Source organism: Clostridium tetanomorphum (assembly GCF_017873215.1).
GTDB lineage: Bacteria > Bacillota > Clostridia > Clostridiales > Clostridiaceae > Clostridium_AO > Clostridium_AO tetanomorphum.
On record NZ_JAGGKA010000015.1, the window covers coordinates 1 to 57,671 of the forward strand.

The 57,671-nt window shown below is 28.4% G+C and carries 56 protein-coding genes (1 of these 56 running past the window's edge); 2 read left to right on the forward strand and 54 right to left on the reverse strand.

Annotated features, from left to right (window positions below):
• The 3 genes from J2Z24_RS14130 to J2Z24_RS14140 form a co-directional block, all read right to left on the reverse strand.
• On the reverse strand, positions 1-467 hold a 467-nt coding region (locus J2Z24_RS14130), incomplete at its 3' end, for a hypothetical protein (RefSeq protein WP_209795124.1).
• Positions 468-482: 15 nt separating this feature from the next.
• Entirely contained in the window at positions 483-929 is a 447-nt protein-coding gene (locus J2Z24_RS14135; protein ID WP_035147214.1) for a MaoC family dehydratase, read from the reverse strand.
• A gap of 384 nt (positions 930-1,313) precedes the next feature.
• Positions 1,314-2,099, reverse strand: coding sequence for a response regulator (locus tag J2Z24_RS14140; RefSeq protein ID WP_035147216.1), 786 nt, complete (start codon positions 2,097-2,099; stop codon positions 1,314-1,316).
• A gap of 200 nt (positions 2,100-2,299) precedes the next feature.
• Here J2Z24_RS14140 and J2Z24_RS14145 point away from each other — a divergent pair, with 200 nt between their 5' ends.
• Positions 2,300-3,160, forward strand: coding sequence for an HDOD domain-containing protein (locus tag J2Z24_RS14145; RefSeq protein WP_035147218.1), 861 nt, complete (start codon positions 2,300-2,302; stop codon positions 3,158-3,160).
• An 80-nt stretch (positions 3,161-3,240) separates the two neighbouring features.
• Here J2Z24_RS14145 and J2Z24_RS14150 read toward each other — a convergent pair whose 3' ends face one another.
• The 49 genes from J2Z24_RS14150 to murG all read right to left on the reverse strand — a co-directional run bounded on the left by J2Z24_RS14150 (position 3,241) and on the right by murG (position 53,012).
• Positions 3,241-4,008 (reverse strand): response regulator, encoded by a 768-nt coding sequence (locus J2Z24_RS14150; protein WP_035147219.1) that lies wholly within the window; start codon positions 4,006-4,008, stop codon positions 3,241-3,243.
• Positions 4,009-4,179: 171 nt separating this feature from the next.
• Complete coding sequence (locus J2Z24_RS14155; RefSeq protein WP_156950217.1) at positions 4,180-4,329, reverse strand: hypothetical protein; 150 nt, start codon at positions 4,327-4,329, stop codon at positions 4,180-4,182.
• Between the two features lie 582 nt (positions 4,330-4,911).
• Entirely contained in the window at positions 4,912-6,084 is a 1,173-nt protein-coding gene (gene fliB / locus J2Z24_RS14160; protein WP_035147222.1) for a flagellin lysine-N-methylase, read from the reverse strand.
• A gap of 189 nt (positions 6,085-6,273) precedes the next feature.
• Positions 6,274-7,533, reverse strand: coding sequence for a flagellin N-terminal helical domain-containing protein (locus J2Z24_RS14165; RefSeq protein ID WP_035147225.1), 1,260 nt, complete (start codon positions 7,531-7,533; stop codon positions 6,274-6,276).
• 114 nt (positions 7,534-7,647) lie between these two features.
• Complete coding sequence (locus J2Z24_RS14170; RefSeq protein ID WP_035147228.1) at positions 7,648-8,016, reverse strand: four helix bundle protein; 369 nt, start codon at positions 8,014-8,016, stop codon at positions 7,648-7,650.
• Positions 8,017-8,317: 301 nt separating this feature from the next.
• Positions 8,318-8,488 (reverse strand): carbon storage regulator, encoded by a 171-nt coding sequence (locus J2Z24_RS14175; RefSeq protein WP_035147231.1) that lies wholly within the window; start codon positions 8,486-8,488, stop codon positions 8,318-8,320.
• A gap of 477 nt (positions 8,489-8,965) precedes the next feature.
• Positions 8,966-10,138 carry a DUF2920 family protein gene (locus J2Z24_RS14180; RefSeq protein WP_035147234.1) on the reverse strand — a complete coding sequence of 391 codons (1,173 nt, stop codon included), beginning with the start codon at positions 10,136-10,138 and terminating at the stop codon, positions 8,966-8,968.
• A gap of 40 nt (positions 10,139-10,178) precedes the next feature.
• Positions 10,179-11,393, reverse strand: coding sequence for a motility associated factor glycosyltransferase family protein (locus J2Z24_RS14185; RefSeq protein WP_035147236.1), 1,215 nt, complete (start codon positions 11,391-11,393; stop codon positions 10,179-10,181).
• Between the two features lie 64 nt (positions 11,394-11,457).
• Positions 11,458-12,555 carry a LegC family aminotransferase gene (locus tag J2Z24_RS14190; protein ID WP_035147239.1) on the reverse strand — a complete coding sequence of 366 codons (1,098 nt, stop codon included), beginning with the start codon at positions 12,553-12,555 and terminating at the stop codon, positions 11,458-11,460.
• Between the two features lie 22 nt (positions 12,556-12,577).
• The gene (locus J2Z24_RS14195) at positions 12,578-13,561 is read right to left on the reverse strand and encodes a radical SAM/SPASM domain-containing protein (RefSeq protein ID WP_035147242.1); all 984 of its coding nucleotides are present in this window, start codon (positions 13,559-13,561) and stop codon (positions 12,578-12,580) included.
• A gap of 20 nt (positions 13,562-13,581) precedes the next feature.
• Entirely contained in the window at positions 13,582-14,574 is a 993-nt protein-coding gene (locus tag J2Z24_RS14200) for an NAD-dependent 4,6-dehydratase LegB (RefSeq protein WP_035147245.1), read from the reverse strand.
• A 5-nt stretch (positions 14,575-14,579) separates the two neighbouring features.
• Positions 14,580-15,245, reverse strand: a complete 666-nt coding sequence (locus J2Z24_RS14205) for an acetyltransferase (RefSeq protein ID WP_035147248.1) — start codon at positions 15,243-15,245, stop codon at positions 14,580-14,582.
• 13 nt (positions 15,246-15,258) lie between these two features.
• A complete protein-coding gene (gene neuC / locus J2Z24_RS14210) occupies positions 15,259-16,410 on the reverse strand; it encodes a UDP-N-acetylglucosamine 2-epimerase (protein WP_035147249.1) in 1,152 nt (383 codons plus the stop codon).
• Between the two features lie 9 nt (positions 16,411-16,419).
• Positions 16,420-17,454 (reverse strand): N-acetylneuraminate synthase, encoded by a 1,035-nt coding sequence (gene neuB / locus J2Z24_RS14215; protein WP_035147251.1) that lies wholly within the window; start codon positions 17,452-17,454, stop codon positions 16,420-16,422.
• Positions 17,447-18,151 carry an acylneuraminate cytidylyltransferase family protein gene (locus J2Z24_RS14220; RefSeq protein WP_035147254.1) on the reverse strand — a complete coding sequence of 235 codons (705 nt, stop codon included), beginning with the start codon at positions 18,149-18,151 and terminating at the stop codon, positions 17,447-17,449. Before J2Z24_RS14220 ends, neuB begins: the two co-directional genes overlap by 8 nt.
• Entirely contained in the window at positions 18,141-19,223 is a 1,083-nt protein-coding gene (locus J2Z24_RS14225) for a nucleotidyltransferase family protein (RefSeq protein WP_035147257.1), read from the reverse strand. The genes J2Z24_RS14220 and J2Z24_RS14225 overlap by 11 nt, the downstream gene beginning before the upstream one ends.
• A gap of 60 nt (positions 19,224-19,283) precedes the next feature.
• The gene (locus J2Z24_RS14230) at positions 19,284-19,634 is read right to left on the reverse strand and encodes a DUF8042 domain-containing protein (RefSeq protein ID WP_035147259.1); all 351 of its coding nucleotides are present in this window, start codon (positions 19,632-19,634) and stop codon (positions 19,284-19,286) included.
• Positions 19,635-19,660: 26 nt separating this feature from the next.
• Entirely contained in the window at positions 19,661-21,553 is a 1,893-nt protein-coding gene (locus J2Z24_RS14235; protein ID WP_035147261.1) for a motility associated factor glycosyltransferase family protein, read from the reverse strand.
• Between the two features lie 22 nt (positions 21,554-21,575).
• Positions 21,576-21,818, reverse strand: coding sequence for a hypothetical protein (locus J2Z24_RS14240; RefSeq protein WP_035147262.1), 243 nt, complete (start codon positions 21,816-21,818; stop codon positions 21,576-21,578).
• Positions 21,819-21,942: 124 nt separating this feature from the next.
• A complete protein-coding gene (locus tag J2Z24_RS14245; protein ID WP_035147265.1) occupies positions 21,943-22,767 on the reverse strand; it encodes a flagellin N-terminal helical domain-containing protein in 825 nt (274 codons plus the stop codon).
• Positions 22,768-23,269: 502 nt separating this feature from the next.
• Entirely contained in the window at positions 23,270-23,611 is a 342-nt protein-coding gene (locus J2Z24_RS14250) for a flagellar protein FliT (RefSeq protein ID WP_035144839.1), read from the reverse strand.
• Positions 23,612-23,646: 35 nt separating this feature from the next.
• Positions 23,647-25,398 (reverse strand): flagellar filament capping protein FliD, encoded by a 1,752-nt coding sequence (gene fliD, locus J2Z24_RS14255; protein WP_035144838.1) that lies wholly within the window; start codon positions 25,396-25,398, stop codon positions 23,647-23,649.
• 85 nt (positions 25,399-25,483) lie between these two features.
• Positions 25,484-25,867, reverse strand: coding sequence for a flagellar export chaperone FliS (fliS, locus tag J2Z24_RS14260; RefSeq protein ID WP_035144836.1), 384 nt, complete (start codon positions 25,865-25,867; stop codon positions 25,484-25,486).
• 11 nt (positions 25,868-25,878) lie between these two features.
• Entirely contained in the window at positions 25,879-26,175 is a 297-nt protein-coding gene (locus J2Z24_RS14265; RefSeq protein ID WP_035144835.1) for a hypothetical protein, read from the reverse strand.
• A gap of 73 nt (positions 26,176-26,248) precedes the next feature.
• Positions 26,249-26,644, reverse strand: a complete 396-nt coding sequence (locus tag J2Z24_RS14270) for a flagellar protein FlaG (protein ID WP_035144832.1) — start codon at positions 26,642-26,644, stop codon at positions 26,249-26,251.
• A gap of 17 nt (positions 26,645-26,661) precedes the next feature.
• Positions 26,662-26,880, reverse strand: a complete 219-nt coding sequence (csrA, locus tag J2Z24_RS14275) for a carbon storage regulator CsrA (RefSeq protein WP_035144830.1) — start codon at positions 26,878-26,880, stop codon at positions 26,662-26,664.
• On the reverse strand, positions 26,880-27,311 hold the full coding sequence (gene fliW / locus J2Z24_RS14280) for a flagellar assembly protein FliW (RefSeq protein WP_035144828.1): 432 nt from the start codon (positions 27,309-27,311) through the stop codon (positions 26,880-26,882). The genes csrA and fliW overlap by 1 nt, the downstream gene beginning before the upstream one ends.
• A gap of 71 nt (positions 27,312-27,382) precedes the next feature.
• Entirely contained in the window at positions 27,383-28,930 is a 1,548-nt protein-coding gene (flgL, locus tag J2Z24_RS14285; RefSeq protein ID WP_051593110.1) for a flagellar hook-associated protein FlgL, read from the reverse strand.
• A gap of 20 nt (positions 28,931-28,950) precedes the next feature.
• Entirely contained in the window at positions 28,951-30,717 is a 1,767-nt protein-coding gene (gene flgK / locus J2Z24_RS14290) for a flagellar hook-associated protein FlgK (protein WP_035144826.1), read from the reverse strand.
• Positions 30,718-30,949: 232 nt separating this feature from the next.
• Positions 30,950-31,360, reverse strand: coding sequence for a flagellar protein FlgN (locus tag J2Z24_RS14295; RefSeq protein ID WP_035144824.1), 411 nt, complete (start codon positions 31,358-31,360; stop codon positions 30,950-30,952).
• Positions 31,361-31,412: 52 nt separating this feature from the next.
• Positions 31,413-31,691, reverse strand: a complete 279-nt coding sequence (locus tag J2Z24_RS14300; protein ID WP_035144822.1) for a flagellar biosynthesis anti-sigma factor FlgM — start codon at positions 31,689-31,691, stop codon at positions 31,413-31,415.
• 256 nt (positions 31,692-31,947) lie between these two features.
• Positions 31,948-33,237 (reverse strand): flagellar motor switch phosphatase FliY, encoded by a 1,290-nt coding sequence (fliY, locus tag J2Z24_RS14305; RefSeq protein WP_035144821.1) that lies wholly within the window; start codon positions 33,235-33,237, stop codon positions 31,948-31,950.
• On the reverse strand, positions 33,230-34,225 hold the full coding sequence (fliM, locus tag J2Z24_RS14310; protein WP_035144818.1) for a flagellar motor switch protein FliM: 996 nt from the start codon (positions 34,223-34,225) through the stop codon (positions 33,230-33,232). Before fliM ends, fliY begins: the two co-directional genes overlap by 8 nt.
• Before the next feature lie 19 nt (positions 34,226-34,244).
• On the reverse strand, positions 34,245-34,646 hold the full coding sequence (locus J2Z24_RS14315) for a chemotaxis protein CheW (RefSeq protein ID WP_035144815.1): 402 nt from the start codon (positions 34,644-34,646) through the stop codon (positions 34,245-34,247).
• 171 nt (positions 34,647-34,817) lie between these two features.
• Positions 34,818-35,177 (reverse strand): response regulator, encoded by a 360-nt coding sequence (locus J2Z24_RS14320; RefSeq protein WP_035144812.1) that lies wholly within the window; start codon positions 35,175-35,177, stop codon positions 34,818-34,820.
• Between the two features lie 15 nt (positions 35,178-35,192).
• A complete protein-coding gene (locus J2Z24_RS14325; protein ID WP_035144810.1) occupies positions 35,193-35,792 on the reverse strand; it encodes a chemotaxis protein CheC in 600 nt (199 codons plus the stop codon).
• 13 nt (positions 35,793-35,805) lie between these two features.
• Positions 35,806-37,893 (reverse strand): chemotaxis protein CheA, encoded by a 2,088-nt coding sequence (locus J2Z24_RS14330; RefSeq protein ID WP_035144808.1) that lies wholly within the window; start codon positions 37,891-37,893, stop codon positions 35,806-35,808.
• Between the two features lie 15 nt (positions 37,894-37,908).
• Positions 37,909-38,676 (reverse strand): CheR family methyltransferase, encoded by a 768-nt coding sequence (locus J2Z24_RS14335; protein WP_035144806.1) that lies wholly within the window; start codon positions 38,674-38,676, stop codon positions 37,909-37,911.
• A 2-nt stretch (positions 38,677-38,678) separates the two neighbouring features.
• A complete protein-coding gene (locus J2Z24_RS14340; protein WP_035144805.1) occupies positions 38,679-39,782 on the reverse strand; it encodes a protein-glutamate methylesterase/protein-glutamine glutaminase in 1,104 nt (367 codons plus the stop codon).
• 14 nt (positions 39,783-39,796) lie between these two features.
• The gene (locus J2Z24_RS14345; protein ID WP_035144802.1) at positions 39,797-40,285 is read right to left on the reverse strand and encodes a chemotaxis protein CheD; all 489 of its coding nucleotides are present in this window, start codon (positions 40,283-40,285) and stop codon (positions 39,797-39,799) included.
• Positions 40,286-40,328: 43 nt separating this feature from the next.
• Complete coding sequence (locus J2Z24_RS14350; protein ID WP_035144800.1) at positions 40,329-40,787, reverse strand: chemotaxis protein CheW; 459 nt, start codon at positions 40,785-40,787, stop codon at positions 40,329-40,331.
• A 10-nt stretch (positions 40,788-40,797) separates the two neighbouring features.
• A complete protein-coding gene (locus tag J2Z24_RS14355; RefSeq protein WP_111947806.1) occupies positions 40,798-42,825 on the reverse strand; it encodes a flagellar assembly protein A in 2,028 nt (675 codons plus the stop codon).
• Between the two features lie 104 nt (positions 42,826-42,929).
• Complete coding sequence (locus J2Z24_RS14360; RefSeq protein WP_035144798.1) at positions 42,930-43,760, reverse strand: aminotransferase class IV; 831 nt, start codon at positions 43,758-43,760, stop codon at positions 42,930-42,932.
• Between the two features lie 57 nt (positions 43,761-43,817).
• Complete coding sequence (locus J2Z24_RS14365) at positions 43,818-44,465, reverse strand: HAD-IB family hydrolase (RefSeq protein ID WP_035144796.1); 648 nt, start codon at positions 44,463-44,465, stop codon at positions 43,818-43,820.
• A gap of 100 nt (positions 44,466-44,565) precedes the next feature.
• On the reverse strand, positions 44,566-44,892 hold the full coding sequence (locus J2Z24_RS14370) for a DUF1292 domain-containing protein (protein WP_035144850.1): 327 nt from the start codon (positions 44,890-44,892) through the stop codon (positions 44,566-44,568).
• A gap of 431 nt (positions 44,893-45,323) precedes the next feature.
• Complete coding sequence (locus J2Z24_RS14375; RefSeq protein WP_035144795.1) at positions 45,324-47,333, reverse strand: methyl-accepting chemotaxis protein; 2,010 nt, start codon at positions 47,331-47,333, stop codon at positions 45,324-45,326.
• Between the two features lie 140 nt (positions 47,334-47,473).
• Complete coding sequence (gene nifJ, locus J2Z24_RS14380) at positions 47,474-50,989, reverse strand: pyruvate:ferredoxin (flavodoxin) oxidoreductase (protein WP_035144793.1); 3,516 nt, start codon at positions 50,987-50,989, stop codon at positions 47,474-47,476.
• A 355-nt stretch (positions 50,990-51,344) separates the two neighbouring features.
• Positions 51,345-51,770, reverse strand: coding sequence for a flavodoxin (locus J2Z24_RS14385; RefSeq protein WP_035144791.1), 426 nt, complete (start codon positions 51,768-51,770; stop codon positions 51,345-51,347).
• A 171-nt stretch (positions 51,771-51,941) separates the two neighbouring features.
• Positions 51,942-53,012: an undecaprenyldiphospho-muramoylpentapeptide beta-N-acetylglucosaminyltransferase gene (gene murG, locus J2Z24_RS14390; protein WP_035144788.1), complete on the reverse strand. Its 1,071-nt coding sequence runs from the start codon at positions 53,010-53,012 to the stop codon at positions 51,942-51,944.
• 206 nt (positions 53,013-53,218) lie between these two features.
• On the opposite strand from murG, the gene J2Z24_RS14395 reads away from it, so the two are divergent.
• Entirely contained in the window at positions 53,219-53,422 is a 204-nt protein-coding gene (locus tag J2Z24_RS14395; protein ID WP_035144786.1) for an alpha/beta-type small acid-soluble spore protein, read from the forward strand.
• A 97-nt stretch (positions 53,423-53,519) separates the two neighbouring features.
• Here J2Z24_RS14395 and J2Z24_RS14400 read toward each other — a convergent pair whose 3' ends face one another.
• Positions 53,520-55,907: a sensor histidine kinase gene (locus J2Z24_RS14400; protein ID WP_111947805.1), complete on the reverse strand. Its 2,388-nt coding sequence runs from the start codon at positions 55,905-55,907 to the stop codon at positions 53,520-53,522.
• Positions 55,908-56,019: 112 nt separating this feature from the next.
• A protein-coding gene (gene recJ, locus J2Z24_RS14405; protein WP_035144785.1) for a single-stranded-DNA-specific exonuclease RecJ crosses the window boundary here: on the reverse strand, positions 56,020-57,671 show its 3' portion. Its footprint extends 124 nt past the window's final position; the window shows 1,652 of its 1,776 coding nt (coding positions 125-1,776); the start codon falls outside the window, past its right edge — the gene reads right to left on this strand; it ends in the stop codon at positions 56,020-56,022.

A 57,671-nucleotide genomic window follows, 5' to 3' on the forward strand; every position in this document is an offset into this window, starting at 1 on the left:
CAAGGTCCCCAAAATTTATTAACAAAGTTTGTATAAAGCTTAAATAACTCCATTGGCTCTTTTACAAAAGATTGCATAGGTTTAGGTAAATATGGGATAAAGCTATCTTTTACAAAATCCATATATTTATCTTTCCATTTATCATAAACTTTATTGTATTCTTCCATAGTTGGTTTAAAAGATTTTTGTGTTAAATCTTCCCACAATTTATACACATTATAATATACATCAGCACCAACTGACATTTTTTTAAACACTTCATAAGCATTACTGTTATTGAAGGAAGAAAATATTTTATTATTAAATTCCATAATATCTTTAAAAAAATCCATAGTATCTTTTGACTCTTCACTTTTACTATTTTCTTTTTTAGTATCACCTTTAGGTAAAAATGCTTCTTGCCAAACATTCATCATATTTTTTTGAATATTAAAAAATTGTTCCATCATATTATTATCAAAATTCATGTATAAACCCCCCTCTTAATCTTCTCTTAATTTCTTTACTACAGCTTCCCCTGTAACTACTTCAACATTTTCTTCATTAAATACACTAGTTTTTAATGTTATTATTCTTTTATCATCATTTTTACTTATAACTTCTACTACTGCGGTTAATTTATCTCCTAGAAAAACTGGAGCTAAGAATTTCAATGTTTGGGATAGGTACAAGGTATTAATACCTGGCAGTTTTGTTCCTAAAACTGCTGAAATTAAAGAACTGGTTAAAATGCCATGGGCAATTCTTTTCTTAAAAAGACTTTTCTTTGCAAATTCTTCATCCAAATGAATTGGATTTACATCCCCAGATATTTTTGAAAAAGAAACCACGTCTTCATCACAAATAACTTTACTTATTGAGGCTTTATCTCCAATTTTGATTTCTTCATAAATTTTGTTTAAACTTTCAATATTTTTTTCTATAAAAATCCCTCCCTAAAAATTGATGCTATTATAGTGTTTTTAAAACTTCTAGATATTTTTATAATATATTAAAAATACAAAAAGCCAGCACAATCAGTTTTTAACATAGTTAAAAAAACAATTACGCTGGCTTATATCTAGCAAAATAAATAATTATTTTCTATCAATCATACCAGAAATTTATATATATTTTTTATTAACTAAAAACACCAATATACTTATAGCAGAATAACTAATTACACTCTATTAGTCTTATTGGTAATATAATATCTACTTATTATGATAAAATAATACACTATAATAGCTTTCAAGTCAATTTTTCCCTAAATTTAAATTCTAATTTGTTTTAATAATTATATAAATTTTCTTGAGTTTTCTCTATATTTCTAATTATCTCATATTTTTTATAAATGAATTTATCTTTTTATTTAAACTATAAATTCTTATGTTGGATTTTAATTTTGTTATAAATAAATTTTCATCTATAGGTTTATTTATAAAATCATCTGCTCCTGCATTTAAAATACTGGCCAAAGTCTTTGGATTATTTACAACGGTTACAGCTATAATAGTAGCTTTCATATTATTTCTTCTTATATATCTTATAATATTTTTTCCAAATTCATTTTTAAGTAGTATATCTATTAAATATATATCATACTTTTTACCACTATTTATTAATTCCTTTCCTGATCTATAATAATCAAAATTATTTATATCATATTTTTCTAATAGATCTTCTTCAATTGCTGATTCAAAAGAACTATCATCAACTATAGCAATCTTAGCTTCTCTTAATTCCATCATATATTTATCTTCTTCAAAAATAGCATCTATATGTTTTGATATTTCTTCTTTTAGATTTTCCTTTAATATATAATCAGTTATTCCTAGATTAAATAATTTTTTCTTTTTTTCATCAACATTATCTCCAGTAACTACAAATATAGGTATTTCTCCTTTGTTACTTTTATTAAAGTTAGATACAAAATCTTCAATTTTCCCTTCTCGCCCTACTAATGAAGTTATTACAAGATCCACTTCATACTCATAAAGAATTGAATTTGCTTCATTAAAGCTATCTGTCCATATATAATCGTACCCCTTTTCCTCCAATATACCTTTAACCATATTAGAAAAAAATTCACTTGGCTCAATGTGTAATACTGTATACATAATAAATCCTCCTGTGATTTTAGAATAAAAAATATTTAAAATTCATTTTATTTATCGAAATATACCAAAATAAAATAAAGCTATATTAGATAAAAAAATTTAAAATTTTCTTTAAAGTAAGTTAAATTGCTAAAATATAGATAATAATTTACGATAATATATATGTACAAAATATTTAATGAACAATAGGAGTTTTATATATGGAAAAGTTAGATTTAGAAACCCTTATTAATAAAGTTGAAGATATACCTGTGTTTCCTAATAGTGTAAGCAAAATTATTGCTATTACAGAAAATCCTGAATCTACAGCAGATGATATTGAAAGTGAGATATTAAAAGATCAAAGTCTTACTTCAAAAGTACTAAAACTTGCAAATTCCACCTATTATGGTTATGCAAGAAGAATAAGTACTATATCTGAAGCCACAGTTCTTCTTGGTTTTGCAGCTATAAAAAGTATAACTATAGCATCCACTGTAAGTGGACTTCTTATAAAGGAGCTTCCAGGTGGTTACAACTTAGAAAAATATGATTTATGGAATCAATCTCAAAGTTGTGCTATTATCGCTAGATATATTAGCAATAAAATTAAATTTTCAAAACCTGAAGAAGCTTATATAGCAGGACTATTAAGAGACATAGGCAAAACCATACTTAATCACTATGTAGCTGATGAATATCAAAGTATAATAAACAAAGTAGAACTTGAAGGTAAATCATTTTTAGAAGCTGAAATGGAAGTATTAGGGTTCCATCATGGTGAAGTTGGTGCTAAAGTAGCAAAAAACTGGAATTTTCCTAAAAATTTAGTTGAAAGCATACTATATCATCATTCTCCTGAAAAGGCTAATATAAATCCTGAACTTGTTTCTATAATTCATATAGCTGATGCAATAACTATGATGATGGGATTAGGTCTTGGTACAGATGGACTTGCCTATAACTTTTCACAGTTTGCACTAGATACCTTAAATTTACAAAGCTCAGATATAGATCAGATAATATTTGAATGTATGGACTTTTTATCAGATGATGAAAGTTTTAATATAGTAAAAAATTGATGTGAAATTAAAAATTAAGTCCAATACTTTTTATTGGACTTAATTTTTTATCTCATGCTTTACATCCACGTATGTTAATATTAGCATTGTATATTTCTATCTATACTGTAATGCCTTATATTGGACTTTAATTTAGCCATAAATAAATCTTCATTAAGAGGTTTTTGTATATAATCATCTGCTCCTGCATTTAAAACACTAGCTAAAGTTCTAGGATTATTAAGGGACGTTACTGCTATAATAACTGCCTCTTTGTTGCTTCGTCTTATATTTCTTATTATGTCTGTACCTATTTCATTTTTTAAAACTATATCTACAAGATATACATCATATTTACTCTTACTTTCCATAAGTTCTCTTCCAGACTCATAATAGTCAAAATTATATATATCATATTTATTTAAAAGACTTTCTTCAACAGCTGTTTCAAAAATATTATCATCTACAATAGCCATTTCCACTTCTTTTAAAGATTTCATATCCATATGTTCTTCTAAAATGCTATCAATACGCTTACATATTCCACTTTCTATATCACACTTTAATACATAGTCGCTTACCCCTAAATTAATTAAATCTTTCTTCTTTTCGTTAATATTATCTCCTGTTAATACAAAAATAGGTACTTCATCTTTAATGTTCTTGTTTACTTTCTTTAAAAAGTTCTCTATTTGGTCTCCTTTTGCATATTGAGAAGTTACTATTAAATCAACATAGAATCTTTGCAGTATATTGTAAGCCTCATTAAAACTATCAGTACACATGTATTGATAGCCTTTTTCCCTTACTCTATCCTCTACTAAATTACAAAAAAACTCACTTTGTTCAATATGAAGTACTGTACACATATAAATCCCCCTCAATACTATATCTTATAACAATATTTACTATATTATCGATAATATTTCAAAAATATTTATATTCTTACTTTATTTTTAAACTTTAAATTTTTAATAATAACATTAAATCATAAAAAAATAATAAGCCACCAATTTATATGGCAGCTTTTCTAATTAGCTTTATTTAATAACTTTAAGTTGAGCTATATTTTCCATGTTTCTAGCAGTTACTATTTCAACTGTAGCCAAATCTTTTCTCATATTTTCAACAGTTTGAGAAAGATGCATAATTTCATTAGATAATTTATCTTCATTTTGAATTTCAAACAATAAACAAAAAAGATGACATAAATAGTTTTTATTTTATGATGCTTCCCTTTTTTATAAATATGGTAAAAAATTCAATATATTAGTTATATATTCATTTAATATAAAGGAAATTAACACTAAAATAGATAAGAGAGATGAATTAACTAAAGAAGAAATTTTAAGTTTAACTTTTATTCCCTTTATTAATAACAAAGAAGATAAACCCATCGGAACAATCAAAAGTATAAAACTAGCAAAAAATAAAAGATTCTATCACTGTATATACCTGCTTATATTAAGCATTTGTGAATTACTTTCAATAAGTTCAGAATGATATCTATCTTGAAATAAATATCCTATATAATTATATAACTGCATTTTTTATTAAAACACTTTGAATAGTACTATTTATCCTGCCAATTTATTCTCCGTTTTTATTAATATATGTACATGATTATTCATTAAACAGTAACATATTATTTTATATTTATCATATTAATAATATTTAATTTTTATCCAAATAATGTTAAATAATTAATCTTTAAATATATCATTTCTATTATTCCCTATTTTTTCACTTCGCCAGAACATTGTTGCTGCTTACTAAAGCAATAACATAATCCATTTTTCATTTAACATACCTTTTTTCTTAAGATTTTTGAGCAATTTTTTATTAAACTCATTACTATGTTCAAAATTCCTTGAAAATGAATGAAATATATCTATAATATCATCTTCATTGAACTTTTCCTTTTTTATACCCATTATTCCTATTATTATAAATCTTATTATGGATAAGTTTATTATCATTTGAGCTATATTTTCAAAGAAGTTTTTGCCATGCCCTAAAGGAACAAGATTTTGAAATGTATAATTAACTAGATAATTTTCAAAAATATATTCTTTTTCTTTGAAAAACTCATTATAGTATTTATCTTTAATATTTTCAAATTTTACAAATGAATTTTCTATATCATCACTATCTAATTCAAGTCCTTCTATAAGTTCAACAACTAAATTTTTATATTTAATATCTAATAGTATACGTCTAGTGTTTAATTGCATAATCTCTTTTAACATCTCAACTTTAACTTTACTTTCTATTCCAATAGTTTTTATTTTTTCATAAATACTTTGATCACATAAATATCCTTTAAATTTTCTTATTTCATTATCTATATCAAATTTATCTTTATTAAATTTATTATAAAACATAATAAGCAACTTTATTCTACTGTTTAAATCCCATTTCCTATATTGTAAAACTTCTATAGTAAACATTCTTAATTTCCAAAAATATTCACATCCTTCATGATCTTCTATTCTAAATGTTGTAATAGATATATCATTAAAATCTCTTATAGCTTCAAACTCCATAGGTTTACTATTTAAAAGAACTAATTTTGCTACCTCCGGGCAAGAAATTGTTGCAGACATTTCCTTTACATTATCCACTAAATTCTTATGTCTAGGATAAGTTTTACATGTATTACACAAATATTCTTCCCCTAAATTTTTATGTATATAACACAATCCATTTTGTATTAAAGCACATTCAAACCTATCTGTTAATTTCATATTTCCATAAATTCCAGCAATACCAGGATCTCTACTTATATTTTTTAGAATTATATTTCTCAGTTCTTCATCTTTTATATTTTTATATTTTTCAATGATATTATCTTCTACTTGTATTTTCCATCCTCTGCAACAGTGTGAAATACATTTATCAGCAGAACATTTAAAAAACAACATATATTGTGGTATTAAATACATATTATCCACCTACCCTTATATTTATATTTAATTAAATACTACTCAATTAAAATAAAAAGTCGGAGATTTCTCCCCGACCCCTTATTATTACTATTATAGATTCAATAATTATAAAAAGCTTCCACTTCTATCATTCTGGAATTAAAGAACTCCCACAATTTTAGAAGAACACTAAAATTCATTCGCTGATTATCTTAATAACTGAAGAACTCCTTGTGGCTGCTGATTAGCTTGAGCAAGCATTGCTTGAGCAGCTTGGCTAAGGATATTATTCTTTGAGAAGTTCATCATTTCTTTGGCCATATCTACATCTCTAACTCTTGATTCTGACGCTTGTAAATTTTCTGAGGATGTATTTAAGTTATTTATTGTATGTTCTAATCTATTTTGTACAGCTCCAAGTTTTGATCTTTCACTGGATACAGTTTCTATAGCTTTATTAACTGAATCTATTGTTCCTTGAGCTGCATCTCTTGATGAAACATCAGCACCATTTATTGTAAATGATCCTCCATCTACAAGCTTACCTGCTTGGAATCCTAAATCTGCTACTGTTATTTCCTTTCCATTTATAGTTAGCTTAGTTGCATCATAATCTCCTACTAATTTTCCATCTTTTATAACATTAGTGCCTTTTATTTCATACTTTCCTGGTGTTAATTGACCTAAATTATTAGTATCATCTGGAGTTGCTAGTGAATTCTTAACGTCAAATTTGGCACCCTTATTACTTATTGTTACTGTAGCACCATCCACTAAAGCTGCTTTGCCAAGAGTTACAACATCTGTGGCTCCTACACTTATCTTATCTGATGCAAACGTAGCTACAGTATTTCCTTTAGCATCAAGTAAATTGCCACCCTTTAATGTATAAGTACCATCTGCTAATACTGCATTATTTGCATTATTTGTAGTATTACCATCTTCAATTGAATTATTTGATACTAACCCTAAACTACTAGTATTCATCTTATTTATACTTAATTCTAAATCCTGTCCATTATTTGCTCCTATTTGAAACTTACCTTTAAACCCACCATCCAATAATTTTTGAGTATTGAATTCAGTAGTATCAGCTATTCTATCAATTTCTGAAGTTAACTGATTCATTTCATCTTGTATTGCTTTTCTATCTACATTTACATTTGTGTCAGTTGATGATTGAACTGCTAGTTCTCTCATTCTTTGTAAAATTGAATGAGTTTCATTTAAAGCACCTTCTGCTGTTTGAATAAGTGAGATTCCATCTTGTGAATTTCTTGAAGCCTGATCAAGACCTCTAATCTGTCCTCTCATTTTTTCTGATATAGCTAGTCCTGCTGCATCATCTCCAGCTCTGTTTATTCTTAGACCTGAGCTTAACTTTTCCATTGCTTTTCCTGAATTACCTACATTGATTCCCATTTGTCTGTGTGAGTTCATTGCGTTCATATTGTGATTAATTATCATAATAAATTCCTCCTTGATTTTTAAGTGTACTTCCTTGCACACTATTATTATTTATAGTTAAGACTTTACGTCTTACTAACATCTTTAGTTGAGAATTGAGAGTTGGAAGTTTTTTCATTTTCCTAAGACTTTCAAATTCTCTTTGGTGGTTTTAACAATAGATATAAGCATATTATTTAATTCAGTACATTCGTTTATTATTGATTGTGATGCTTTATCATCTATATAATTAGTTTCTTCGAGAAGTTCTAACCAATAATCAGTTTCTGAAGCTTCTTTTAAAGCTATGTTCATTTTCATTAGAAAATCTCGTTTACTGGATGCCTGTACGGCTTCTTTAATATTTGCACCTATACTAGTTCCTGATCTTAATACCTGTTTTGAGATAATATACTTACTTTTCTCCTTACATAAGTGCTTATATAAATTAACTATTCTAATGGCAAACTTAAATGCTTTATTGTAAACCAAACTTTCTTTCAACTTTTAAACCTCCTAAATTCATCAATACATCTAAATACTAGACATACTTAATTGAACTTATTCAGTTAATGCTTAAAAGTGTAATATTGAATTATTAGCTTTTCTGAGCGGAGTGAAGAAAAACATCCTTAACTCTCCATTCTCAACTTTCAACTTTCAATTTCCTAGCTTGCTTAAAAGTTTGATTTTATCCAACAAAAAAGAAGCCAACCCTTCCCACATTTTCAGCCTCCTGCTGAATTAATGAGAACAATTGACTCCTCCTGAGTTTTAAATATAAAATTATTTTAAAAGAACTTGTCTATTTTGTAGACATTAACTGTTCTTCCCAGACTTCACCTCTGGTAATTTTAACATCATGTGGTGCATCTATAGCAAGTCTTAAATCACCTGCATCACTTTTTACTACCTTAACCTTGATGTCATTTCCAATCATTACATATTCTCCCGGCTTCCTGCCTAATACTAACATATTTCTTCCTCCTTGAATCTGAATATAAAATATGGACGATTAATAAACCTATCCCTCATTTGCCTCCTGCAAAGTTAGATAGTTTTATTAATCGTCCATGATATTTAGCTTATTTGATTTCTTGTACTATTAATATCGTAAATCCTATTTACAACTTTAATAGTTTTGTTAAATTTTTTTGATTAATATTTATATACTTATCTTAGATAATAAATTACTATAATAATCTATCCTAGTGATAGTATCGATGGCTTTTCTTCTAACTTTACACTTATCAAAAAATATTATTTTTATACCTTTTGTTATTATATAACTTTATGGTAAATTTATCAATATATAAGAAATTTAGTTTGCGTTTAAGAAAATTATAAACCAACTTAAAAAGCACCAGCAATTTTTCTATTATTGCTGATGCTTATTTAATAGCTTAATTTTTTATACATTTGCTTGTTAAAAATTTAATTAGATTACTATATTTTAAATTGTTTTGATTTCAACCTTAAGTCCATTATTACTATAAGAAAAATTATATAGTTTATTTGCACACGGAAAACCATAACTTATATTTTTATCAAAATCTGTTTCATCATCTTTTATATCATTAAATTCTTTAAATCTTTCTACGGAAAAATCAAACATTTTACGTAAGGATGCATCCATTCCATGTAATGAATTTTTAAATAATTTTCCATCCACATCTTTTTCATTTATTCTTTTATAATAAGTAAAATTATATTTTTTTAATATATTATACATTTTATCTTTTAAATCCATACATGCTATTTTATCCTTTTCTGAGTGGTAACAGCAATACACAGTTTGTGAAGGTGTTCTATGGTCTTCAATTAAAAGATTTCTAATTTGTTTATTAGCATCTGAAAAATAATTTTCTGCTGTTTCATCTAAGGACCATAAGGTATTTGTTGCTATGGGTATTTCATATCGTTTATTATCTACATATTTCACAATTGCTCCTCCTGCTCCTCCAATTAAACCTCCAAAAACTTCTTGTAGTTGTGTAACACAAAAACCACTATTGTCTATTACTAAAGAAAAGGTATTTGGTGCATATTTAGCCATAAGTGAGGCTATATATCCCCCATAAGATGTTCCAAATGCTACAATATTTCTCTTATCAATGTTATGTTTTTTAATTATATCAAATAACACTGTTAAATGATCTATTGCTGGCATAAATCCAAAGGAGGAATATTGGTGATATGTTGACATTTTGATGGCTAATCTTGTATCTAGCGAATATATATTTCTTGATATTAATAATTCAAATAAGTCATCTATTATTTTATTTGGATTCCTTATATCTTTAAAATAGTTTGTTTCTAAGCTATACCACTCACGTATACCATCAATATCAAATGTAAATTGATTTTTTGTTCTTAAATCATTATGATATCTAACTCCAACTGTGATTATATTATATTTATCTGAAATATATGGTCTTAATTTATTTGATTGATACTCTGAATCTGCACTACTACCATATCCTGTAATGCAAAATACTAAACCATAACTTTTGGATTGGTCATATCCCTCTGGATAAGTTATATAGTACTCTAAAACTTCTCTTACTTTTGCATTAATTTCAGGATCATGAGGAGCCTGAATTATTACTTTTCTAGTTATCGCCACTGTAATCTCTCCTTACAAATAAATTGTTCTTCATTTAATTTTATATACAAGAATGCAGCTCTTTTTCTATAGTTCCTTTTATTTTGGCTCCTTTACTTGAATTTATAAATTCTATATCTTTGTTTTCTGTTATAAGTTCTTCTATATTCTTTTTAAATTCTAACATACCAGATGTAGTATTTAGGTATGTACCATCCACCCCTAAAACACTTTTATAGAAAACGCTTTTTTCAACATTTTCTATATCGCCCACATGCAATTTATCATTAACAAAAGCTAAGTCTTGTCCACATAATATAACTTTTTTAGCACCAGCTTTTATAGCTAAATCTATTGTTGGAACCGAAACAGTTTTTCCCGTTTTTACTATTATATTAGATTTATTATACTCACATGGCTTATTAAAAAATATATATTTGGGTCCTTTATAAGCTTTAGTTACCCATCTTGACGCAGTAGATAAAAAACATATAGGAATATCTAAATTTTCGTATCCTTTAATTTGTTCATAAACTATTTCATTAGGATCTAATACCGTAATCATATCTGGTTTTATTTTATTTCTCATTAGTATATCTAAAGCCTTCCCTACTGCAAATATTTTTATATGCTCTCTTTTTTCTTTCATAACTTTTAAATCTTTCTCTAATGAAGGCCCAGCACAAGCAACAACAACAACTTCATTTTTTATATGAAAATTTTTCAAAAATTCATCTATACATTTATAATTATTTTTTATGTTTATTATTTCATTTTCTTTAGCAATATGTGCATATCTTTTTATATTTATTTTAGCTATATAAAAACTTTTAATAACTTCTTTGAATTCTTCATATTCACTAGGAAGGGATTTTAAAAGAGGTTCATATATAAAAATATCCTCCACTAAATAAATCTTTTCTGAAAATCTTTCATAGAATTTTTTATCATTTCCCAATATTAATTCTACTCTTTTATCATTCTCAATCTCTTCTAAAAGTCCTAGTTCCCTACTAATCTTAATTATTTCCATATCTAAATCAAATAAATAAACCTTTGTACTATTAGATATTCTTTTTAATAATTCTTTTACATGGTATCCAAGTCCCACTCCATATACCACTACAACTTTCTTATCTAAATACAATTCTTTATTTGCTTCTATAAATTTGCCCGCCTCTTCTAATGGAAAATACCTACTATATATATACCTTTTATCTACTTTTAAATTATAATTACCATCTTTAGCTTTATGTATTTCTATATTTCTATACATTAATTAATCATCCTTTATATACAAAAATTCTTATCTTGTTTAATTTAAACTATCAGATAGTACTTTATAATTTATTTATTATTTTACATATTTCACTTATTTGTTCATCACTTAATGATACAGAACTTGGTAAATTTATACCCTTTTCTACTAATTCATCTGTTACACTCATGTCTCCACATTTACATTGTTTATATGGAGGCATATTATGTACTGCCATAAAAAACGGTCTTGATTCTATTTTATTTTCAGCTAATTTTTTTATCAACTCATCTCTAGTTATAGGATAATCATCTTCTACTACTATTGAATAAAGCCATTGAACATTTGATGCCCATTCTTTCTCTACAGGTAAAGTTATTCCCTTAATACTTCCTAATAATTTACTATACAACTCAGCATGATCTCTTTTAGCTTTTATATATTTTTCAATATTCTCCAACTGAGCACATCCCATAGCAGCAAGTAAATTAGGCATTCTATAATTATAGCCTATTTCTGGATGATAAAAGGCTTTGTTTTCTGTTGTAACTTTCGTTTGCGTTGATAAAAATTTAGCTCTATAAGCCAATTTTTCATCATTAGCTACAAGCATTCCTCCTGCACCTGTGGTTATAAGTTTATTACCATTAAAACTAAAGCAACCTATATGCCCTATAGTACCTACCGCTTTATCCTTATAATAACTTCCTAAAGCTTCTGTAGCATCTTCAATTACATAAAGCCCATATTTCTCAGCTATTTCCATCAACTTATTCATGTCCACAGGGTGTCCATATATATGAACTGGTATAATAGCTTTTGTTTTTTTGGTTATAAGTTTTTCTATTTTTTCAACATCTATAACAAAAGTATCTCTACACACATCTACAAAAACCGGCTCTGCACCTACGTATTTTATAGTGTTTACTGGGGAAATAAAGGTCAATGATGGAACTATAACCTCATCTCCTTCACCTACTCCTAAAGTTCTTAATGCTAATGAAAGTGCTGCAGTTCCATTCATTGTAACTACTGCTTTATTAACATTTAAAAAGTTTGCGAAGTCATTTTCAAATTTATCAACATAACTGCCAACAGAAGATACCCAATTAGTATCTAAACACTCCTTAATATATTCCCATTCATTGCCACAGATTTCAGGTATACATAATGGTATCATATTATCAGCTCCTTATTTATATCTATAAGTTTTGAATACCTTTTGTTTGTAATTCCATATAGTCATAACACTTTTTACATAATTCTAATTTTTCATAACCACATTCACTTAATATTTTTCTATAACCATCTAATTTATCTGAATTCCATATTTGCTTCAATGATTTTTCATTTACATTACCAATTACCATCTTGTTATCATAATCCCCACAACAAGCGGATACGCTTCCATCCCAATTTATGGATAATTTATCAAACACTTCTGGACAACATTTAGGATGTTGCTTTATTATAGTTTCTTCATTTTTAAGTTCTATAAGTCTTTTTTTGTCTTCATCATTTAAATTGCTTTTTTCTATATCTATATGTTCTAATATAGTTCTACCAACTGTGACTAAATCACAATACTTACTAACTTCCTTTTTAAATGCATGCACTTGATCCTTACTCTCATAAGTTATAGTTGTAGCTATGTGAATATATGGATATTTTTTATCTCCTCTTATCTCATATAATCTTTTGATTTTATTTAATAGCTTTTTAAAGTAATCTGAATTTCTCATTTCTTTATAACTTTTTTCGTCAATACCTTGAAAAGAAAATTTTATGCTATCTAATTCTATGTCTACTAATTGTCCTAGTTGTTCTTCTGTAAGCAACGTACCATTAGTATTAAAATGACATATTATACCTAAATTTTTAGCTTTCTTTATATAATGGATAAAGTTATTATGTAATGTTGGTTCTCCCCATCTTATAAATCTTAGGGGTGTTTTATATACCTTTATTTCTTCTAAAATTTTTTCATATACAACATCACTCATATATCCTGTTTCTCTACACATAATGCCTGTTCCTACTGGGCACATTAAGCATCTATAATTACAATGATTTGTAAGCTCAATATCTATATATCTTGGGAAATTTGGTTGATTCAAATATTTTTCTTTTGGGTCATCTCCATTGCAAATATCATATATCTTCTTAAAAGGGTTTATTCTTTTCAATTTACTACACCTCTATCCATCTAAACATTATATATATCAGTTTTAAAATATTTCATATTATCTTTTATCCACTGTATAGTTTCTTTCAATCCATCATCTAAACTGTATTGCGGCTTCCATTCAGTTAATTGCTTAATTTTCTTATTATCCGCCCACAATCTATTAACTTCACTATTTTCCGGTCTAATTCTTTCATCATCACAAAGTATATTAATGTTTGCTCCAATAATATCCACAATCTTTTTTACTGTATCTCCTATAGAAATTTCATAGTTAGAACCTGTATTTATTACTTCTCCAACTGTTTTATCGCTTTCTGCAATTTTAATAAAAGCTTCCGCTGTATCTTTTACATAATTAAAATCTCTTGTTGGTGTTAAACTTCCAAGCTTTATTTCAGTTTTCCCTGATAGAATTTGTGATATTATAGTTGGTATAACAGCTCTTGCAGATTGCCTTGGACCATATGTATTAAATGGCCTTATAGTTGCCACTGGAAGATTAAAACTTTTATAAAAGCTTTCCGCTATTTTATCTGCACCTATTTTAGATGCAGAATAAGGTGATTGGCCTTGCAGTGGGTGTTTTTCATCTATTGGTACATATAATGCTGTACCATATGTTTCGCTGGTAGAAGTATGTACAATTTTCTCAATTTCATATTCTCTGCAAGCTTCTAAAACATTTGTAGTTCCTTCTACATTAGTTCTAACATAAGCCATAGGTGATACATATGAATATGGGATTGCTATAAGTGCTGCTAAATGAAATACTACCTCTTGTCCTTTAACAATTCTTTTCATTCCATCATATTCTCTAATATCACCAGTTACAACATTAATACTATCTTTCACTTTTTTATCAAAAGTATCTATCCACCCCCAATTATTAAAAGAATTATATTGAACAAGTGCTGTTACATCCGCTCCAATTTCTACAAGTCTTTCGGTTAAATGACTTCCTATAAAGCCTTCTGATCCAGTAACTAATACTTTTTTCCCTTTTAAATTCATATATCTTAGCCTCCTTCTCTTTGAAAAATTTCTAATCTATTTCTTATAACTTTAGCTGGTACTCCTACTGCTACCATATTGTTTTCTACATTATTTATAACAGTAGCTCCAGCCCCTATTATTACATTAGAGCCTATTTTAACACTTTCAATTACTCTACTTCCTAATCCTATATGGGTATCTTTTAAAATTTCAACTCCACCAGCTATTACAGCACCTGGAGATATATGACAATTATCACCTACTTTACAATCATGCTCTACTACACTAGATGTATTAATTATGCAGTTTTTCCCTATAATCGTATCTGAATTTATTATTGCTCCTGGCATAATACAAGTACCTTCGTCAATAGATGTTCTTGGTGAAATCACAGAAGTTATATGCCTTATCACTGGCAACTTAAACCCTATTTCTTTTAAATTTTTGTATATTTTATTTCTTAATCCCAAATTATTTATTGCACCTATACATATAAATGCATATTCAACTCCATGACTATATAATTGTTGCAAAATACTGTCATCTCCAAGTATAGGTATTCCTGCCACATTATCTTTAACTAATTGTTTTTCTGTAACCCCTATTATCTCATATTCATTTCTACTTTTTATAATATCTATAACAACCTTACAATGGCCACCAGCCCCTATAAGAACTATTTTCTTCATTACTATTACCTCTTTAATATGTAAGCTTTTTACTCAATAATATTTTATCTATATTAATAGACTTTAATGCACTTACTATTCTCTTACTAACATTTCCATCACCATATAGATTCTCTATATAATTCAAATTTTCCTTAAACTCTTTATCATATAAAACCCTATTTATAGCCTTTATTATTTCTTCTTTTTCATATCCAACATCAATAATATTATTACTTCTAAGCCTTCCTTTTTGTCTGTCACCTATATTTATAACAGGTATTTTAAAAGTAGGTGCTTCAATTATTCCACTAGATGAGTTACCTATCATAACATGCGCAGACTTTAATAAACTTAAATATCTTTTTTGTCCTAAGCTGTAATATATATATGCATTATTATTATGTTTAACAAAATCATTAATTTTATCTATAATAACTTTACTGCCAAAATCCGCATTAGGATATGTAAATATATATTTTGCATCAAACTCTTTTAGAGAATCAAGTAAATTATTCATTTGACTTTCTATATTTTCTATGTCTAAAGTTACTGGATGATATGTTACTAAAAATACAGGTTTATCAAAAGAAACATTTAACTCTCTTTGCAGTTCATATTTTTCTAAAAGTTTCAATCTTTTTATATTCTCAATCCCAGCTTGGCCCACATTATAAACTCTCCAAGGTTCTTCACCCATTTTAACTATTCTTTCTTTATAATATTCCGCACCAGTGAAGTGTATATGTGCCATCTTAGTTATAGAATGTCTTATTTGCTCATCTACAGCCCCCTCCGTGGATTCTCCACCATTCATATGTGCTATAGATATATTCATCATCATAGCACAAGTTGCCGCTACAAAAGTTTCATATCTATCACCAAGAATAAGTAAAATATCAGGTTTCAACCTATCAAAACACTGAGCCATCTGAACCATTTCAAGTCCCATAGATTTTACTATAGAACTTTTTTTCTCTGAGTTTATAATTATATCTATTTCTTCGTCTATTTGAAATCCATCTCTTTTTATTTGCTCAACAGTATATCCATAATCTTTAACTAAATGATTTCCTGTCACTACAAGTTGAAGCTCTAACTCTACATCATTTTGTATCTCTCTCATAGTCCAATATAACAATCCATAATCTGCTCTTGTTCCTGTTACAACTAAAATTTTTTTCACATGTTTCACCTACTTTATATTACTAAAAGTTATAAATTCCTCTATATTAATATCACAAATAGCAGTTTTTCCTATGACCTGTTCTATAAGCAGAGGACTTATTCCATTTCCTGGTCTCTTAAAAGTAACATTTTCATAGGAAATAGCTTCACCTTTTCTTATTTTTGTACTTGCTACTATACTTTTTCTAGCAACCTTTTTAGTATTTTCTTCACTTTTATTGCATCTTTTTATACCATCACCAAAAGCTTTTTCAATATTTCTAATACTTAATACCATTTTTTTAAGCTCTTCTGGATTTAAAGATGCCTTATGGTCTGGTCCCTCCATATCCTTGTGTAATGTAAAATGTTTTTCTATAACTTGAGCTCCCATAGCTATTGCTGCAATAGGTATTTCTATTCCCACTGTATGATCAGAATATCCTATAGGAAGCTTAAATGCATTTTTTAATGTAATCATGGCATTTAAATTAACATCTTCATAATCTGTAGGATAATTTGATGTACAATGTAATAAGGTTATATTTTTATTACCAGTTTCTTTTATAGCATCAACTGCAATCTCTACTTCAGCTAAGTTAGCCATACCTGTAGATAATATGATGGATTTATTTAGCTTTGCTATATATTTAAGAAAAGGCGTATTAGTTAAATCTCCTGAACTTATCTTATATAATGGAACATCAAGCTTTTTAAGTAAATCTACACTTTCAAAATCAAAGGGTGTTGATATAAACATTATTCCTTTTTCCTCACAATAGCTTTTTAATATAATATGCTCATCAAAAGATAATTCCAATTTTTTAAGCATCTCATATTGACTTCCATCTCCTGTAGTTTTCTTTTGATAATCTGCTTTTACAGCCTCCTTAGTTACCAAGTTTTTTGCTTTAAAACTTTGAAATTTTATTGCATCAGCTCCTGCTTCATAGGCTGCATTTATAAGTTTTTTAGCTATATTTATATCCCCATTATGGTTTACACCCGCTTCTGCTATTATGAAACATTTATTATGATTTATATAATCATATACATTAACCATTTTCCCTCTCCTTGATTAAAAATTGTGCAAATTTAAAATCCATCATATTGTCTATATCTAAAGATGTTTTTTCATCCATTATATATGGAATAGTATTTTCGGTATACCAATTTTTAAAATTCATTAAAATATGCTTTTTAGCAATATATATAGCACCATTTAATCTATATAGTTTAGGTACATCTTGCCTCCTAGCATACAATGTACTTTCTTCTAAAAAATTTGTCATCTTTCCATCTACTATTTTTTTCATCCAGTAGGGACTTACTTCATTTTCACATACACTAACTATTGAATCTGCATCTATTTCTATTAATTTTTCTATAGCTTCATCTATTTGATAAGCCTTTCTAAATGGTGAAGTACATTGTAAACAAACCACATAATCAAATCTATTATTTTTTTTATCAAAATACTCTATACCATGAATTATAGGATAAATTCCAGGTGTTTCATCTTTGGAAAATTCTTCAGGTCGTAAATAAGGTACTTCTGCACCATAAGCTTTACTAACACTAGCAATCTCTTCATCCTCTGTAGATACAATTAATTCATCTATATATTTACTCTTTATTCCTTCTTCTATAGTGTAAGCTATAAGTGGCTTACCATTTAAATCCTTTACATTTTTTCTAGGTATTCCTTTTGAACCTCCTCTTGCTGGAATAATCGCAAGTATCCTTTTATTATTTATCATCCTCTTTCCCTACCTTACCACAACATACTAAATCATATACATCTTCATTAACCTTATTGTAATCTTCAATTTTACCAATATCCATCCAGTACTCTTTTATTTCATAACTTCCAACCTTTAGCCCATTTTTTATACAAATATTAATCAAATCTGTTATTTCAAAGTATGTATCTTGAGGAATATATTTAATTAAATTAGGATTTATACAGTATACACCTCCATTTATTAAATAATCTATAACGGGCTTCTCCTTTACCGAATTTATAAAGTTATTCTCTACATCTAGTACTCCATATGGTATGCGGAATGTATATTTTCTAACTCCTACAGTTATATCAAATTCATTATTCATATGGAAATCCATCATATTTTGTACATTTAAATTAGTAAACACATCACCATTAATTACAAAAAAAGGCTTGTGTAAATAATCTTCTGCCAGCTTTATTCCTCCTGCAGTGCCAAGTCTCTTATTCTCTTTTATATAACTTATTTTTACTCCATAGGCGAAACCATCTTGAAAGTAATTTTCAATTATTTCTGCCTTATAGTTTACAGATATTAATATATTGTTATATCCATATTGCTTAAAATTATTTATTATATGTTGAAGCATAGGGTCTTCACCAACTTTAAGCATTGGTTTAGGTATTTCTCTAGTTAAATCTTTAAGTCTTGTTCCTAAACCTCCAGCCATAATCACTACTGAATTTTGTTTACCATCTGGAAGTAAGATATCTCTTATGCTGATTAAGTCTACTACCCTTCCACCTTCATCTATTATAGGAATATCTTTAATAGCATTTTTTATTAAAATTTCTTTTATTTCATTCTTTGACATATGCATTGTAGCATATATTGGATTATAATTAATTATCTTTTCTACACTATTTTCTAATTTATATCCTTTAATTAAAGCTCTTCTTATATCTCCATCAGTGATAGTTCCAATAAGCTTCTCGTCATTATCTACAACTAATACTATTCCCTCTGATCCTTTGTCAATTACTTGTAAAACACATTTTATAGAGTAATTCTTATTAATTAATAATTGTCTTAGATTAGTTCTCACAAAATATCATTCCTTACCTTATTAATTAAATCTAAAATTATAATAACTATGCTTCACTTTTTATATCTCTATTGCCTTGGATATATCATTCTGAATATTATCTAATCTAGGAATTATTTCATGTTGAAAAAAATCACCTACTAATATATGGTCTTGTTCCTTTAAAGCCTCTGTAACTTCAGTGAACATACTGTTAAATCCATCTATATTTATTTCCTTTTTTTGTACATCTCTAGTTAATAATATTACTTTTACTAACCAATCTATCCCTTCTGTAAAATATGGAATTAATTCTAACGCTTTAACTTCCTCTCCATTGGATATGTAATTATATATTTTCTTTGCTCCCTCTTTTAAATTGTCAATATATCCCTTAGCCGTTTGTAAAGCTTCTACTTTATCATTGTCCATTATATATCCTCCTACTATCACATAATTTACTTATTTAAGCTACTTTCTATATTTTCAATTCCATGTTGAAATACTTTTATTGCTTTTTCTGTAAATTTAACTATATCCATAAGCATCTCTTTATGAACTTCCAAATTAATTTTCAAACTTTTTTCATTAAAACTTTTTTCTTCTATTTTACTAATTTTATACGCTGCCCTATAAATTATAAATTGTAATAATAATTTTATAGTTGGATAAGATAAAATTCTTTTCACAATTTTATTTTCAACATATTCAATTAAATCATAGATTTCATCCAACTGCTTTTGAGTTTTTATACCTATTAATAAAGTTTTCATAGATTGAGAGTTCTTTTCTAAAGCTATTTCTGCTCTCTTTTTAAATAACTCCATCCTCTTTATTTCTAGGGTAGATAATTTAATTATATTTTCAGACGCTTTTTTTATAAATTTTCCACTAATTTCAATAGAGTCAACACATTGCCTTAAACTTGGAATATCTTCTTTACAATATTGTTCAATTGTTTCTTTAAGAGTTTTAATTTCACTTCCTTTAATCAGCGCTCCACCTTCAGTAGCATCTATAATTTTTCTATCCGTAACTCTTAAAGCTTCTTCATAAATTATTAAAAATTTCTGCCAAATGTATGTACTTGGAAGCTTTTCTCCATTTATCCCCTCCACATATACTTCTACCTTTTCTAGATTTACCTGTTCCTTTACTTCTGCTTCTTCTACATGGGATACTCCATTTTCTGAATAAGCTAAATCTTGACCAACCAATATTATTGGATCACAACCTAACTCATGTGCTAATCCAAAAAGCATTTGGGCAACACTTGCACCACACCATACACTTCCTTTGTCTAATATGGCATTATTAAACCAACGTGCATAAGCTTCATCCTTAAAAAAAGATAATATTTTTGTTCTAAAAGTATCTGGTATTCCCTTCTGCACCACAGCAGGAGCAGTAAGTACTACATTATCATCAAACTGCTTATCTTTATAAAAAGCCTCATATGTCTTATACACTCTCTCTACAGAACCCACCGCATCTGGAATTATATTATTCTTTTTTAAACAAGCCATAGATCCATCACAAGCTAATAATAAAGCCTTCCCTTTAGCTTCTTTTAAAAAATGAATATTTTTGTTAAGTGATGGTCCTGATGCAATTATAATGGCTGGCTTATTTTTGTAAACATTACCAAATTCCTTTTTTAAGTCATTTAGTCCAGGATTTCTTATATATCTTGGCATGTTATCAAATCTGTTTTTTACTCCTAACAAAGTATCGTCAACATCATTACCAAGGGCAAAATAATAAGTATCTTTATAATTATTAATATATTTAGCCACTTCATTTGCATACAAATTATAATCCGGATCAAAAACATCAAAGGTTACCCCTTGCATAGAAACTATATTAAAACTATAAAATCTCATTATAGTAGAAATACTTTGAAATAAATTTTTATCTTCCAGCTCACCTACAGCAAAAAAAATCTTATTATTCTTTATAGCCTCAGAATAATCTTTTAGTTTTAACACTTCTATTAAAAGTTTAATATTTCTTTCTACCACTATTATGATAGACTTTTCTCCTATTTTTTTTAGCAATTCATCCACCTGATACCCTAATCCAATACCAATACAAACAATACAATCTCTATTTTTCGAAAAATCTACATGCTCTATCATTTCTTTTCCTTGTTTTGTAGGATTATAATAACTTGTATAATGGATTAAATCACCCTTATGATTTTTATATTTTAATACATATTCATCATTAAAATTTTTATATATATAAAACCCATCATTTTCTTCTGCTTCACTATTACATTCATTAATTTGTTTGGCTAAAGGTTGTTGAACAATCTGCAGTTCTTTTAAATTTTCTATAAAAAAATCCATATTTAGTTTCTCCTTTTAATTCTTATAAATTGATATAATTGAAAATTTCATATTCCATAATATCTAAAATAACCACAGCATCATCTATTTTCATACCCTCCTCAAGTATCTTAAGAGTATTACTAAATTGTAATAAAGTATCTTTATCTTCTAATTCATTTATATATTTCAAAGCTAAACTTGATAGTTGAAATATTAAACTGTAGAATTTTTCTTTATCATTATCCTTTATCAAAGATTTAAGTATATTCATATAATTTTTCACAATAGTACTCCTCCAAATAATATCTATATATTTATTGTCGAATGTTGTAGATATTTCTTGAATATTTTGAAAATATCATAAAAAGCCCAGGAAAATCCTGAGCTTTTTATGATAAGGAAGATTCTTATCTTAATAACTGAAGAACTCCCTGTGGCTGTTGATTAGCCTGTGAAAGCATTGCTTGTGCAGCCTGCTGTAATATATTATTCTTTGAGAAATTCATCATTTCCTTTGCCATGTCTACATCTCTAATTCTTGATTCTGCTGCTTGTAAATTTTCTGATGAAGTATTTAAGTTTGCTATTGTGTGCTCTAATCTATTCTGATATGAACCTAAATTAGCTCTTTCTGTTGATACAGTAGTTATTGCTGTATTAACTTTTGATATAGCACTTTCTGCATTTGCTTGAGAAGTTATTGATATCGCTGAACCAGCAGCAACTCCTACGGAAAGTGCTGCAGCATCCATCTTATTGATACTTAAAGTTATTGTTTGAGATGAATTTGCTCCAACATGGAAATTTAATGTAATACCTGATTTTAATAATTTTTGAGTATTAAATTCAGTTTGGCTAGCTATTCTATTTATTTCTTTTGATAACTGATTCATTTCTTTTTGGATAGCTGCTCTATCTGCTGTAACGTTTGTATCATTAGCTGACTGAACTGCTAATTCTCTCATTCTCTGAAGTATTGAATGAGTTTCATTTAACGCACCTTCAGCTGTTTGAATTAAAGAAATACCATCCTGAGCATTTCTTGAAGCCTGATCAAGACCTCTTATCTGTCCTCTCATTTTTTCAGATATTGCAAGACCTGCTGCGTCATCTCCAGCTCTGTTTATTCTTAAACCTGAGCTTAATTTTTCCATTGCCTTTCCTGCATTTCCTACATTGATTCCCATTTGTCTGTGTGAGTTCATTGCATTCATGTTGTGATTGATTATCATAATAAATTCCTCCTTGAATTCTTCTGGGCATCCATGCCCTATTTTTATTTATAGTTAAGCTCTTTGAGCTTACTAACTTATTTAATTGAGAAGTGAAAGTTTAGAATTGAAAATCATTCTATATTTTTCTAATGGTTTTAATCTGCTTTTATATTACATTTAGTTTATCGTAATAAAATTTTATTACTTTATAGTTTTTTTAATTTTTTTTATTATTTTTCGCCTTTGTATTACATTTATCGACTATAAATTAATAAACTTTATATATTTAAATAATAAAGAAAAATATTTTTCTTTATTATCACTGAATATGTTTAAAATTAATAATTGAAAATGAGTAATCGAGAGCAAAAAGAAAAAAGCATAAAAACTTATACTTTAAATCTAAAAATAATCCCCGATAACTTTATTTTACGTTATCAGGGATTGTAAAATTAAATTTTAATGTAGCACCCTATTTCTAATTTGTTATAATATCTAATATTAATTATAAAATTTAAACTTATATTTTTTTGCTAAATATAGTACTATTAGAATAAAACTTTTTATTATAACTTGTATTAGCATTTCTATTTGTTATTATTTTTCCCATTTCCTCTTTTATCTTAGCTTTTTTTTCAATAATAACTTTTTCTAATTCCTTATCATATTCTATAATATTTAACTCTTTTGCTATATTAACAAACTCATCTTGGGAAAATTCTACACTATCCATATTATCTATTATCTTTTGTCTTTCTTCCATAAGCATATCCACTGAATCAAAATCATCTTCTTTTACTTTATCTATCAATTGAAGAGTAATATCTTTAAAATTTTCTAGATGTTTTTTTATCATGCACATAAGATTTCTCCCTTACTTAACTTAAGCTAAAACTTCTAGCCTCCAAATTGTTGAGCTAACCAAGAGGTTTGAGCATTATATTTGTTCATAACTACTTCCAATCTAGAAAACTTTTTATATAAAGCATTTTCTTTATCCTTTAACTTAGCATTTAAAGTTTTTATTAAATTATCTTTTCTATAAATTTGATCTGGTAATGTATTAGTTCCTGAAGTTCCATAAATACTATAGTCCTCTTGTTTATTAGCATACTGAGTAAGTATAGCACTATTTAAAGTAACTCCTGGGATTCCAACATTATTCTTTAATATAGAATCAAATTTCTGGAAAATTCCAGAATTATCTAAAGAAAATATATCTTTAGCATCTTTTACTTTATTTGTTCTTGATTTTAAGTATCCATATTTTTCCTGATCTTCACCGGTTAATCCAGTATTAAACAGTTCATCAATCTTTGCATTATCATCTGAAGTTAGTTTATAAGTACCTGTAAACAACTGCATTATCTCATCTGGTCTTTCCTTTAACATATTTTTAAATATTTCACCAGTATCATCTGTAAATTTTATTTGTCCAGCTTTAGATACCTTTCCTTCTGTATCTAATCCTATAGATTTCCCGAAACTTACAGAAGCCCCATCTACTTTTGAAAAGAAGGTATTTCTAAGCTCTGAAAGCATGTTTGTAAGATTATCGTCATTTCTTAATATACCCTTTTTAGCTTTTTCCTCCCAAGCCTTTATCTCATCATCCTTCATTTCTTTCTTTTGTGCATCGGTAAGAGGTTTATAGTCATAATTCTTCTTTTCTGTAAGTTTTGTATTTATCTTATCTATTAATGTATTGTATTTATCTATAAAGTTTTTGAATCTGTCAAAAGTTTTATCTACATCTGGAGTTATTGTTATAGTTGACTCCCCTACTGCTGTTAAATTGTAGCCTATTCCATCTATGGTAAAGTTGTTTGTTGTTTTGGTTACCGGTACCCCAGCACCACCTGGTGGAGTTATTATAACATCTGCATTTTGACCTACTATATTTCCCGTTACTCCATCTATATTCTTCCCTTGTAAGTTTAACTTACTTACAAAATTTCCACTAACATCCGATATTTGAAGATTTTTATCCTCACCAGTTACTTTTGTTTTCATAGTAAATGTATGAGTTAATTCACTAAAGGAAACATCTATATCATTTCCTACTAATGAATCCTTTCCATCCCATTTAGTATTTTTTATTTGACTTATTAAATCGCTTATAGTTTGGTTACTTCCCACTGTAATTTCTACTGTTTTGCTATCAGAGGTTATTGTAAATTTACTTCCATCAGTTATGCCTATTTCCGATAATTTAGTAGTTAAAAGCGCTTCTTGTGCTGAAGTTGTTATTAATTTATCACTATTTGCAGTTGCTCCTTCAGCTAATTGATTCACCTTTACACTATAATTTCCCTGTACAGCTCCTACTGTTGCTGTTGCTGTTGCTACTGTAGAGTTTGTACTATTTACTTTAAAATCAGAATAAGCTTTAGATGAAAGTAAACTTTCCTCACTATCTGCTCTAAAATAAGTATTTTGAAGATCCTTTACATCCTTTATAATATCTTTATATATTTCCTGCTTCCACACTATTTGCTGTCTTTGTTGTTTAACCTTGTCTACCTTTTTCTGTTCAGCCAACATCATCTTTTTAATCATACCATCTATATCCATACCTGATGCCATTCCTATAATTCTCATCATATCTCCGCCACCAGTTCCGGATAATCCACTAATTGAATCTGACATTTAAATCACTCCCTCTTCTTTTAAATAGTAAATTATAGAGAATAAATAATAAACTGAGTATTTATTTTCTATTTCTTCTTATTTATCATCTGCTTTTCGAAAGCTTATAAGCTTCATTCCAAGTATCCCTAACATCCTCTATAAGTGGAATTATTTCATCCATTATAGCCACATCTTTTTTTACATTTGCTATCATAAGCCTATTTACAATAAATTCGTATACATCCATAAGTTTTTCTGCCCATTCTCCCCCTTGTGCTACATCTAAAGTTGCCATTAGTTCATAGAATATATTCTGTGTTTTAATTATATTTTCATGGGCTTTTTTTACATCTTTATCTTCAATTGCTTGTCTGGCTATTTTGGAAAATTTAACGGCTCCATCTAAAATCATAAGTAACAGTTGTTCTTTTGATGCAAAATTTACACTATTATTTTTATAAGCACTGTATGCATTTCCTGCAAACATTATTTATACACCTACCTTTTTAAGTCCAAAAATCTTCCACTGGATAAACTTTCTTTGTCATCTTCATAGATAAAAGCCTCTACATCTATTTCATTTATCTTTTCTGCCTCTATAGATATTTTTTTGTTTTTATCAGATTTCTTTTTAGAATATTTTTTTAACTGATTAGAAAAATCTCTGTCTCTCTTATCTTTATTAGTATCCTTGTTAATTTTCACTTCTTGTTTTCTATGGATTAAACCTTCTTTTGTATTATCCTGAATTTTTTGTCTAATTTCAGTATCTATTTTATTAAGTTTAAATTCCATATAACCACCCCTTTATCAGATTACAAAGTAAAAAATTATATCTATCTGTTCTCTCTGCAATCTATAATCTGTATTAAGCTTTTTCATCCATAAACATTCCTGCTAATTCACAAAGCTTGTCTACCATATCAATTATTTTTTTAGGTGGAATTTCCTTTACTACCTTTCTCGTATTACTATCCATTATCTTTATAGTTATACTTCTAAGTTTTCCATATACTTCATATTCTACATAAGTGGCTTTACCTTCTAATAATTTATTTAATTTATCCACAGACTTTCTTACATCTTCTTCTCTTACATTGCCATTGTCATTGTTTGAATTATTTATTGCATTTATAGAAGAATTCAATATATGTTCTCCATTTAAATTTTCTCCCCTAATGCTTCCAGACAATGTACTATCTATTGATCCTTCATTAACGTTAAAGGTTTCCCGTCTTCCTTGACCTACATATTTAACATCCATGCTATCACCTCTTTTAATTATTCCTTTTTAAATTTTTTCAATACAGATAAATCTACATTAGACGCCTTTTTATTTTCTTCCTGTACTTCCTTGTAAAGCTCTTTTCTAAGTATTGTTACATCCTTTGGAGCTGATATAGCTATTTTTACAGAACCATCTTCAATTTTTACTACAGTAATTTCTATATTGTCTCCTATAATTAAGGATTCTCCCTTTTTTCTTCCTATAACTAACATTAAACTTCCTCCCTGAAAATTGGGTATTTAATTTCATATTTATCATTATCTAATATTATTTGTTCCCCAACTTTATCCTTAATATTAATAATTATAGGAGCTTTTAAATTAGTTGTAATATCCTTATAATTACAACTTATAGTTACAGTGTTTAGAACTAAAACATCCTCTTTATCTTTTATATTTAAATTATTTATTTGTTCATCAGATAAAGAAAACTTATAATCCTTATACACTATAAAAGGGGATACTACAGGCAATCCCATACTATTATCCTCTATGGAATGAACTATTTTAAATATATCATTTTCTTCTAATGGAAATACTATAAATTTTTTTAAAGTTTCAAAACCTGGTAATCCTTTTTTAAAAACAATTACATCCTCTTCTTTGTATTCTATCTCTCCATGATACTTTGTATTTAATTTCATAAAAAACCCCTTCTTCATCAGTAGACAATTGTCTACTAAAATAAACTTATATATTATTAGTAATCTATACTCTAACGTAAGTAATCCATAAGAGTTGGTTGAATTATTCTTGCACTGGTTTGAAGTGCTGCCATATAAACTGTTTGTGCTACTGCAAGTTCCATAGTTTTTTTAGTAAAATCTATATCCTCAGTTTTAGATAATATTTCTGTCATATTAAAGTTTTCTTCTGTATTTTTTTCCTCAGCACTTTCCATTCTATTTTGTTTTGCTCCAACTTGAGAACGAAGCTTTAATATGTTATTCATAGCTGTATCTATAGCTAGTAAATCTTTCTCTGATATCTCTTTTACACCAGATGACCCATCTGGTGAATCTAAATGTCTTACTACATTCTCCAATATTTCTTTTAAATTTCTTTCGTTACCTTTTTCATCAGTAAATTTTATTAGTTGTGATGCTGTAACATTATATTCTATAGTAACTCCTTGAGATATTTCTGTTATTAATCCTTCTCCCATAGTTTCAAATTCATAAGTTCCCATAAATTTATTAGTTTTACCTTTTAAATCTTTAATAACTTCTTCTCCCTCTGCTTCTTTTATAAAGGCTTTATTATTATCTAATGAAAAAATTTCTATTGAAGTCTCTCCCCCATTTTTAACTTCACGAGCAATTACTTTTCCTTTTAATTTTTCATTTGAATTTATTGTATTTATAATATCTTCTGTAGTTTTTATGTTTTTAAACTCTAAATTTATTTCCTGTCCATTTACATTAAATGTAGTATTCTTACCATCCCAAGCTTTTAGTTCAGAAATTTTACATGATAAGGGTGATGCATCACTTACTTCATAGTCTTCTTTTCCATTAAAAATTATTTTTGTATTTCCTTCAGCTACAGCTGTAAATTTATATCCGCTTCCATCTATTAAAGCTTCATCTATTTTAAAAGTCAATCCATTTCCCAAATCCCAAGTATCGCCGTTTTTTACTGGACTTATATTTTTTCCATTAGCAGTAAATGTGACATTAGTACCATTAACCTTTACTTCAAAATCTATATTTTCAGTGCCAGAATATTTTCCACCAACAGTAGCCTTTCCTGATAATTTACCTTTATTAGAGCCTTGTTGAACTATTTGTGGCTGAATTTCTGTTACTTTAGGTCCTTTAATTGTAGTAGTAGGTTTTGTAGTTCCTCTAGTTCCTGAAAATAAATACTTACCATCAAAAGCTGAATTTAGAGTTTGAGAAAATTGTCCTATTATCTCATTTATTTCATCCTTTATTTTTTTTCTTTCTGAGGAGCCATAAGCTGCATTTCCTGATGAAATTAGAAGTTCTCTTACCCTTTGAAACTGATTTCCCATTTGATTTAATGCAGTATCTGTTTGATTTAACCAGTTTAAAGTATCTTTTATATTTTCATTATATTGTTTATTTGTGTTTATATCTGTATGAAGCTGCATTGCTCTTGCTACTTTAAAAGGGTCATCAGAAGGCCTTCTAATTTCTTTTCCTGAAGTTAACTGCATATCAAGAGTATTTAATTTTTCTAGATTTGACATCATGTCATTTAAAAAATTATCTGCCATCATAGTATTGGTTATACGCAATGAAAACACTCCTTTTTAAATTATCTCTTTAATCCATTTACCACCACATCTAAAAGTTCATCCACAGTGGATATAACTTTTGAACTTGCAACATAAGCGTGTTGAAATTGAATTAAGTTAGTCATTTCTTCATCTAAGGATACTCCTGATACTGAAGCTCTGCTTTGAGCAAAAGTATTAAGTAAATCTGTTTGATTTTTTACCATTCTTCTTGCTTCTTGCTCTTGTATTCCAAGGGTATCTACTATATCTTTAAAGTAATTATCTATTTTCATACCATCTGTAGTTCCATTTGGTACTTTAATTCCATATTCATTCTCTTTTAGTCCACCACAGAGCTTATTTATAAAATCTTCTCTTTTCATATCGCCAGTTATATTTTGAATTCCCATAAGTACATCTCTTAATCCTGCAATAGCTAGTGCTCTCTTACCATCAGATTCTCCAGCAGGTGGTACATCTAATGTACTTCCCTTTATCAGCATTTTATTATCCATTATTTTTTGGTTTACCGCTATATTAGAAGCATTGATTTCATTTTCTGCTCCATCTTTATTTACAAAGAAAAGTAATGAGTCTTTACTTCCATCCTCAGTTTGTCCATGAACTGCATTTACAGAATATGCTATAGCTTTTGCTAAATTATTTACCTGATCTATATAATTGTCCACGTCTTTTTGTACAGACATGTATCCTTGAAATTCACCTGATGAAGGAGTAAATAAAGCTATATCTTCAAGTCTAACTCCAGATATTTCTCCATCTTTTGCAGTTACCGCCTTTCCATCCTTTTTCAAAAGATTTCCTTCTTTATCTGTCCAAATTACTCTACATTCATCCATATTTCTTTTTTGTTCAGATGTTAACTCTACGTCTTTTATAACTACTCTATTCTTTTCTGTAGTGGTATCTCCATTTTTGTAGTAAACTATATCATATTTTCCTGTAGGCTTTCCTTCAGCATCTTTTGATGGTTGTATATCTTGTATATAAGAAAATCTTCCTACTTCATCTGGATCTAATACTTGTACTAAATTAACTCCCTTTGGAGCTCCCGAAGCTTTATCTTCGCTGGTATTTAATTCTATTGCATCAAAACCTTTTTTATCTATGGTAACACCAAATCTAGTACTTAATTGATCTATTAAAAGATCTCTTCTATCCATCAAGTCATTTGCGTTATTTCCAGCTACACTTATTTGAATTATTTCTTGATTTAGCTGATTCACTTGATTTATCATGTTATTGACATCAAAAACTGTTTGTTTTATGATACTTTGAGCATTATCTTTTACCTTCATCAATTGGCTATAGGTATGATTTAATTCATTAGCTAAACTTTGAGATTGCTCAGCTACCATAGTTCTTGTATTTGAGGTTTCAGGTTGCTTAGCAAATTGTTGCCACGAATCGAAGAATTTACCTAAAAGTGTGGATATACCTGTATCCGTTGGTTCATTAAATACACTTTCTATTTCTCTTAAAAATTTATCTCTTCCTGAATAACATCCTTGTGTTCCCATTTCCACTCTTATTTGATAATCCAAAAATGTGTCTCTAATTCTTGCTATTTGTGAAATTTCAACACCTGTTCCTAACTGTCCAGGCTCTGCCGCATTATTCATAGAAGGAGTACAAAATGGCCTTCTAGTTTGCATTTCTGCTCTCTGTCTTGAGTATCCTGGTGTTTTTGTATTTGCAATATTGTGACCTGTTACATCAATAGCTGTTTGATTAGCAAAAATACTGCTTTTACCTATATTTAAAGTTCCAAATAGACCTGACAAATTTATTACCTCCAAACTTTTCTTTAGCTGATAGCTGACAATTTACAAATGGCAAGTTTGATGAAAAATTTTTTACCATATAAACAATTTTCATAGTCTATATCATAATTTAAGTTTTTCTAATCTTTACTTAGAAAAACTTTCTTAACTGTCAATTTTCAATTATCTGCTCTCAACTATATTCTGTACTTTATAATCTTTTGTCTGTAACCTATAATCTTTACTCTGTGATTTATCTTCTCATTTTTCCATAGGCCCCATAGGTTTTAGGTTGCCTATCAGGATTTAATAATTGAAGCATTCTATTGGTATACCCTAATCCTTGCTTTATAAGTATTTCGTTTGTTTCCTTTTGAACTTTAAGTTCTTCAACTAATCTTCTAATCTTTCTATAGTTATTTTCTAAGGTTTCATCCTTTAACTCTTCTACAATCTTTCCTATAGGCTGTCCTTTTGTTATATTACGTCTTTTCATTTCCCATTTGGCTATTTCTTTATTATTTGCTTCAATTTCTTTTACTACAGCTTCTAGTTTAAACACTTCACTTTTAGCTATATGCTCATGTTGTTTATCTAGACATTCTAGTAATCCTTCAAGAGCTTTTATCTCTTGTAAGATTATTTCATTCAAATCATTAATCAAATAATAATTCACCACCTTTATTTTGCCTTAAAATTCAACTTTCACATAAATTCTATTCTTTATTCTTCATAGCATCAATGATGCTTTGCGCTACAAGCCTTGAATCCCTGTTATAAGTGCCTTTTGATATTTCTCCTCTTATCTTTTCTAATCTTTCTTTAGAATTTATCAATTTATCATCAATAGAATAGGAACTTAAACTTTTACCTAATGAAGATATTTGTATTTGATCACTATTGCTTTCTTTTTTTATATTTTTATTTTCTATTCTCTTTTTACTATCTCCATATAAACTCAGCACCTTATTAGCACTTATTCCATTAACTTTCATTATAATACACTCCTTATACATACTATGTTAAAATGGATTATAATATTTTTATAATATCTTTAATCTCATTTAAAACAAAATTAAACCTTCTACATATTTCCAAATTTATAGGTTATTTATATTATCGAGTTAAAAATTTATTTGTTTATATCTTTCCAGTAAAAAATAACGGCTTTAAAAGCCGTTATTTTCATTCACAAATAAAGTGAGTACATTATTATCCTTTTATTTCCTATGTATTCAATTTAAAGTATTATTACTTGCCAAGAGATTTGATTTTTTCCTCATTGCTTACTATGCTAGTTATTCTTACACCAAAGTTTTCATCTACAACAACTACTTCTCCATAAGCTACTTTTTTCCCATTAACTAATATTTCCACTGGTTCTTCTGCTAATCTATCCAACTCTACAAGAGAGCCTGTACCTAAATTCAATATTTCCTTTATACTTAATTTTGTCCTTCCTAATACTACAGATATTTCTAAAGGAACATCCATTATAAGATCAATATTTTTAGGTAAAGCTTCTGCATGCAACCCTGCCTGTAAAGGTTGAAAAGCTGCTTGCTGAACTTCTATAGGTTTTTCCATCATAGAATTATGACCATAGTTTCCTCCACCATATTGCGGTGGCATGTTATATGGTTGTTGGTTATATTGTGGTTGTTGAATTGGTTCATTATGTTGAACTGTATTTTGTGGCATAGCTTTATTATCATCCCTTTTATTCTCAATAGAATTTCCTTGATTTTGTTCTACTGGTGAAGTTACACCTTGTGCATTTGTAGCTTGAGAAGTATTATCTATTTTTTCCTCTTCTCCCATCATTATCGCTACAATCTTTCTTGCTGTTCCAATAGGCAATATTTGCATTATATTACTATCTACTAAATCTCCAATAGTAAGGCTAAAAGATACTTTAACTATCTTTTCATCTTCACTTATATCATTGGACAAAGGAGAAGTTAAATCATCCCATATTCTTGATTCTGGTGGAGAAATATTTACTTCTCTAGCAAACATAGTAGCCATAGATGTAGCTGCTGAACCTATCATTTGATTCATGGCTTCAGATACAGCACTTTCTTCTATTTCTGATAACGTAGTGGGGTTCTCAACTTTTCCATCTCCACCCATCATAAGATTTGCCACTACTGCTGCATCAGTTATTTTCATGACTAAAAGATTTTCTCCTACAATACCACTAGTGTACTTAACTTCTAGCGCAATATTAGGAACTTCAAATGTATCCTTAAGGTCTTTTAAAGTTGTTACACTAACTATAGGAGTAGTAATATTTACTTGTTGATTTATAATAGTAGACAGAGCAGTAGACGCAGAACCCATGGATATATTTCCTATTTCACCTAATAGGTCCCTTTCCAAATCTGTTATATCTACTTCTCCGGAATCCTCTACAGAAATTGCTGTTTCCCCTTTATCCTCTACATTCTCTACATCCTTATTTTCCACTTCTTGTTCATTATCATTTCCGCCATTTAATAGAGAATCTATTTCTTCCTGCGAAAGAAATCCATTACTCATAATTTTCCACATCCTTATCTATTATATCTAGTATTTCAACACCCATTTTCTTTCCAACTAACCCCGGTCTGCCATAGCAATATAACTCATCTTCTACCATTATCTTAACAGGACTATCCGTAGTTTCCCTTAAAATTAATACGTCTCCTATATATAATCTTAGGAATTCTTCCACAGTAATTTTAGTAGAACCTAAAACTGCACTGATTTCTGTATTTACTATATTGATTCTATCTCTTAATTTACTTCTTGACTCAATTAAAACTTCTTCATTGTTTTCTTGGAACCAGTATTGTACAACTAATTTATCTAAAGTCTTTTCTATACTTAGATAAGGTATACATATATTTATAAACGTATTACTTTTACCCATTTCTACAGAAAAAGTTATTAATGCTACTGGTTCATTAGGTGCTAAGGTTTGATTTAAAGCAGGATTAGTTTCTATTCCTTCTATTTCTGGGTGTACCGGTAAAATATCCTCCCAAGCCAACTTAAGATTTGATATAAGTCCTTGATTAACTTGTTTTATAATGTTTTTATCAATATCTGTAAACTCTCTTATCTTATATTTACCAAATCCACTTCCTCCAAGAAGTACATCCATTATTTCATGAACAAATTGAGGATTAGTCTCAAAAAGAATGGACCCACTTAAAGGAGGCATTTTAAATATAGTTAATATGGTTGGATTTTGGACAGAATGTATAAATTCTTCATAGGTTATCTGTTGAACAGACTCTATTTTAATCTTTACATTATTTCTTACTTGGGCGGTTAAATAATTGGATATAATTCTAGCATAATTATCATGTATAAGTTCTAAAGTCCTTATATGATCCTTGGAAAACTTCTGTGGACTTCTAAAGTCATATGGCTTTACTTTTTGTTTTTCCTCTTCTTTAGGCATTTCATCTGGAGTTATTTCACCAGATGAGAGAGCAGATAGAAGGGCGTCTATTTCGCTCTGTGATAAAACTTCTGCCATATTTCCCCCTCATTTCTTACTAATTTGATAGGAGTCTATCTATATCTATTAATGTTACTACTCTATCTTTAAAATTTATAACTCCTTTTATATAAGCTTTTTTTCTATCTTCATCTAATTTTTCTATAAGTTCTTCTTCTACATCTAATACTTCATCTACTTGGTCAACAGTTATTCCAACCATTTCCTCTTCTATATCTAATATTATTATATTGCTTTGTTCCTTACCTTCTCCATTTACATCTAATAATAGATTTATATCTAAAAGAGATATTATATTTCCTCTAAGATTTATAAGACCTTTAATGTGTGCTGGTGCATTAGGTACTTTTGTTATTTCCATCATGTCATTTATACTCTGAACCTTGGCAGTTTCTACAGCAAATTGTTCATCACTTAATTTAAAAATTACAACTTGCACAATTTCACCCCCTCAAAATCAGTTGACAGTTAACAGAGAACAGTTAACAGTTAAGAAAGAAAATTTTTTACTTAGTAAAAAATTTTCATAAAATACATAATTTAAGTTTTTCTAGGCACAGCCTAGAAAAACTTCCTTATCTGTACTCTGCAATCTATACTCTATCTTTTACTATCCAACTACTTTTTTTATAGCTTCAAGCACTCTATCTGGTTGGAAAGGTTTTACTATAAAGTCCTTTGCTCCAGCTTTAATAGCATCCATTACCATAGTTTGTTGTCCCATAGCTGAACACATTATAATTTTTGCTCCAGGATCCATAGCCTTTATTTCCTTTACAGCCTGTATACCATCCATATCAGGCATAGTAATATCCATAGTAACTACATCTGGTCTTTCTTTTTTATAAAGTTCCACAGCTTTTAATCCATTATTTGCTTCTCCTATAACTTCGAAGCCATTCTTTTCTAAAATATCCTTAATCATCATTCTCATAAAAGCAGCGTCATCAACAATTAATACTTTTGCCATTTTATTCCCTCCAAATTACATTACTCCTAATGAATTTAATATTATTTCTAAAGAACCAGGCATTGGTATATAATAAAAATGCCCACTAATTTCTGAATTATCCTGTAAAAATGCAGTTTCAACGTCAAGTACATATTCATCAAATTGTCCTGACTCGATAAAACTTGTTGAAAGTATTGCTCCAAGCATATCGTAAGCTACTGCTGGTACAGATGGGATTATAGTTAAATTAGTAAATTTAGCTATTGCATTCATATAAGATGCAGAAATTATATTTCCAATTTCTGATATTACTGAATATCCCATTTCACTTACAGTTTCTTCTTTCATTCCTGTCAATACCTCAATTATATTTATAGCTATTTCCTTTTCAAATATAAATAAGATATTTCCTGGAGTATCTCCTAAAACTCTTACGAGTACTCCATATACAATTTCCTCTCCACCTATTCCTGAAAATATTTGGTCAAAAGGCACTACGTTTATAGCAGGTACAGACATATCTATCTTTTTATTTAATAACTGTGATAGAGCTGTAGCTGCATTACCTGCACCTATATTTCCAACTTCCCTTAAAGCATCTATTTGAATAGGGGTTAGGTGCTCATATGACATATGCTATTCCTCCTTAAACTAAAGCAGCAACATCAAGAATTAGTGTAACTAAGCCATCTCCAAGAATGGTTGCTCCTATATATTCTTTCATGCCTTGAAGTGTCTTTCCAAGAGGTTTTATAACTATTTCCTGTTGACCTAATAAAGAATCAACCATGAGCCCTACATTCTTTTCACCAACTTTAACTATAACTATATACTGCTTGGTATTATCAGATTCTTGAAGATTTAATTTTTTATTAAGTCTTACTAGAGGAATTACTGTACCATTGTATATAATAACTTCTTTATTGTTGGTTCTCTTAACTAGAGTTTCTTCAAAATCTATAACTCTATCTATATAACCTAAAGATATTGCCATAGTTTCATTTCCTACTTTTACTAATAGAGCCTGAATAATTTGAAGAGTTAATGGAAGTCTTATTATAAATGAAGATCCTTTATCTTTTTCACTTACTACTTCTACATTTCCTCCCAAGGATGCAATTTTTGTTTTAACTACATCCATTCCTACTCCTCTACCAGATATATCTGTTACTTGCTCATTTGTACTAAAGCCTTGCATAAATATTAAATTTCTTATGTCATTATCTGACATACCTTCAGTGCTTATTCCAATTCTTTCTGCTTTAGCTTTTACCTTATCTACAGGAATTCCACTTCCATCATCTTCTACTTTTATAACAGCTTTTGTTCCTTCCTGATAAGCAATTAATCTTATTTTACCAACAGGGTTTTTTCCTTTTTTAATTCTTTCTTCCTTAGGTTCAACACCATGATCTGCCGCATTTCGTATTAAGTGTATCAATGGTTCCCCTATTTCGTCAATGACAGTTCTATCCAATTCTGTATCCTGTCCTTGAATTATAAGCTCCATTTCCTTGTTAAGTTCTACAGATAAATCTCTTACCATTCTAGGGAATCTATTAAATACTACATCTAAAGGCAACATTCTTATCTTCATAACTAAATCCTGTAAATCAGATGTAGTTCTTGCTACCTGCTCTAAGGTCTCGTTTAACTCTGTAAGTCTATAATTTAAACTTATTTGCTCAAGTCTTGTCCTATGAATAACTAATTCAGAAACCATATTCATGAACTTATCTAATCTTTCTAAATCAACTCTTACAGATTGATGCTGCTTTCTATGGGCAACTTCTTTTTCCCTATTACCATTTTTATTTTCCTTAGGCTTGTTTTCTACCTTTTTGTCTTGCTTTTTAGGAGATTGATCCTTTGAGGCTTCTTCTTTTTGCTGTTCTATTATTTTAGCTTTGACTTCAGCAGCCTTCTTTTCCTCATCCTCAACCTTTTTTGCCCTTTCAGCTTTCACATTTACATTATCGACCATAACTTCATCAACTTCAGAGATATTTATTAAAATATTGTATATTTCTTCTTTATTTTTAGTAGAAAGATAAATTAAATTAATTTCAAAATCAAAATTTTCATTTTCAATATCCTCTGTAGTTGGAATTGACTTTATAATTTCTCCCATATCCTCTAAGTTTTTAAAAATCAGAAATGCTCTAGCAGATTTTAAAAGTGTATTTTCACTTAACACTACTTTTACATGATAAGGACTAAATCCTTTATCTGAAGCCTGTTGAACTACATTGATATCATACTCATTTAAATCCATAGCTTGTATTGTATCTAACTCACCGCTATTTATAATTTCTTTTTCTTCTGGTACATCTGCTTCAGTTTCTTCTACCTCTTCTCCTTCTGATACAGCTTCAAGTTCCTTCATTATGTGTTCTATAGGGACTTCTTCTTCCACACCGTCAGATATATTATTTACCATCTGTTCTAATGTGTCTAAACATTTAAACAATACTGTTACAACTTTTTGAGTTACTTTAAGCTCTCCATCTCTAAACTCTGACAGTACGTCTTCCATTTTATGAGTAAGCTCTGCCATTTGATTGAATCCCATAGTAGCAGCCATTCCTTTAATAGTATGAGCTACTCTAAATATCTCATTAAGTTTATCTACATCATCTGGTTCCTGTTCTAATTGAAGCAGGGATTCATTTAAAATTTGAAGATTATCCATGGATTCTTCCAAAAACATTGACATATATTGTGATGTATCCATACTTACCATTCCCCCTTATATCTTCCTATATATAAATGTGGAAGCCTTATCAAAACCAAAGTCTTTATAGTTGTATATGCTTTCTGTGGCACCTACGAAAAGCAGCGCATCTTTTTTTAAGGATTGGCTAAATTTTTTGTATATCTCATCTTTTACATCCTGATTAAAATATATTACCACATTTCTACAAACTATCAAATCAAAACCTGTGTCATATTTGTCTAAAATTAAATCATGCTTTTTAAAAGTAACCATATTCTTTATTTTATCATCTATTTCATAGAATTCTCCATTTTTTTTGAAATATTTTTGAATATTTTCTTTGGTTACATTTTTTATTTCTGATTCAACATATTGCCCTCTTTTAGCTCTATCCAAAATAGTATTATCTAAATCTGTTGCTATTATAGAATGTTTTCCTGTAGGAGCTATTTCATCTAAAATCATAGCAATAGAATAGGGTTCTGCCCCAATAGAACATGCTGCACTCCAAATTTTCAAATTTTTATTCTTTGGTAAAAGTTCCACTTTTATTTTTTCTTTTAAATCATTAAATATTTCTGGATTTCTAAAAAACTCAGATACATTTATTGTTATAAAGTCTAAAAATTTTTGTTTTTGTTCTTTGTCTTTTTTTAACAGCTGTATATATTCTTCTACAGTTTTTACCCCAACTCTTGACATAAGACTTAATATTCTTCTATGCAATTGATTAGGCTTATAGGCCTTTAGATCTATTCTGAATTCTTTATATACCCATTCTTTAAAATATTCTAAATCCATAGTTACCTCCAACTTTCTTTGACTATCCTTGTTATTTCCTCACCTATTACATGAAGGGGTAAAACCATGTCCACTTTTCCTGTTTCAAAAGTAGCTTTAGGCATTCCATAAATTGTACATGTACTTTTATCTTCTGATATGGTTATTCCACCTTTATCTTTTATTATGTCTGTTCCATCTGCGCCATCTCTACCCATACCTGTAAGCACAACACTTAAAAGTCTATCTTTATATACTTTTGAAGCAGATATAAAAAGCTTATCAACAGCTGGTCTAACTCCCCATATGGATGGTTCAGTATTTAAGTGTATTTTTTTATCCAAACCTATTTCCATATGAAAACCGCCCGGAGCTACATAAGCTACATTCTTCTCTATAACATCTCCTTCTTTTGCTTCTACTACTTTAATATTACTATTGTTGTTTAATCTGTCAGCAAAGGCTTTAGTAAAAGTAGCAGGCATATGCTGTACTATAAAAATTGGTATATTTATATTCTTTGGTAATTTAGTAATTACTGAATATAACGCTTTAGGTCCCCCTGTAGATGCTCCTATAACTACTGCTTCTATTTTATTTGATGAATTCTTTTTTAACTTACTATTAATATTTACATCTTTATTTTCCTTTACAATAAGTTCTTGATTATTAATAGATTCAATAGCATTTTTTCTAATATCTTTTTCTTTACAACCACCTTCACATTTTTCATATGCTAAATTTATCTTTGTTATAAGATCATCCTTTACTTTATTAATATCTAATGATATAGTACCAGAAGGTTTTGGAATAAAGTCAAAAGCTCCATTTTCAAGACATTCCATTGTTAGTTCAGAAGATTTTTTAGTCATACTGCTTAAAACTATTACTGGTACATTAATATTTTTTCTTTTCATTTCTTTTAATGCAGAAATTCCATCCATAATTGGCATTTGTACATCTAAAGTTATTACATCTGGAGTAAATTTCTCTAGTTTGAAAAATAAATCTTGTCCATTTCTTGCAGTACCTATAGCTTCCATATTCATTTCGGAATTTATCATATCTGAAATAATTTTTCTCATTAATGCAGAATCATCTACAACTAAAACTTTTATTTTTTTCAATCATATCAACTCCATTATATTTCTTTTATGCCTATACCTACAGTCTTTATTTGGACTGTACCACTAGCTGTATCGAGAATCATAGTTCTTCCTTTGTTTCCTCCTACGTCTTCTCCTAAAATTGGAATTGAAAGTTCCGATAATACCTTTTTTACTGCAATGCCATTTCTATTACCAATGTCCATTACCATACTTTTATCAGAGAAATTAAACATAGAAGCACCACCTGCAATTTTAGCCTTTAAATTTCTCTTGTTAGCTCCTTTTGCTTCCATTTTCTCTATGAGAATAGGAATACCTAAATCAGCAAATTTCAACGGATTTGTTACATTGCTGAATTGTGTACTATCTGGTAGCATTATATGGAGCAATCCTCCTATATTATTAAATTTATCATATAATGCTATACCTATACATGAACCAAGCCCTACTGTTATTATTTTATCAGGAGATATAGCTACATCTAAATCCGCAATCCCCACTCTATATTCTTTTACTTCCATAATATGCACCTTTCATATATTAATAGTTATTATTTAACATCCTTTAGGTTTGATTAGGAATAAGAGTTTTTTCTTCTTCCGTGAGTATATTTCCCAAATTCAAAAATATTATTATTTTGCTATCTATCTTTATAAGTCCTTTTATATATCTCTTAGATATTCCTGAAACTATTTCTGGTGGTTCTTCTATGTTATCTCCTTTTACATCTCTTACTTCACATACTACATCAACAATAATTCCTATTTTATTTTCCTTATCTTTTGCCACTATTATTTTAGCTTCATTTTTCTTCTCACTTTCTTTAAGTCCAAATCTTTTACATAGGGATATAACAGGCAAAATGCTCCCTTCATAATTTATAACTCCATGGACAAAGCTTGGAGAATCAGGAAGTTTTGTAGGTTCTTCAAATCCTAGTATTCTTTCTACTTCCATAATATCTGTAGCATAATATTCATCATTTATGCTGAATATAAGTACTTTTACTTCTTCATTTGACATAACAATCCTCCTATAACATTAATCTATCAACAACTAATTCACCTTTACTATCCATATAGGCATGAATATCTTTGCTTGGTATTTCAAGTAAAAATTCTTTTTGTCCTATTACAAAAATCGTATTTTGATAAGCTATATCTGCCCATATATGTCCATTTTCTTCAACCACAAGTTTGGTAGCTACTCCTCCTACACTACCTACAACTTTACATTTTATTTCATTTTTAGCCTTTAACTCTCCTCCTCTAGCCATACCTCTAGTTTCCGTAAAATATATTCCTCCATTAGCACATAAGGAAGACACATATTCTCCTTTACCACCTACTATTATATCGCCTGAGCTATTAATTTTTGAATCTTGACAATAATTTATTTTTACATTTATAGGAAGAGATAATTCTCCTTTTAAAATATTTATTTTTTCATCTAAAAGTAATACCATATGCTCTAATTCCTTATAATTTCTTATGTTAACAGGAGCTAACCCTATTAACTTTCCTTTTATTATAGGAATCAAATTTTTTTCGCCATCTTCATCACAATTTATAGTTATTCCTGTAATAATCTTTAAGCATATCTTTGGAAGATTTTTAAATTTGTTTTCTATTAAAATTTTTATTATTTCTCCATCTTTTTTTTCTTGTCCCAATAAATTATATTTTTTAATTTCTTCAGTTGTCTTTATTAAGTTTTGAAGAGATTCTTTTAGATTGGTTAAATTATCTATGTAATTTAACTTACCTACATCTTCTCCTCCCCCTAATATTTCTGACACTATTATGTTTCCATCAATGGTAACGTCACCTTTTCCCTGCACAGAAGCTCTTTCTACATTCTTTTTTATAATTATGGAATTTCCTGAAGCTACTTCCATGCCTTCTTTTACGCTACCATAAATTATTACATCCCCAACAAATTTAATGTTTCCTGTTTTTAAATCCACATCTGATCTTACTTCATGAACTTTATATACATAGAAACTATTATTTTTAAAACAAGGTTTTCCTTCTATTATGGCAACTATAGTATTTTCTCTTAAAGTGCATCCATCAGCTGCTCTTAATTGTATCTTCTTTCCTGGTTTATGTTTTATCACTTTTCCTGTTATATCTTTGCCATCTTTACCTTCACTGCCTTCTTTTTTTATTGCTATTATTTCTCCAACTTTGCAGGATTCAATAGATCCTATACTTTTAAAATCTACTTTCCCCTTTTCGTCTTCTACTAATTTTTTGATAGAATTATCTATAGGAAATTTATATTCTATATATTCATCTTTTCCATCAACAGGCATATCTCCTTTTGCTATAATTACATTCATACAATCTTTTTCTACAAATTTAGTTATATTTTCTTCCATTATACCATAAACGATGCCCATTTTGGATAATTCTTGTTTAACTTCTTCCAAAGTATATTTAGGAGGCATTTTTTGAGCTTTTAACATCTTTTCTAAATATATACTATTACTTTCTTCACTTCTATCCTTTAACACATAAATATTTTCTGGAGTATAGGATATAGTCATATAAGCTTCCATCTTACTATCATTAAAACTTATATCTAAATGTCTAGTAGCAGGTATTTTCTCAAAAATCACTTCTATTTTAGATTCTTCGAAAACTTCTACCTTTCCATTAACCTCATTACCATCTAAAAATACTTTCATATCTTGTCCACATATAATTGTAGCTGGAGTCCCACCTTCTTCATTATTAGTTACTATAATGTTTTCATTTTCTATTTTTACCTTGCCATTTTCTTTACTTGATTTTGCACTATTCTGTTCATCCTGTACAACTTCATCATCTTCTTTTTTTTCACTTTCTACATAATTTTCATCAATATCTATTCCTTTTGAAAAACTTTCATCATCTGATAATTCTGGTGTTTTAACCTCTATAACTACCTTCTTTATAAATAATCCATTTTTTTCTTTAACTATTTCATAATCCAACTCATTTTCATCTATATTAAGAAGCTTACAGGCTTCACCTATACAGTTTTCTAAAGTTGTACCTTTGAATGTAGTTTTCATATATATACCCCCTCTAAATTGATGAAACCTTAACAATCAAAATTCTCAATTTCCCAATTTCCCTCTACCCTTTTTATAATTTATCGTTATTTTACAGATATTCTTTACTTTTGATATTTTTCTAAATTTATATTTATATAATCATTTACTATATTTTTATATTCATTCATTATAGACTTTATTATATGATTTTCTGATGAATTTAAATATATATCCTCTATCCTTTTAACAGGCAATATATCAAAAGGTGTACTAGATATAAACATTCCTTCTATTTTGTCTATATCATTATAATGTAAATTTTCTTCAACTAATTCTATATTTAAATCTTTACATATTTCTAAAACAACACTTCTAGTAGTACCAGGCAAAACTGTTTTTAACGGAGATGTTATTAACTTTTCTCCTTTTAACATAAAAACATTTGACTTGCTTCCTTCAGTTATATATCCGTTTTTATCCACCAATATGGCTTCAAATATGTTTTTACTTTTTATAAACTGATCCAAGTCTTTTCTAAATTCCATATTAAGTACTTTTGCATTAGGGTTTATTCTCTCTTTATGATACAAACATACATATATGCCTTCTTCATATTGTATAGCCTGTGGAAAACTTTTTTCCTCAAAAAAAGCTAATAACTGTTTTTTTTGAAAATTAAGAATAATTTTCGCACTTCCTTCCCCAGCTTTATTCACCTGTATAAGTTTATTTATTCTCCTTTCTATATCTTCATTGGATATCCATAATTGTAGATCTGTAATATTGGCTGAATTATGCAATCTTTCTAAATGTTTTTCCAAAAATAGTGGCACTTTTTCTTTTACTTTTATTACCTCATAAAGACTTTTTCCTGCCAAAAGTTCTTCTTCATTAAAGCTCTTGGTACTTACTACTTCATCATTAAACAAAAAATAATCATTAGTTATTCCCACTTTAACACCCCTTTTTTTAATTAATAATGAATAATTAATAGTTCTTAATTATTAAAGCTATTTCCACTTAAGTATTTTTATTGTTTCATGTTTTTTTCTGTAATTTATCAAACATGGATTTCCTACCAAATTAAATAACGGCAAATCAGATAAAGAATCAGAAAACATATATGAAGCTTTAAAATCTACGTCTATATTTTCTTCTTTTAAAACTTCCATTAGTCTATTTACTTTTTCTTCACCCTTGCAGTTTTTTCCTTCTATTTTTCTACTAAATATTCCATCTTTTAGTTTAAATTTAGTTCCTATAACTTTATCTACCACATCTATATTATACAATTCATTTAAATAAAATTCAGCAGATGCAGATATTAAATATATTTTATATCCTTGTTTTTTAAATTTTTTCATAGTATCAATAGAATCTTTATATAATATTTTGCTTAATCTCTTACTATAAAATTCTTTTACTATATGCTGCATTTCCTCTTCTTTAATTCCATCTATAAAAGATATGAAATTTTCCTTTGCTTTACCAGCATCATATATTTTAAACAAATAAAAAAAAGCAGCCTTAAGACTTCTTGGCACATGTTTTATAAGATAAGGTTTTTTTCTTAACATAAACCTATAAAACTCTATTAATGTTTCCCTTTTAGTTAATGTAAAATCTACATCAAATATAGCAAGTTTTTCTTTAGTCAATTGGAATACCTCCTAGTATTTAATATTTATACACTAATATTATTCATTCATTGAAATTATATCGAAAAAAGAACCGTACATACGCCGGTTCCTTTAAAAATTAGTTTTCTTCTGTATCACTTAAACTTTGATAATAAGCAGATACTTCATCAAATTCTTCGTCACTTGGAATTACAAGTTCGCTATTTTCTTCATCTCCAATAACTTTAAACAAATATACTGAACCATCTTGTGGATTCTGTACTAATACATATTCATTATTCTTATACTCAAATCCATCAACTACTTCACAAGTTACAACGTTGCCATTTTCATCTTCTAAATCTACAACTAATGCACCATGTTCATGATCATGTCCTTCACAATCACATCCGCATCCACAACCTGTATCCTGACAATCGCAATTATTCATTTTTTCTTTATCCATAATATTCATCTGGTTATTAAAAAAACCAGACTTTCACCTCCTTTTCGGTTATGGTATAATTTTAACCTTAAATCCAAAATTTTAAAAGGGTTTTTTGAAAAATATTTTAATATTAACAAATCAGGCTGTCGCACTAAGAATAAATCCTACAATATATTGTGTTAACTTTAAATCTGTAAAACAGTATATTGTATGTAAATTCTTTAATGTGGCAGCCCCATTTAAAAACTATTATCTAAAATGATCTAAAATGATCTCCTAATATTTTTCATTATCCTTTTTACACCTTTTTCTATACTATCTGTTATATCATTAACAGTTCTTCTTATAGAATTTCTTCTCATCATTCTTCTTCTCATAAAAATTGCCTCCTTTCAAGAGAACTTGTTTTAAAAGAAGTTTTATATCTATTTTCCCTAATTTCATAACTTTTAATACTGGAAAATTTTAAATTTTTCTACAGAATGATCTAATTCTTTTATTTTATTTGTTAAAATATCTATATCCCTTATTATTTGTTGTATTGTTCCTAGCTGATTTTCAATAGATGCTGTAACTTCTTCTGTTGCTGAAGCAGTTTGTTCAGATATATCAGTTATATTAGCAGCTATGCTTTCCATAGAATTTTTATCTTCATCTATTTCATTAATTTTAATATATAATTTATCTATTTCATCTATATCTTTCTGTAGATTATCTTCTATATTATTAAAAGATTTTAAAATACTTTCATTTATTTCTTTTCTATAAGTATCTATATTTTTCGACTCTTTTTTTACTTCTGAAAATTTTTCTGCTTCTGTAGACAATTTTTTTATTATATCAGTTATTTTTGCTACACTATTAGCAGATTCTTCTGACAATTTTTTGACTTCTTGTGCCACAACAACAAATCCTTTACCAGCTTCTCCTGCTCTTGCAGCTTCGATAGACGCATTTAATGCTAGCAAATTAGTTTGAGAAGCTATACTAGATATATCTTCTGTCATTTTGTTAATAATCTTTACACTGTGATTGAATTCATCAATAATGCTATAAACAATAGAGGATTGCCTATCCATTTTTTCTTCCATGGATTTCATATTAGATAAATTATTAATATTATTTTGTATCATTTTACTTTTTAATTGAGAATTATCTCTTAGATTTTGAATATTTAAAATAACTTCATCCATTTTTTCATTAAAACCCTTAATAGAGTTATGTTGATTTGCCATATTTGAATTCAACTGCATAGAATCAGAAGCAATTTGTCCAGCTGCCTGAGAAATTTCAGAGGATGTATTACCAAGAGAATTAGTTCTAACATTTAAGTTTTCAGCTTTTTCTTTTGCTACTGTACAAACTTCTTTTATATTTATTATTAAATCCTTCAAGTTTTCTCTCATATTATTAAAACTTTTCCCCAAATTTCCTATTTCATCTCTACTCCTAATATTAATATCTTGTGTTAAATCTCCATTAGCTAAAATTTTTGTATGATTAGTTAGTTCATTAATTGGCTTTAACATATTTGTTACAATTATATATGTAATAGTTATACCTATAGCTAAAGATATTAATAATGATATTATAAAACCACCTATAAGGGACTTTAATTTATTGTTTAATTCTCCAACAGGCTGGACAATGGCAAATATCCAATTTGTACTCTTCAATTTAGAATATGTAAAAAATTTATTTTCTCCATCATAGTCATAAACTTTTTCCATACCTTTTTCATTAGAATCAATTTTTACTGCAAACTCCTTAAATCTACCATTTTCAATATTCAAAAAATTCTTTGTAGATTTTTCGTTAGGATTAAACTCTTCATTTTTATGAGCTATTATATTTTTCTCCTTGTCCAATAAAAAGGCATAACTTTCTTCAGAAATTTTTAATTTTTGCACTGTATCTACTATTGAATCAAAATGTACATCCATAGCTATTACAGCTACCAGTTGATTATCAATATTTAATGGATATGATATAGTACCTACCATTTTATTAAAAGCTGGATCTAAATAAGGATTAGTAAAAATCACCTTTTTCTTATTTATAGCTTCTTTATACCATTCTTTTTCTACGCAACTATAGCTTTTATCGGGAATCCATCCTGCTCCAGATATTAACTTTTTATTAGGGAATCCAATATAAATATCTGATATAATTCCTTTATTTTTATTTAATTCATTCATTAAATATAATTGCAATTTCTTATCATCTTTAATTTTAAAATAATCTATATTTTTGCAAAGATTAATTAGATTATTTCCTTCACTATTTAACCAGTTATCAAATTCTTCTGCATATCTTTTAGAAATTTCAATATTTTTTTGTTTAAACTCTTTAGATAATAAAGAGTAAGATACATAATAATTTACTGCTAAAGATATGGTTAATGATAAAATGCATATAAAAGTTATAAAAATACTCATTTTAGTTTTAATTTTTTTCATTAAATATTAGCACCTCAATTCTCTATAATTTTGTATATTAGAAATTGCAATACAGTTCCATAATAAGTCATTTTCTCATAATTTACAATAGTCTAACAAAATTATGGTATAAAAAAAAGAGACCCTAAGGTCTCTTTTTTTTAATTAGCTAATTTCTTGTAGCTTGCATATCTTTCTTTTGCATCCTCTTCAGTCTTAGCATATAATTGATCTGCTACTTCTGGGAATGCTTTCTTTAATGAAGCGTATCTTACTTCACCCATTAAGAAGTCTTGGAATTTACTCCAATCTGGTTCTTTTGAATCCATAACAAATGGGTTCTTTCCAGCTTCTTTAAGTTCTGGGTTGAATCTGTACATCTGCCAGTATCCTGATTCAACGGCTCTCTTCTGTTCTAATTGGCTACATCCCATACCAACTTTTAATCCTTGGTTGATACATGGAGCGTAAGCAATGATTAATGATGGTCCTTTGTAAGCTTCAGCTTCTTGGATAGCTTTTAATGTCTGATTCTTATCAGCACCCATAGCTATTTGTGCTACATATACATAACCATAGCTCATAGCCATCATTCCAAGATCTTTCTTCTTAGTTCTCTTACCTGAAGCAGCGAACTTAGCTATAGCTGCAGTTGGAGTAGATTTTGAAGACTGTCCACCAGTATTTGAGTAAACTTCTGTATCAAATACGAAGATATTAACATCTTCTCCTGATGCAAGTACGTGGTCAACTCCACCGTATCCGATGTCATAAGCCCAACCGTCTCCACCGAATATCCACTGTGATTGTTTTACTAAGTAATCCTTATGTTCAAACATATCTTTCACAGCTACATTCTTATCTTTTTCAGCTTCTAATAATGGAAGTAAAGCTTCTGTAGCTTTCTTTGATCCTTCTCCATCATTTACATTATCTAACCAAGTCTGTAAAGCAGCCTTTAATTCAGCACTTACTGAATCCATAGCTTCTTTAGCATCTTTTTCTAATCTTTCTCTTATCTGTTTAGTTCCAAGATACATACCTAATCCAAATTCAGCATTATCCTCAAATAATGAGTTAGCCCAAGCTGGACCTTGTCCTTTGTGATTAGTTGTATATGGAGTTGAAGGAGCTGATCCTCCCCAAATTGATGAACATCCAGTTGCATTAGCAACCATCATTCTGTCACCAAATAATTGAGTTATTAACTTAGCGTATGAAGCTTCTCCACAACCAGCACAAGCTCCGTTGAACTCAAGTAATGGTTGTTCGAACTGACTTCCTTTTACGCTCATTTTATTCATTGGATTTTCTTTAGGTGAAACTGTTAAAGCGAATTCCCAGTTTTCTTGTTCTTTTAACTGAGTTCCAGCTGGCTTCATAATTAAAGCTTTTTCTGGAGCTGGACATACGTCAGCACAGTTTCCACATCCTGTACAATCAAGTGGAGTTATTCCCATTGCATATTTTAATCCTTTGAATGTTGCTCCGCCCTTAGCATCAACCATCTTGAAATCTGCTGGTGCTTTAGCAGCTTCTTCTTCATTAAGTAAGAATGGTCTGATTACGGCGTGAGGACATACATATGAACACTGGTTACACTGTATACACTTGTCTGCTTGCCATTCTGGTACGTTAACAGCAATTCCTCTCTTTTCGTAAGCAGCTGTTCCCTGTGGGAATGTACCATCTTCATATCCGTTAAATGCTGATACAGGAAGTTTGTCTCCTTCTTGTCTATTCATAACATCAACGATATTCTTTATGAATTCTGGTTTTTCTTTTTCTACTGCAACAAATCCTTCTTTAGTTGTTTTCCATGATTCTGAAACGTTGATTTCAACGATTGATTCAACACCCTTATCAATAGCAGCGTTATTCATGTTAACAACTTTTTCACCTTTTTTACCGTAGGATTTAACAACAGCATCTTTTAAGTATTTAACAGCATCTTCTACAGGAATAATATTTGCTAGCTTGAAGAATGCAGCCTGCATGATCATGTTGATTCTTCCGCCAAGACCTATTTCCTGAGCAATCTTAACTGCGTTGATTGTGTAGAATTTGATGTTGTTTTCAGCTATGAAATTCTTCATTTCAGCTGGTAATTGAGCTTCTAATTCTTCTGGTGTCCAGATACAGTTAAGTAAGAATGTACCGTTTGGTTTTAATCCAGTAAGAACATTATATTTATGAACGTATGCTTGATTGTGACAAGCAACGAAATCTGCTTTATTTATTAAGTAAGGGCTCTTTATAGCTTTCTTACCAAATCTTAAGTGTGATACTGTTATACCACCAGATTTCTTTGAATCATATGCGAAGTATCCCTGAGCATACATATCAGTGTGGTCTCCGATGATTTTAATAGCACTCTTGTTAGCACCAACAGTACCATCTGATCCAAGACCCCAGAACTTACATGCTGTAGTTCCTTCTGGTGTAGTATCAACATCTTCTCCCATTGGAAGTGACTTAAATGTTACGTCGTCAACTATACCAATTGTGAAGTCATCTTTTGGACATTCCTGTTTTAAGTTTTCATATACAGAAATGATATGTCCTGGTAAAGTATCTTTTGAACCTAATCCATATCTTCCACCAACTATAATTGGTTTCATATCTGGACAGCTATAGAATGCTGACTTAATGTCTAAGTATAAAGGTTCTCCAATACATCCTGGTTCTTTTGTTCTATCTAAAACAGCTATTTTCTTAACAGTTTTAGGCATAGCTTTGAAGAAGTGCTCTAATGAGAATGGTCTGTAAAGATGTACTTTAATTAAACCAACTTTTTCTCCTTGAGCCATTAAGTAATCAATAGTTTCTTCAATACAGTCACATACTGATCCCATAGCTACTACTACTCTTTCAGCATCAGCTGCTCCGTAGTAGTTAAATAATTTATAATCTCTTCCTGTTAACTTATTGATTTCATTCATGTAATTTTCAACAACTTCAGGAACTCTATCATAGAATTTATTACAAGCTTCTTTACCCTGGAAGAATATATCTGGGTTTTCTGCTGTACCTCTTGTTACTGGATGATTTGGATTTAAAGCTTTTGCTCTAAATGCATTAACAGCATCCATATCAACTAATTTAGCTAATTCATCATATTCTAATACTTCTATTTTTTGTACTTCATGTGAAGTTCTGAATCCATCAAAGAAGCTTAAGAATGGAACGCTTGATTTTATAGATGCTAAATGTGCAACAGCTGCTAAATCCATAACTTCCTGAACACTGCTTTCAGCAAGCATAGCAAATCCAGTCTGTCTTGCTGCCATAACGTCTGAATGATCTCCAAATATGTTTAATGCATGTGTTGCAATTGCTCTTGCACTAACATGGAATACTCCTGGAAGAAGTTCTCCAGAGATTTTATACATGTTAGGGATCATAAGTAAAAGACCCTGTGATGCAGTATATGTAGTAGTTAATGCACCTGCCTGTAATGAACCGTGAACTGCTCCAGCGGCTCCAGCTTCTGATTGCATTTCCATAAGTTTAACAGTTTGTCCAAAAATATTTTTTGTACCCTGAGCAGCCCATTCATCAACATGTTCTGCCATTGGGGATGAAGGAGTGATTGGGTAAATAGCTGCTACATCAGTAAATGCATAGGATATATATCCTGCAGCAGTATTACCATCCATAGTCTTCATTCTTCTCATTGAAAATTCCCTTCTTTCTATAGATTTTTGCCTTTAAATATTAAATTTTGAAATATTTAAAAATTTTGTAGAAAATCCACAAAATTAATAACCACTGTTTCTAATATACACCAAAAAAATAAATATGTAAAATATATTTATTTTAATTTAGTTTAAAATACATTTCATACTTAAAGTTTTTTACCTTTTAATATTGTTTTCTCTAGTATTAAAACCTTTGCAAAATCATTATAACATAATTTTTTTTATTGTTGTATACTTTTTTTGTTTTTTTACATAAAGTAACACATACTTTTTATTTAAATTTATATTATAAAAAGGGATAGTTATTTGTTTAAACTATCCCTAATGTTATTTATTTTGCAAGTAATCTTCCTAACTCTTTTGCCTTTTCTATTTGTTTATTATCTGGAGCTTCTTGTACTACTAATTTTCCAACTATTTTAAAATCGTACTCTACCATTTGCTTTTCCCATTCTTCCATAAACTCTCCATTATCCCATCCATAAGAGCCAAATAAAACTAATGGCTTTTTCTGAACTGGTAATTCTTTGAACTTCTTTAAGAAAGGAGCCATTTCTTTTTGTTCAACTTGATTGTTATCCATGGAAGGACTGCCAAAAGCTACAGCATCAGCTTTCATAATTTCGTCCACATCAGCTGCTTGAACATACTTTAATATAACTTCAGCACCTTCTTCTTTAGCTCCCTCTCCTATATTATTAGCTAACACCTCTACATTTCCACCATTACTCCAATATACAATAACTACTTTTTTCATTATCTCATCCCCCTACCTTATATGATTAATTAATATTTATTGATAAGTAATAATATTTATTAATAAATATTCCATATTTGTTATGTATTTATTTTATACTACTTTTCTATTATTTTCAATAGTTTTTTCAATATTTTCAGAATATAACAAAAAAGACGAAAAATCGTCTTTTTATTTGCTACACTCTTCTATAAGTCTTATAATATTATCTACCCCATTTTGTACTGGACTACTATTCATTGCTTTTATATATCTATCTTTGTACTTATAAAGATTTTTTAACTCATTTAAAAGATTTTCACTATTTAATTCTTCTTCTTCTATAACTACACTATAACCACTCTTCTCAAAAGATCTTGCATTTAATATTTGATCTCCTCTACTTGATTTCCTAGAAAGAGGTATTAGCAAATTAGGCTTTTTCAAGGCTAAAAGCTCAAAAATCACATTAGCTCCTGCTCTTGATATAACTATATCTGCTCCATTCATAAAATGGGGTAATTCTTTTTTCACATACTCAAATTGTCTATATCCAGATAAATTCTTAAGATTTTCTTGTAAATTCCCTTTCCCACAAACATGAATTATATTAAACTCTTTTAAAAACTCTGTTAACATATTTCTCACATTATCATTTATAAACCTAGACCCTAAACTTCCTCCTATTATAAGTAATATAGGCTTATCTTCTTTAAATTCACAAATTTTTAATGCTTCTTCTTTACTTCCATTAAATAATTCTTCTCTTATTGGTGTTCCTGTAAGCACACCTTTACTCTTTTTTACATTTTTCAAAGACTCTGGAAAAGTTACACAAACCTTTGTACAAAAAGGGCTAGATAATTTATTAGCAAGCCCGGGAGTAATATCTGATTCATGAGTTATAACAGGTATATTATTTAAGTATGCTCCAATAACTACAGGTACAGAAACAAATCCACCCTTTGAAAAGACTATATTAGGCTTTTCTTTTTTTATAATTTCTTTTGCTTCTGAAACCCCTTTTAATACTTTAAAAGGATCTGTAAAATTTTTTATATCAAAATATCTTCTAAGCTTTCCACTAGAGATCACATGATACTTAATTTTTTCATTCTCAATAATGCTTTTTTCTATTCCATCCTTTGTTCCTATATATTGTATTTCATATCCTAATTCTTTAAGTTTTGGTATTAACGCTAAATTTGGAGTTACATGCCCAGCTGAGCCTCCTCCAGTAAGTATTATTTTCTTTTTTTTCAAAATAATCAACCACCTTTTTTCAGTTGAGAGTTGTTCAATAACATATTCATTTTATATTATTCTTAATTCATTGTCCAATGTGACTTATAATATTGTAATTCTATGTTAATTTGTGTACATACTACAAATTTCACCTTTAATAAACTAATATATTTCTTATAAATATGGTTAATATAATAGTATAAAAGAAAAAGGAGGTAATTAAAATGGCAAGAGGAAATAATAGAACATTAGTACCAGAAGCTAGAGAAGGTCTAAATAGATTTAAAATGGAGGCAGCTAGAGAAGTAGGAGTTAATTTAACAGATGGTTATAACGGAAATCTTACTTCAAGAGAGAATGGTTCCGTTGGAGGACAAATGGTTAAAAAAATGGTAGAACAATATGAAAGAAATATAACTGGTAGATAAAATAATTACTTTAAAATATTAAAGCATATATAGTTTAAGATTAATTTAAATTATATATGCTTTTACATTTACAATGCCTTAAAACTTAAAAATATTATTAATTTATATCAGACATTTCTATACTTATTATATCTCTGAAGGTTTCCCTTAATGTAGTCAGACTAAGCTCAGTACTTTTAACCTTTGAATACCTATCGAATACTACACTAAATTCTGATCCTTCTCCTTGCTTACTTTTTACAAAAATTTTTCCTTCCATAGCTTCTACAAATTTTTTAACAACTGTTAAACCTAGTCCTACTCCTTCTGCTCTCCTTGAAAGGGTACTGTCTATCTGAGAATATCTATTAAAAATAAACTCTTTATCCTTATCAGGTATCCCTACGCCTTCATCTTTAATAGTTAATATGAAATATTCTTCTTTAACGTCTAATAATACATATATATTTTTACTTTCCGGTGTATACTTTATTGCATTAGATAAAAGATTTAATAGTATTCTCTCATATTTTTCTCTATCAATAATTACTTTACATTCTTCTTCATTAGTATCGAATATTATATCTAAGCCTTTTTTTCTTCCGTATAAGTTAACTAAGTTTACTATTCTTTCACTTTCAATTACTAAATCAAATTCTACATTATTGATGCTTAAAAGACCTTCTTCTGCTTTAGATATATCCATAATATTATTTGTTAATTTTAAAAGTCTACTGCAATTTTGTTTTATTCTATCTAATGTTTTATTTATATTAGCCGTTATTTCATCTTTATATATATCATAAGCTAGTTGTAATGAAGAATATATTATTGTTAATGGAGTTCTTAACTCATGAGATATTATAGTAAAAAATTCATCTTTCATTCTACTAATTCTTTCCAGTTCCATACTACGATTTACCTCTTCTGTAACATCTACTCCATGAATATAAATTCTTATCTCTCCATTTTCAGCCTTATAAGGAGTTATTCTCATTTTATAATATTTTTCTCTTTTTCCTGGTTCCTTTAGTGAAAAAGGAGGTAATATTATTTCTTTATTACTTTCTACTGAATATATTAAACTTTTAAAGAAATCATTATTAATATATTTTGAAAAAACTTCACAGACATTTTTTCCTTCAATATCCTCCATATTATATTCTCCATGAAATAAAGAATTTAATATTTGTTGAAATTTATTGTTTAACACTCTATTCTTAAATCCTGGATAATCTAAAACTGCTATAGGAATATCTAAAGTATTCAATACATTTTTTATAAACTCAGATTGATTTTTTGTATATATTTGATTTAATTTCTTATCTGTTATATCCTTTAAAGTTATTATAGTATATATAAGCTCTCCATTACTATTTATTATTGGGTTACTACTAAACTCTATGTACTTAATTTCACCATTTATATTATTTTTAAATTTTAAAATTAAATTTTTCACAGGCAAGTTTTTCTTGCAATAATTATAGTAATAATATTTTAAATTTTTACCATCTTCACTTTCTATATGGTATCTTTTCAATATATTATTATAATCCATAAGTTCCAATTGCTTTAAGCCTATAATTTGTTGGACTGATTTATTGCATAAAGTCACTTTCATATTGCCGTCTATAGCTATAATTCCTTCTGAAATATTATTAATTACATCCTTTAAATGCATCAAATGCTCTTTTTCTCTTCTTCTCAATATCTCAATAATATCACATTTAGTTTTAAGTTCTGTTGATAAATATAAAAATTTCTCCCTTTCATGTCTTTCTTTAAGCATTTTATCATAATATTCAGTTATATCAATAGCAACACATATTCCACCAATTATCTCATATTCATCATATATTGGAAAAGATGTAACTGTTATATATTTATCCAAATCGTTATATTTACATAACATTACCTTATCTATTATGCATTTACCATAATTTATACTTTCATATACGGGAAACTTATGTAAAGTTATTTCATTTCCCGCTGTATCCTCCATAGAAAGTGTTTCTAAATAGTCATATATATTTTTAAAACTTTTAAATTTAAAATTTTTAAAATAATTATTAGATTTTTTATTAATATATTTTATATTACCATTTTTATCAGAAACACATAAGAAATATGGAAAAGATTCTATTATATTAGATTTTATAATATCATCTTTCATATTATTATCTTCATCTAAATTGGTTAAATTTTTTTTCTTTATTTCTTTTATAAATATTTCTATGATATCTTTATTTCTAATTATATTAATATCTCCTAAAGTATCACAATCTAATTTAATATTTCTAATATATTGCTCCTCTGTATTACTTTTATAATTATTTATTACTTCAACTAAACCTTCCGGTAAAGAAAGTTTTGATAATTCTACCCCTATACTATTTAAAGATATATTAAATGATTTAATAAATCTATTATTTACATAGCAAACCTTTAATGGTTCTCCCTTTAAAATCAAAACGGAAAAAGGAAGATTTTCATAAAACCTATACATAAATTGTCCCCCATATATAAAAATGCAAATTTGTATCTTCCCTATATTATATTCCTTTATTTTTTTACAAACAACCCTTTATTATGAATAAATTTGTAAATAAGAAATATAATTACTGGTTATTACTAAATCTATAATCAACTATTTTAATCTGCGACGATACATGACCATTATAATCATTTATACATGGACAAAATATAAAATCCATTTTTATATTATATGGATTGTTTAATATATTTACATAATTTTCTCCATATATTTCTTTAAGTTCTTCTAGAAACTCCTGTCCTCTCCCAAAGCATATTCCATCAATTTTATTCAATCCATTATTAATTTTTAATGCAAACTTCAAAGTGTTTTTATCTTTTCCTAATAAATTTATTCTATTTATTAAAACATTTTTTTCTGCAAATAATGGAGATGAGTTTCCTTTTCCAAAAGGTTCTAAAATCTCTAACCTTTTTACTAAATCTATGCTTACCTGTGCTAAATTAAGTCTTTTGTCTATAGATATTTTAGGTTTCATATCATCTGGTGTAAGTTTGCATTGTTCATTTAAAGCCTTTCTAAGCTTAGGAATATTTTCCTCCTTCAAAGATAAACCTGCTGCCATAGGATGTCCTCCGAATTTATCCAATAGATCTTTAAACTTAAGAAGTTCTTCAAACATATTATATCCATCTATAGATCTTGCGGACCCCTTGGGCATATCTTTTCCCTTTGTAATAACTATAGTTGGTACATTATATTTCTCTTTTATTTTTCCAGCTACTATTCCTGCAATACTTTCATGTATGTCCTCTTTATATATTACAAACACCTTATCATTTTTTAAGGGGGTACTTTCTATTATTTCTTCAATACTTTCTACACTTTTTGTTGTCATTTCCTGCCTTTCCGTATTTAAACTATGTAACTTGCTAGCCAATGTATTTGCTTCTTCTAAGTCTTCTGTTAAAAGTAATTGCACAGAAAGCTTAGCAGTTTCCAATCTCCCAGTAGCATTAATACAAGGCCCTATTATAAATCCTATATGATATGAATTTATACTTTTTTCTTCTATGCCTGTTTCTTTTATCAATGCTTTTAATCCTAAATTATTAGTATTTCTTAATAATCTCAATCCATTTTTAGCTATAATTCTATTTTCATCCACTAAATCCACTACATCACATATAGTGCCTATAGCTGCATATTGAAGCAGCTCATATAATTCATCCTCATCTATGTTCATAACAGAATATAATGCTTGAACAAACTTAAGCGCTATACCTGCTCCGCATAGCATTTTAAAAGGATAATTACAATCTTTTCTTTTAGGGTTTATTATGGCATCTGCACTTGGTAGTATATATTCTCTTTCATTATCATTCTCCTTAAAACTTAACTCATGATGATCTGTTATCACTACTTTCATATTCAATTTCTTAGCTAAATTCACCTGTTCTATAGCGGAAATACCATTATCACAACTAAGAATTACTTCTACACCTTCCCCTTTCAGTGATTTTATTCTTTCACTATTCATACCATATCCCTCACATTCTCTATTAGGAATATGATAAATAAAGTTTGCATTACATCTTTTTAATGCTTTACACAAAATCACTGTACTAGTAACTCCATCAGCATCGTAATCTCCATATATAGCTATTTTTTCTCCTTTTTCTATAGCATCTCTTATTATATCTATAGCAATATCTATATCTTTCATAAGAAAAGGAGAATATAAATCTTTTAATGAAGCTTTAATAAATCTATCTA

Coding starts and splice junctions, on each gene's coding strand:
- J2Z24_RS14140 (WP_035147216.1), bottom strand. CDS start 2,099: ATGTATACAGTATTACACATTGAGCCAAGTGAATTTTTTTCTAATATG.
- J2Z24_RS14145 (WP_035147218.1), top strand. CDS start 2,300: ATGGAAAAGTTAGATTTAGAAACCCTTATTAATAAAGTTGAAGATATA.
- J2Z24_RS14150 (WP_035147219.1), bottom strand. CDS start 4,008: ATGTGTACAGTACTTCATATTGAACAAAGTGAGTTTTTTTGTAATTTA.
- fliB (WP_035147222.1), bottom strand. CDS start 6,084: ATGTATTTAATACCACAATATATGTTGTTTTTTAAATGTTCTGCTGAT.
- J2Z24_RS14165 (WP_035147225.1), bottom strand. CDS start 7,533: ATGATAATTAATCACAATATGAACGCAATGAACTCACACAGACAAATG.
- J2Z24_RS14175 (WP_035147231.1), bottom strand. CDS start 8,488: ATGTTAGTATTAGGCAGGAAGCCGGGAGAATATGTAATGATTGGAAAT.
- J2Z24_RS14185 (WP_035147236.1), bottom strand. CDS start 11,393: ATGTATAGAAATATAGAAATACATAAAGCTAAAGATGGTAATTATAAT.
- J2Z24_RS14190 (WP_035147239.1), bottom strand. CDS start 12,555: ATGATACCATTATGTATACCTGAAATCTGTGGCAATGAATGGGAATAT.
- J2Z24_RS14200 (WP_035147245.1), bottom strand. CDS start 14,574: ATGAATTTAAAAGGGAAAAAAGTATTAGTTACTGGATCAGAAGGCTTT.
- J2Z24_RS14205 (WP_035147248.1), bottom strand. CDS start 15,245: ATGAAGAAAATAGTTCTTATAGGGGCTGGTGGCCATTGTAAGGTTGTT.
- neuB (WP_035147251.1), bottom strand. CDS start 17,454: ATGGTTAATGTATATGATTATATAAATCATAATAAATGTTTCATAATA.
- J2Z24_RS14220 (WP_035147254.1), bottom strand. CDS start 18,151: ATGATAAATAATAAAAGGATACTTGCGATTATTCCAGCAAGAGGAGGT.
- J2Z24_RS14230 (WP_035147259.1), bottom strand. CDS start 19,634: ATGGACAATGATAAAGTAGAAGCTTTACAAACGGCTAAGGGATATATT.
- J2Z24_RS14235 (WP_035147261.1), bottom strand. CDS start 21,553: ATGGATTTTTTTATAGAAAATTTAAAAGAACTGCAGATTGTTCAACAA.
- J2Z24_RS14245 (WP_035147265.1), bottom strand. CDS start 22,767: ATGATAATCAATCACAACATGAATGCAATGAACTCACACAGACAAATG.
- J2Z24_RS14250 (WP_035144839.1), bottom strand. CDS start 23,611: ATGTGCATGATAAAAAAACATCTAGAAAATTTTAAAGATATTACTCTT.
- fliD (WP_035144838.1), bottom strand. CDS start 25,398: ATGTCAGATTCAATTAGTGGATTATCCGGAACTGGTGGCGGAGATATG.
- fliS (WP_035144836.1), bottom strand. CDS start 25,867: ATGTTTGCAGGAAATGCATACAGTGCTTATAAAAATAATAGTGTAAAT.
- J2Z24_RS14265 (WP_035144835.1), bottom strand. CDS start 26,175: ATGGAATTTAAACTTAATAAAATAGATACTGAAATTAGACAAAAAATT.
- J2Z24_RS14270 (WP_035144832.1), bottom strand. CDS start 26,644: ATGGATGTTAAATATGTAGGTCAAGGAAGACGGGAAACCTTTAACGTT.
- csrA (WP_035144830.1), bottom strand. CDS start 26,880: ATGTTAGTTATAGGAAGAAAAAAGGGAGAATCCTTAATTATAGGAGAC.
- fliW (WP_035144828.1), bottom strand. CDS start 27,311: ATGAAATTAAATACAAAGTATCATGGAGAGATAGAATACAAAGAAGAG.
- J2Z24_RS14300 (WP_035144822.1), bottom strand. CDS start 31,691: ATGAAAGTTAATGGAATAAGTGCTAATAAGGTGCTGAGTTTATATGGA.
- fliY (WP_035144821.1), bottom strand. CDS start 33,237: ATGAGTAATGGATTTCTTTCGCAGGAAGAAATAGATTCTCTATTAAAT.
- fliM (WP_035144818.1), bottom strand. CDS start 34,225: ATGGCAGAAGTTTTATCACAGAGCGAAATAGACGCCCTTCTATCTGCT.
- J2Z24_RS14320 (WP_035144812.1), bottom strand. CDS start 35,177: ATGGCAAAAGTATTAATTGTTGATGACGCTGCTTTTATGAGAATGATG.
- J2Z24_RS14325 (WP_035144810.1), bottom strand. CDS start 35,792: ATGTCATATGAGCACCTAACCCCTATTCAAATAGATGCTTTAAGGGAA.
- J2Z24_RS14330 (WP_035144808.1), bottom strand. CDS start 37,893: ATGGATACATCACAATATATGTCAATGTTTTTGGAAGAATCCATGGAT.
- J2Z24_RS14335 (WP_035144806.1), bottom strand. CDS start 38,676: ATGGATTTAGAATATTTTAAAGAATGGGTATATAAAGAATTCAGAATA.
- J2Z24_RS14345 (WP_035144802.1), bottom strand. CDS start 40,285: ATGGAAGTAAAAGAATATAGAGTGGGGATTGCGGATTTAGATGTAGCT.
- J2Z24_RS14350 (WP_035144800.1), bottom strand. CDS start 40,787: ATGTCAAATGAAGAAGTAAAAGTACTTATATTCAGCATAAATGATGAA.
- J2Z24_RS14355 (WP_111947806.1), bottom strand. CDS start 42,825: ATGAAAACTACATTCAAAGGTACAACTTTAGAAAACTGTATAGGTGAA.
- J2Z24_RS14370 (WP_035144850.1), bottom strand. CDS start 44,892: ATGGATAAAGAAAAAATGAATAATTGCGATTGTCAGGATACAGGTTGT.
- J2Z24_RS14375 (WP_035144795.1), bottom strand. CDS start 47,333: ATGAAAAAAATTAAAACTAAAATGAGTATTTTTATAACTTTTATATGC.
- nifJ (WP_035144793.1), bottom strand. CDS start 50,989: ATGAGAAGAATGAAGACTATGGATGGTAATACTGCTGCAGGATATATA.
- J2Z24_RS14385 (WP_035144791.1), bottom strand. CDS start 51,770: ATGAAAAAAGTAGTTATTGTATATTGGAGTAATGGTGGAAATGTAGAG.
- J2Z24_RS14395 (WP_035144786.1), top strand. CDS start 53,219: ATGGCAAGAGGAAATAATAGAACATTAGTACCAGAAGCTAGAGAAGGT.
- J2Z24_RS14400 (WP_111947805.1), bottom strand. CDS start 55,907: ATGTATAGGTTTTATGAAAATCTTCCTTTTTCCGTTTTGATTTTAAAG.